Origin of the sequence: Paenibacillus albicereus (assembly GCF_012676905.1) — a bacterium.
GTDB classification, from domain to species: Bacteria; Bacillota; Bacilli; order Paenibacillales; family Paenibacillaceae; genus Paenibacillus_O; species Paenibacillus_O albicereus.
The window spans coordinates 3,040,895-3,098,565 of record NZ_CP051428.1; the positions used below are offsets into that span (position 1 = coordinate 3,040,895).

Genomic DNA, 57,671 nt, shown 5'->3' on the forward strand with positions numbered 1-57,671 from the left:
GCGCCAGTTCACGCGGCATCGTCCCGCGCGGATCGGATCGACGATCTTGCTCCGGCTGATCCGATAGACGTCGCTGGCGATGCCGTCAAGCCGCAGCGAGGCGACGGTGAACGTCAGCTCGTCCATCTCCACGGCGACGGGCCGCAGCGACTCCAGCGGCTTGGCGGCAGTAAGCACGTTCACCCGGTGGACCTGGCGCAGATGGACGTTGAGAAAGTCCGCGATGTCCGCGGCCACGAGCAGCTGCGCGCCCTCCTCGCCCACGTGGATGTCGCCGATCCGGTCTCGCTTGATGCCGAGGCCAAGCACCGCGCCGAGGTAATCGCCGTGGTCGAGCTCCAGCCGCCCGCCGGAAGGAGCCTCGATATCCAGCACGACGATGGCGATGTCTTCCGCCTCCAGATAACGATACTCGGGAGCGATGAGCGCGCGACGGCGCTCCGCGCCCTCATAGCCGCCGTCGAGACGGATCGTCACCGCGGGCTCGCGATTGGCGAGCGACTGCAGGATGCTCTGCTGGCGCGGATCCAAAAAATCGGTCCGCTTGAGCTCATGAAGCTCCGCGGACCGCTCGATCCATTCCAGCACGCGGTCCACGAAGGGACGCTCTTCCGGAAGGAAATGATCGTAGAAACCGGACATGATCTAGCGCCCGATCAGGAAGTCCAGAACTCCGATCAGGCCGTACGCGACGAAACGAAGCGCGAACAGAGCGACGATCGGGCTGATGTCGAGCATGCCGCCGATCGGCGGGATGAAGCGGCGGAAGATGCTCAGGTAGGGCTCGACCAGCTTGCCCAGAAACTCGCCGATAAAGCTCTCGCGCGCGTTGGGCAGCCAGGAGAGCAGAATATAGCCGATAATCATGAAGCTGTAGATCGTCTCAAGCGTGTCGATGAGACGGACGTAGTCGAATCCCAACGGTTAGGTCACCTCATCTTTTTCTGAAGTCTTCGTCTGCTAGCATTTCCGTTATGGTGCCCTGAACATCGACCGAATCCGGCGTGCACAAGAAAATATTTGGACCGAGCTTGGAAATATGTCCGTTCAGCGCGTAGACCGTGCCGCTCAGGAAATCCACGATGCGCACGGCAAGATCGGTACGGACGCGCTGCAGGTTCACGATGACCGAGCGCCGGTTGCGCAGATGGTCCGCGATCTCTTGCGCTTCGTCGTAAGAACGCGGTTCGTTCAGCACGACCCGCATGTTTTTCTGGGAATGGATGCTGACGATGTTGCTGCCTTTGGATTGCTTACGCATCTCCGAAGGAGAGGTTTCAACTTCCTGCTCCTCCTGGTGCTGCACGGTCTCGCGCTCGATGATCTCTTCCTCGTCCTGCAGGCCGAGGAAATTCATGAATCGATTCATCACCTTCACACACGCTCCTCCTCATGGCCCACCAGGACGGTTCCGAGCCGCACCCGGGTGGCGCCTTCTTCAATCGCGATCTCAAAGTCGTTGGACATGCCCATCGACAGCTCGGCCAGCGGCTCCATGAACCACTCCCGAGCGTTGGCCTCGTCCCTCAGCTCCCGCAGCCGCCGGAATACCGGTCGGGTCGCCTCCGGCTCCTCCTCATGCGGCGCCATCGTCATCAAGCCGATCGGACGGACGCGCGGATAATCGCGCAGTCCTCTCGCCAGCTCCTCCAGTCCGGCCGGCTCCAAGCCGTGCTTGGACGCCTCGCCGGAAACGTTGACCTGGATGAAGCAAGGCACCTCGATCCCGAGCGAGGCGGCCTTGCGGTCGATCGCCTCCGCCAAGGAGAGCCTGTCCAGCGAGTGGATGTATGTAAACTTTCCTACGACGTCCTTGGCCTTGTTGGTCTGCAGCGAGCCGATGAAATGCCACTCGGGCCCAGTTCCTGCCCGCTCCGCTCCGTATTCCTCCGCCAGGGCCTCCCACTTGGCGCGGGCGTCCTGCCAGCGGTTCTCTCCGAGCTGGCGGCAACCTGCCGCCAGCGCCTCGCGCGTCCGCTCGAGCGATACATACTTGGTGACCGCGATGACGCCGACCTCGCGGGGATCCCTCCCTGCGCGGCGGCACGCCTCCGCGATCCTTCGATCTACCTCTGCCTTGCGCTCCTGGAGCGACATCGGCGTCACCTGCCCTTCATGCCGATCCAGCTCGCCATCCGTCCCGTCGCCCCTCCCTCCATCCGGTGGGAGAAGAACAGGTCGGTCCGGCAGCCGGTGCACCACTCCGAACATTCGATATGCGTCGGCAAAATTCCTGCTTTTATCATAATCTGTCGGTTCAGCTCTTTCAAGTCGAGCCGGCCGCGGTCCGGCGACGTCATCTCGATCGCCTCGGCCAGCGGGACGACTCCCGTCTCCGCCAGCTCTGCGAGCAGCGGCCGGACGCGCGCGAGCACCGGTTCATCCACCTCGTAGCAGCAGCTGCCGATCGAGGGGCCGATCGCCGCGCGGATGTCCGCCGGCATGCTGCCGTAGCGCTCCCCCATCGCCTCGACCATGCGGTGGGCGATCTCGAGCACAGTGCCTTTCCAGCCCGCATGGGCCAGCGCGACCGCCTCCCGGACCGGATCCCAGAAATAAAGCGGCACGCAGTCGGCATACAAGGAGACGAGCAGCACGCCGGGCTCATCGGTCATGAGCGCGTCGGTGTCCGGCACGGCCGTGGCACGGCTCGTCAAGCCCCGGCCCCCGTCCGCCGCACCGACCGCCTGGACCGCGCAGCCGTGCACCTGCTCGCCGCAGACGAACGACTGCTCCGGCCAGCCGAGAGCATCGATCAGCCGGCGACGGTTCTCGATGACGTCCTCGTCGCGATCGCCGACATGCAGGCCGAGGTTGAGCGATGCCCAGGCATCGCCGCTTGCCCCGCCGCTTCTTCCCGTGAAGCCGGCCGTCAAGCCGTCCTTTTCCTTTACCCAAGACTCCAATAAAAAAAGCGAAGCCTCCTTCGCCTCATCCCGTCTATGTCGCTGTACGAACGGCTCCATCCGAATCTCACCTCGTCGTCTAGTGTAGCACGGGCCGCGCCGTCCCCGCTACGGCTCCCGCCGCTGCAGCGGCTTCACCTGGATGTCGTCGTCCTCCAGATAGGTCTTCGCGCCGGTATTCTCCATGCGCACGAGCACGACGTCGGCTCCGATCTTGACGATGTTGCGCCAGGGGATGACGAGCTCGGTTCCGTTGCCGAACATGCCGAAAAACTTCGTGAAATGCGGCACGACGATCGATTCGATCCGCCCCTGACGAAGGTCGATCTCCATGTCGGTGATCTGGCCCAGACGCTTTCCGTCGACGATATTGATGACATCCTTCGTCTGAAAGTCGGAGATTTTCATAATCATGCGGCGCACTTCCCGTCCTAGGATGGTGTAAGGTCCCTTTCATGTATATGTTCCGGACGAGACGAACAGCCCTCCGGGCACGGAAAAAAAGGCGCCGATCGGCGCCCTTTGAGTTCTGAATCGCTCCTTTAGGTCTTCACATGCTTCTGCAGCTGCTGGATGGCCGACTTCTCGAGCCGCGACACCTGAGCCTGGCTGATGCCGATCTCGTCGGCGACCTCCATCTGCGTCTTGCCCTCGAAAAAGCGCATGGATAGAATCATCTTCTCGCGCTGGCCGAGCTTGTGCATCGCCTCGCGAAGCGCGATCTCCTCGATCCAGCCGACGTCCTTGTTGCGGTCGTCGCTGATCTGATCCATGACGTAGATCGGATCGCCCCCGTCGTGGTAGATCGGCTCGAACAGCGAGACGGGATCCTGGATCGCGTCGAGCGCGAACACGACATCCTCCTTGGGCACGCCGAGTGCCTCGGAAATCTCGAAGATCGTCGGCTCGCGGGAATTCTGGTTCGTCAGCGCGTCGCGCACCTGCAGCGCCTTGTAGGCGATGTCGCGCAGGGAACGGGAGACGCGGATCGGATTGTTGTCCCGCAAATAGCGCCGGATCTCGCCGATGATCATCGGCACGGCATAGGTCGAGAACTTGACGTTCTGGCCGAGGTCAAAATTATCGATGGCCTTCATCAGCCCGATGCAGCCGACCTGGAACAGATCGTCCACGAACTCTCCGCGATTGTTGAACCGCTGGATGACGCTGAGTACAAGCCGCAGGTTTCCATTTACGAGTTTCTCTCTGGCCGACCACTCGTTTTTCGTTTGAAGAGCGGTGAACAGCTCTCTCATTTCCACATTGGTTAGGACGGGGAGTTTGGCGGTATCCACTCCACAGATCTCGACTTTATTTCGGGTCAACGTGACTACCTCCCAAGGAGAAACATTAATAAGCATTATCTCCTCGGGCTTCATTTTTATTCCTGCCGCGAGCACCGCTCAAGTTCCCTCGCAGCCACCTGCAAACGCCTTCAGTCAAGCGCCGGAAGGGATTTTCTGGAGCATCGGGCGGGCAAAAAAAAGACCGGGGCCGAATAGCCCCGGCAACCGTCCGAAGGACGGCTCATTTTCCATAATAATTAAACGTGAAGTACTGGAAGCGGACCTTTTCGAACCGAGGGTCGGTCTGCTCGACGCCGCCACGGTAGACGACTCGGCGGGAAGCTTCGTCGTAGACGGCGACCGTCGGCCTGATCTCGGAATGGAAGCTGTCGTAAATCAGGCCGCCCTGCAGCCGTACGCTGCGCTGCTTGGTGGCGGACTGCTCGAGCGCCAGCGGCTCGGCTGCCGCAGCGCCCGTACGCGAATCGAGGAAGTGGATGACTGTCTTCTCCACATGCTCGTTGAAGGCATACAGCTTGCCCTCGTGCAGGCGGGGCTCCAGTCCTCGCTTGATGACATCAAGGCCCGCCTTGGGCAGGTCCCAGGTCTCGCCGCTGGCGTAGTCGTAGCCGATGAGCCGCCATTCCTTGAGGATCGGCTGCTGCGCGCGCTCGGTTTCCGCCCCGTCGTCATGCTTGAGCCGCTTCACATTCAGCATGACGATGCCGGAGCCGTCCATCGGACGCACCTCGTCAATCAGGCCCACGGTCGTCTCGAGCGACAGCTCGGTTTCCGGCACGCTGCGGAAAACTTCAACGGTGTCGACTCGTTCGCCGGAGGCGCTGTCGACGATATGGTCCTCGTAGATCCTCAGCGTCTGTCCGGCGCTTGCCGGCGGGTAATTGCCGCGAACGAGCAGATGGATCCGCCCGTTCTCCAGCTGAACGTCCACGATGCTCCGGTCATAGGAAGAAATGAAGGATCGCTGCGTGCCTGCCGGAAGCTGGAGCGGCAGCTCGAATGTGCGGACGCCGCCGCTCGCTCGGTCCAGCAGGCGCACGTCGATCATCGAGCGATTCTCGTCCACGTCGGCTCCGATGACCGTCTCGTCGTCCCGATAGTACGAGTCGTCGTTCTGATGGCCTTTCATGAAGGATCGATGGGCGACAATGAGCTCGTTGCGCTCGGAAAAATAATGGTCCGGGTCCATCAAGTCATGGAACGGCATGCTGAGGAACCGGCTTCCGGTCCGCTCCCTGCCGCCGTCTGCCGTCAAGCGGGCGCCGAGTCCCTCCAGCACGAAGCCGTCCATGACGGCGGCGTCCCCCGACTCTGTGGCCAGCCGGTACGGCGGCTTTCGATCCGCCGCGACTGCGGCCGCATATCCGATCAAGACAAGCGCGCTGAGCGCCGCGAGTCCAATGCTGTATCCGTATCTTTTCATAGCTCCTCCTTAGACCGAGACCTTGCCGCGCAGCAGCCGCCAGCCGAGCCAGAGGGCAAGCGCCGCGCTCGCGAGCAGCGCGCCGACGAAGAGCGCCAGAAGCTCGGTAGGGTAAAGAAAGGGGTTCGGCGAATCGGCTGTCCCCCACAGCCACGCCAGCAGGACGAACACGGCCGCCGTGCCGGCGATTCCGCCGAGCAGACCCTTGAACCGGTAGCTGCGCTCCAGCAGCACCGTCGTGAACAGCAGCAGCACGATGACGATGCCGACTCCGTACGTCAGCAGGAATTCCGTCAGCCGCACGGGGATGAAGAGGACGAGATCCGCGCTGCGGATGGAATCGACGAGCGTGCTCGTCAATCGCAGGCTTTCCGGCACCTGGACGTGGTACAGAATCATCTGTCCGGAGACGATGACGATCTGCCACGCGAACAGGACGAACACGAACGTCAGGATCGCCGCCAGCTTGGACAGATAGAGCAGGAAGCGCGGATGAGGCAGCATGAGCAGCCGAGCGGCGAAGCCGGCGCGGCCGAACCAATCCCGATACCAGATGAAAAAGACGCAGGCGGCGATGACGACGATGCAGCTGGCGATCGCGGCGCCCGTGACGCCGTCCATCTGATTGAGCAGCCCAGGCAAAGACAGCGGAGCATTGTACTGAAGGAACTCCTCAAGCGACGATCCGCTCTGCTCCATGGTGTTCTCGATCAAGGCGAGCTGCCGGGCCATGATGCTGGACAGTCCCCCGAGCTGAATCAGCGCGACGAGCGCCATCAAGCCGAGCAAGACGGCGCGGAACCGGCGGATTTCCAGATCCGTCAGCTTGAGCAGCGTAATCAGGTTCGTTTTCATCCCTGGTACACCTCCCTCATGACGTCGATGACCGACTTGCCCTCGTCTTCGCGCATCTGCTCGCAGTCGAAGTCGCGGACGACGCGTCCTCGATCCAGCAGCACCGCGTGGTCGATCAGATGCTCGATGTCGCCGATCTCATGCGTCGTGATGAGCACGCCCCGGTCTTCCACGAGCTGGCTCGTGAACACCTCGGCGATCAGCTCTCGGCTGAACAGGTCGATACCGGAGAACGGCTCGTCCATGAGCACGTAGTCGACGTCCTGCGCCATGCCGAGCACGAGGTTGAACTTCATCGCCGTGCCTTTGGACAGGCGGCCGATCTTCTCCCCCCGCTCCAGGCGGAAAAAGCTCATCAAATCCTCCGCTCTCGCCGAATTCCAGCGCGGATAGAAATCGGCCATGAGCTGCAGGCCGTCGCGCAGCCTCATCGAGCCCGGCATCGTCAGCCGATCGGGAATGAAGGCGATCGTGTTGTAGACGGCGGGCGAGATCGCCTTGCCGCCGATCCGGATGCTGCCGCCGTCGATCGGCGTCAGGCCCATGATGGCCTTCAGCACCGTCGACTTGCCGGCGCCGTTCAGGCCGATCAGGCTCGTGATCTGCCCTTTCTGCGCACGGAACGAAACGCCGCCCAGCACCTGCTTGCGCCGGTATTTCTTGCGGATGTCGCTGACCTCGATCATGGCTTGGGACCGCCTCCTCTCGGTTCCGCCGCAGCCTCGGGCTGAACGTACTTCTCGCGCACCAGCTCGACCAGCTCCTCCACTGGAGCGTCCAGACGGCGCACCGACTCGACGAACGCCTGGACCGCCTCGCCGAGCAGCTCGGAGCGGATGCTTTTCAGCGTCTTCGCATCGCTTGTGATCCGGCTGGGAGAATTGCCTTCCGTGACGATCAATTGCTGTTCCTCCATTTCCTTGTACGCCTTCTGCGCCGTGTTGGGATTGATCTTCATCCGCCCCGCCAGCTCCCTGCGCGAAGGCACGTTCTGTCCCGCCTGCAGCCAGCCGGTCGCGATCAGCTCCTTGAAATGCCGCACGACCTGCAGGTAGACCGGATCGCGGCTGTTCATGGCCAGCTCCGGCCATTCGTCGATGCTCATCTCACACCTCGTTTCTAAGTGTGTGTACTACGTAGTTCATACACGTTCTAACTGTATTATGCGCATCATACACTCGGCTGTCAACGGTTCGAAGAAAAAAAAGCGCCGCCCTCCTCAATGGGAAGGCGACGCTTTACGGGTTTGAAGCCGCATGGCTGGCTTTGGAGCCGGCTTGAATCGGGAGCCAGCAGAAGATGAGGAGCCCGTCCGCTTCAAGCGCCGTACGGCTGCAGCAGCCGGATCGGAGCGCCGTCGAGCCAGGCCTCGATGTCCTCGACCGCGTCCTCGAAATAGAGCCGATAATTGCGCTCCGTCACGTAGCCGATATGCGGCGTCGCCAGCACGTTGGGCAGCGTCCGGAAAGGATGGTCCTCCGGCAGCGGCTCGACGTCGAACACGTCCAGCCCCGCGCCGGCGATACGGCCCATGCGCAGCGCCTCGATCAGCGCCGGCTCGTCGACGATCGGCCCGCGGGACGTATTGATGAGGAAGGCATGGGGCTGCATCAGCCCCAGCTCGTCCGCTCCGATCAAGCCGCGGGTGCGGTCGCCCAGCACGAGATGCACCGAGACGAAATCGCTGCGCCTCAGCAGCTCCTCCTTGGAGGCGGCCAGCTCCGCCCCGGCCGCCTCGGCGCGCTCGGCGGTCAGGTTCGGGCTCCAGGCGAGCACGTCCATGCCGAAGGCGAGTCCGATCTCGGCGACCCGGGAGCCGATCTTGCCGAGGCCGAGCAGCCCGAGCGTGCGGCCGCTCAGGTCGGAGCCGATCGTGCTCTGCCATGGGCCGCCGCTGCGCAGCGCGTCGTTCTCGGCGCGGATGTGGCGGGCGAGCCCGAGCAGCAGCGCCCAGGTGAGCTCGATCGGAGCTTCCGACGAGCCGCGCGTGCCGCTCACCGCGATGCCGAGCCGCGCGGCCGCCTCGAGATCGATCGAGGCGTTGCGCATGCCGGTCGTGACGAGCAGCTTGAGCTTGGGCAGGCGCGCCAGCAGCTCCTCGCGGAACGGCGTGCGCTCCCGCATGATGACGATGATCTCCTCGTCCCGGAGCAGCTCTGCCAGCTCGTCCGCACGATCATGATGCTCGGCGAGCACCGACAGCTCGATCCTGTCCGACAGGCGGCTCCAATCCCCGCAGCGCAAGGCCGCCTCCTGGTAATCGTCCAGAATCGTGCATTTCTTCTTCATGGTCCGTTGCCCCCCTGCCCCTAGGCTTGGCTCATCTGCGCGACGTGCAGGCGGCTGTAGATGCCGCCGGCGGCGACCAGCTCCTGGTGACGGCCTTCCTCGGCGATGCCGCTGCTGTTGACGACGAGGATGCGGTCCGCATTTCTCACCGTGCTGAGGCGATGGGCGATGACGAGCGTCGTGCGCCCGACGGACAGCTCCGCCAGCGCCGCCTGGATCGCCGCCTCCGTCTCGGTATCGAGCGCGGACGTCGCCTCGTCGAGGATAAGGATCGGCGGATTTTTGAGGAACATGCGGGCGATGCTCATCCGCTGCTTCTGTCCGCCGGACAGCTTGACGCCCCGCTCCCCGATGACGGTGTCCATGCCGTCCGGCAGCGAGCGGATCAGCTCGTCGAGCGAAGCCCGCCGCGCCGCATCCCATACTTGCTCGTCGGTCGCCTGCAGGTTGCCGTAGGCGATATTCTCGCGGATCGTGCCGGAGAACAGGAACACGTCCTGCTGTACGATGCCGATATTGCGGCGCAATGACTCCACCGTCAAGTCGCGGATGTCATGGCCGTCGACCGTAATCGAGCCGCCGTCGACCTCGTAGAAGCGCGGCAGCAGGCTGCAGATCGTCGTCTTGCCGGCGCCGGACGGGCCGACGAACGCGACGGTCTCGCCCGGACGGATCGCGAGGTCGATGCCGTTCAGGATCGGGCGGCCCGGCTCGTAGCTGAAGCTCACGTCCTTGAATACGATCGCGCCCTTCGCCCGCTCGAGGACGGCGGCATCCGGCTTGTCCTTGATGTCCGGATCGGTGTCCATGATCTCGCAGTAGCGGGCGAATCCGGCGATGCCCTTGGGATAGCTCTCGATGATGGCGTTGATCTTCTCGATCGGACGGAAAAAGACGTTGGAGAGCAGCAGGAACGCCAGGAATTCGCCCATCTCGATGCGGTTGTCAATGTAGAACCATGCTCCGAACAGCAGGATGAGCACCGTGATGAGGCGCATCATGACGTAATTGAGGGTCATGCTGGCGGACAGCGTCTTGTAGGCGATCAGCTTGGTCTGGCGGTAGTTCGCGTTCTCGACGGCGAACAGCTTGTTCTCATGCTCCTCGTTGGCGAACGACTGCACGACGCGGATGCCGCCTACGTTGTCCTCGATGCGGGCGTTGAAGTTGCCGACGTTGCCGAACATGCGGCCGTACGTCCGTCCCATGCGGCGTCCGAAAAAGAGGATCATCCAGGCGAGCACGGGCACGATGACGAAGCTGATGATCGCCAGCTCCAGGTTGATGTAGGCCATCAGGCCGAACGCACCGACAAGCGTCATGACGGCGATGAACGCATCTTCGGGTCCATGATGCGCGAGCTCGCCGATGTCGTTGAGGTCGTTGGTCATGCGGCCGATCAGATGGCCCGTCTTGTTGTTGTCGAAAAAGCGGAAGCTGAGCTTCTGCACATGGCCGAACAGGTTGCGCCGCATGTCGGTCTCGATGTTGATGCCGAGCATATGGCCCCAGTAAGTGACGATGTAGTTGAGCAGCGCCGTGACGCCGTAGACGGCGAGCAGGCCGATCGACGCCCAGACGATCAGGCTCCAGTTGCCGGTCGGCAGCAGGTCGTCGGTGAAGCGGCCGACGGCGATCGGGAATGCGAGCTCCAGCAGGCCGGCGATGACGGCGCAGGTGAAGTCGAGGATGAACAGCCCTTTGTACGGGCGGTAGTACGAGAAAAATCGGCGGAGCATTTCTTCACTCATTTCTGCGTTGAATTATGAAAGGAAAACCTATACAAACATTGTAGTGATAACCGTTCTCAAAATCAAAGCTTTTTTTCCCTAAAGCTGTTTTTTCCGAAAATGACGCAAAAAAACCGGCATCTGGCGCGATGCCGGTCCTCATCCGTTCGTGTTCGTTCCGGCCGGATCCCGTCCATTGTCCGGACGGCCTCAGACCATCTTGTTGAATTCCTTGCGCAGCCGCTTGATGATGCGCTTCTCCAGCCGCGAGATGTACGACTGCGAGATGCCGAGCTGGTCGGCGACGTCCTTTTGCGTCTTTTCCTCTCCGTCGGCGAGGCCGAAGCGCAGCTCCATGATGATGCGCTCGCGCTCGGTGAGCTTGTCAAGCGCCTTATGCAGCAGCTTGCGGTCGACCTGCTCCTCGATGTTGCGATAGATCGTGTCGTTCTCCGTGCCGAGCACATCCGACAGCAGCAGCTCGTTGCCGTCCCAGTCGATGTTGAGCGGCTCGTCGAAGCTCACTTCGGTCCGCGTCTTGCTGTTGCGGCGCAGGAACATGAGAATCTCGTTCTCGATGCAGCGGGAGGCATAGGTGGCCAGCTTGATCTTCTTCTCCGGATCGAACGTATTGACCGCCTTGATGAGCCCGATCGCGCCGATCGACACGAGATCCTCGATGTGGATGCCGGTGTTTTCGAACTTGCGCGCGATGTAGACGACCAGCCTAAGGTTTCGTTCGATGAGCATCGCTCGAATGGCGCTGTCGCCGGACGGCAGCCGCTCCAGGAGGTACTCCTCCTCTTCGCGGGTAAGAGGAGGCGGCAGCGCCTCGCTGCCGCCGATGTAATAGATTTCCTGGCTTTTCAACCCGAACAGGAACAGCAGGCGGTAGTAGTACAAGTGCAGGTTCAAGCGCAGCTTCACCATCATAGGGGTCTTCATCTCCTTCGTTTCTGGGATCGTCGTTCAGCCCGCCTGGCTCTCCACCAGGGAGGGATGTATGATTGCGCGGTACGAACCGTCCGCGACCAGCTTGCCTCCGTCCAGTCCGATCAGCACCTTGCTCGACTCGCTCCGGCTGCCTTCCCGCTCGATGACGACGCCGTCGGGCTTGAGCGCCAGCATGAACTGGGTGCCCTTGTTGATGCCCCGATAGGGAACGAGCCGGATCCGATCCTGCCACTTGAATTCTTCCTCGCCCAATTCAGCGACCAGGCGGTCGACCTGGCCGTCGCGGATGCCCTTCATCCAGCCGGGAGGGATCTCGTCCTCCCACAGCGATGCCTCCATGACCATGACCGGCGTTCTCGACAACGGATCGTACAGCTGGTTGCCCGTGTCGACGAGGCCAGTGCAGCGATGCTCCGACGCCCCGATGCGGACGATCACCTCGGCCAGATGGGACAGCACCAGCTCCTTCTGCCGCCTGCCGGCGACGACCGAGCGCATCAGATACAAGCCGATCGCCGTCACGCTGACGACGAACCAAAGGCTCGTCTGCAGCTCGACCGCCATGCCGTCCTCCAGGAAACGCATGCTCCGCCATACCTCGTCCGATCCGGAAAGCAGCATGTAGTGCAGGCCGAGCACGGCACCGGCCGCCACGAAGTTGACCGCGTAGAACGCGCCGATGAAGCGCAGGAAGCTCCGCGTATCGCGGAAGCCGAAGGCGACGTACAGCATGGCAAGCGAGATGCCGGCCTTGATGGCGACCGTATACAGGAAGGAAAGCGGCGGAAACAGCATCAGCACGACGTATGCCGCACCGATCGATGCTGCGCCGAGCACGCGGACCGGCTTCGCTTTCACACCCCGGATCCACCCCGTCAGCAGCAGCATGGAGCCGTCTACGAGCAGCTCTCTCAAAAAAAGGACGTCGACGTAAACGGCCAGCGAGGCTCACCTTCCTTGGTCCGCGGCTTGGCTTGAACCCGGAGAACGAATGAACCCAGTATAGTCCAGCCCCCTCTCGATGTCTGTCTAAACCTGCCGCTTCGGCCGCTCTAGTTTTGTCGGATCGCAGGGGACAAAAGCGATCCGGGCGAAACGGCTGTCGCCGTCCTCCGCCAGACACCCAGGTTTCTTTTCAGGAAAACAAAAAGCCGCCCCTTCCGGTAGGAAGGGGCGGCTGCGGCCGGATCGGTCTGCCTTAGCGGTCGCCGCGAGGGCGGTTGCGCAGGAAGGCCGGAATCTCCAGCTGATCGCTGGAAGCGTTGTTGAACGGCTTCGGCGAGGAAGCCGGCTGGCGCGTTTCGGATGGCTCCGGAGCCGGCGCGCTCGCTGGAGGACGGCGGACCGGGGTCGGGCTCGCTTTGTGCTCGAAGCCGGTCGCGATGACCGTCACCTTGATCTCGTCCTTGAGGTCTTCGTCGATGATCGCGCCGAAGATCATGTTCACCTCGGGATCGGACGCTTCAATGACGATCTCGGCCGCTTCGTTGACTTCGTACAGCGACAGGTTGTTGCCGCCGGTGATGTTCATGATGACGCCGCGGGCGCCGTCGATCGACGTCTCGAGGAGCGGGCTTTGGATTGCCTTGCGCGCCGCCTCGGCTGCGCGGTTCTCGCCGGTCGCGATGCCGATGCCCATCAGCGCGGAGCCGCGCTCGGTCATGATTGTCTTGACGTCGGCAAAGTCGAGGTTGATGAGTCCCGGAACCGCGATCAGGTCGGAAATGCCCTGCACGGCTTGGCGAAGCACGTTGTCCGCCTCGCGGAACGCCTCGAGCATCGGCGTCTTTTTGTCGACGATCTCCAGCAGGCGATCGTTCGGAATGATGATGAGCGTGTCGACCTTTTCCTTGAGCGCCTCGATGCCGAGCTCGGCCTGGTTGGAGCGCTTGCGTCCCTCGAACGTGAACGGACGCGTGACGACGCCGACGGTCAGCGCGCCGCACTCGCGGGCGATCTCGGCGATGACGGGCGCTGCGCCCGTACCGGTGCCGCCGCCCATGCCCGCCGTGACGAATACCATGTCGGCTCCCTTGAGCGTGCCTGCGACGAGATCGCGGGACTCCTCGGCCGCCTTCTTGCCGACTTCCGGATTGGCGCCGGCGCCGAGGCCGCGCGTCAGCTTGTCGCCGATCTGCAGCTTATGCTCCGACTTCGCCAAATGAAGCGCCTGGGCGTCGGTGTTCACCGTGATGAACTCTACGCCTTTGACGCCGTTGTCGATCATCCGGTTCACCGCGTTGCTCCCGCCGCCTCCGACACCGATGACTTTGATTTGAGCCAGTTGTTCCAGGTCAATATCGAATTCCAACATTCTATTTCCCCCGATCAGATGAATTCACTGAACATATTCTTGATTCGTTCAATCATGCCGGGTTTAGCGGGGGCTGCGGTTCCCGTCTTGCGGCTTGCCTGCTTCTTGACCGCTCCCGAGTTGCGAATCGTCATGTGCTTGCTGACGTACTGGATCATGCCGACACCGCTGCCGAATGCCGGATCGCGCACGCCGATGAAGTCCGGCACGGCGATGCGCACCGAGGACTCCAGCTCCTGCTGGGCGACCGTAAGGGTGCCCGGCATGTTGACGGTCCCGCCCGTCAACACATACCCCTGGACCTTGGCGCCGAACCCGAGGCGGCGCACTTCCTGGCGGATCAGGTAGAAGATCTCCGCCATGCGCGGCTCGATGATATTGGCGAGATCGACCTGGGAGAACTCCTTCTCGACGTTGGAGCCGAGGCGGGTGATCTTGAAGCGCTGATCCTCCGCCGAATCCGTCACGGACGCGCAGCCGTACTTGAGCTTGATCTTCTCCGCCTGATCGGTCTGCGTCCGGAGGCCGTACGAGATGTCGTTCGTGACGAATTCGCCGCCGACCGGCAGCGTCGACGTCGCGACAAGCCCGCCCTGCTCGAAGATCGCGAGCGTCGTCGATCCTGCTCCGATGTCCACCAGCACGGTGCCCATCGCCTTCTCGTCCTTGCTCAGCGACATCATGCCGGAGGCGAGGGACATGAGGATGATCCCGGAGATGTGCAGGCCGGCCTTTTCGACGCAGCGGATCAAGTTATGTATGGCCGTCTTGGCGCCGGTCACGATCGTCGCCTCGACTTCGAGACGGACGCCGATCATGCCGCGAGGGTCGGATATGCCCTCCAGGCCGTCGACGAGAAACTGCTTGGGCACGAGGTTGATGATCTCCCGCTCCGGCGGCAGCGCGACGACCTTGGCTGCCTGCAGCACGCGATCGATGTCCTCGTCGCCGATCTCGCGGTCCTCGTTCGATACCGCGACGACGCCGTGGTTGCTCTGGAGCGCGATATGGTTGCCCTGCACGCCCACGTAGATCTCGGAAATCTCGATGTCGACCATGCGCTCGGCATGCTCGACCGCGCTGCGGATCGACTTGACCGTCTGGTCGATGTCGACGATCGCTCCCTTGCGGATTCCTTCCGAGTCAGCCGATCCAACTCCAATTATATTAATGGCTCCGTTCGCCACTTCGCCAATAATAACTCGAACCTTGGATGTACCGATGTCCAAACTGACGATGATGTCGTTGCTGCTCAATTGCGCGGCACCTCCGTTCCGGATCGTTAGTTTCTATCGCCTATCGTGACTATATCTGTCGTACATATTCCACGCTTCTGATATTTTCCCTCTTTTTTCTACATATTTTTCAGGAGGGAATTCATCCCAGCGCTGGCATTTTGCATGGCCGGCGATTTCTTCATCTTCAAAAAAAGCCTATCTTAAATTCTACCATTCTTTGAAGCGAAATAAAAGGGCGGCCTTGCTCCGCCGCGTCAGCGGGAGCCTTCCCCTCCGGCTTCGCCGGGGGTCTCCTCGACCGGGCCGAAGGGCATGTACGTATCGGCCAGCAGCAGGGTCGCGCGGCCCGGGGAGCGTTCTTCGACGACGGAGTTGATCGTCGGCAGCTTGTCCTTCAGAAGCGAGACCGCCGTGATGATCTCGAAGCCCGAGCGCGTATAGATGCGGATGCGGTCGGGATAAGCCTCGGTCGGGCTCGGACTGATCTCCGACAGATGGTCCATGTCCTCGGCGCGGATGCCGGCGAGCGCCTCGCACAGCTTCTTCTTGACGGGATCGTCCTTGCGCCAGCCGGAGAGCACCGGCTTGTCCACGACGGCGCTCCCGGTATCCGCCTCCAGAATCTTGCCGCTGGCGAGGATGGCGCTCAGCTTGCCGGCGTCGTCCATCTCGAACGCCACAGGCGGGTACTCCTCCACGATGATCCGCACCTCGCCGGGAAACTTCTTCTCGACCGTCGTGCGCTTGATCGAGCCCAGCGCGCTCACGCGCTTCTCCACCGTGCCGGCCGCCGTGCCGAAGAACGCGTCTCCGGGGCGCACGCTCGCCGCCGCCTTGATGTCCGCTTCCGACGTGAACTGCTCGCCGGAGACGACGATGGCGGAAACCTTGCTGATCGCGGAATTAAAAAAAAGAATGGACAATAGAATAAGGAAAAGAAGCACCAGGACCAGGATCAGCTTGCGGCTGCCCCGTTTTTTCGGCGGCGGCTCCTTTAGAAGCGGTATCAGTTCGGCCACGCTTGTCCCTCCTCGAGCTGTAAAGCCGGCCCATCCCCGCAAGCGCGGATGGACCGTCGGTGAAGCGCCTGCCGGAGCGTGGCGGCCGAGGCTGGTTCAGCCCGGCACCGCGCCGTTGTCCGGCACCGGCGCGCTGCGTGCGATGCGGGCTCCAAGGCGGCCCAGCATCGATTCGATGCTGTCGTAGCCGCGGTCGATATGGTGCACCTGCTCGACGATCGTGCGTCCCTGGGCGGCCAGCCCCGCGATGACGAGCGCGGCTCCGGCCCGCAGGTCCGTCGCCTCCACCGTCGCTCCGTACAGGCGCGGAACGCCCTTGATGATCGCTGCGCCAAGATCGACGCGGATGTCCGCCCCCATCCGGCACAGCTCGCCGACATGCTTGAAGCGGCCTTCGAAAATCGTCTCCTTCATGATGCTGACGCCGTCGGCCAGCGCGAGCAGCACCATGACCGGCGACTGGAGGTCCGTCGGGAAGGCGGGATAGGGCGAGGTGACGATGCGCTCCACCGCCTTCGGACGCGACGAGGCGCTGACGGTCATGGCGTCGCCGTCGATGGCTACGTTCGCCCCGGCGCGCCGCAGCACATGCACGAGCGACGACAGATGCGCCGGGCGCGTATTCGTCAGCGTCACCTTGCCCTTGGTCGCAGCGGCCGCGACGAGCAGCGTGCCGGCGACGATGCGGTCCGGGATGACGCGGTAGGAGCAAGGGCTCAGCGAATCGACGCCGTCGATCGTAATCGTGTCCGTGCCGGCGCCCATGATGCGGGCTCCCATCGCGTTCAGGAAATTCTGCAGGTCCTGGATCTCCGGCTCTCGCGCCGCGCCGACGATCGTCGTGCGGCCTTCCGCCAGCGCGGCGGCCATCATGATGTTCTCGGTCGCCCCTACGCTCGGGAAGCTCAGATGGATGTCCGCTCCGACGAGCTTGTCGGCGGTGCAGGAGATTCGGTCCCCGTATTCTTCAAATTCGGCGCCGAGCGCTCGAAGCCCTTCCAAATGAAGGTCGAATTTGCGCTCGCCGATGGCGCAGCCGCCCGGCTGATAGATATGCACCTCGCCGAAGCGGGCGAGCAGCGGCCCCATCAGGAAGATGGAGGAGCGCATCTGGCTCATCAGCTTCTCCGGAATATGGGCCTGGTAGGCGGTCGCCGTATTGAGCGTGACCGTCTCCCCCTCATGCTCCGCGCGGCAGCCGAGCTCGCGCAGGATTTGCAGCATCACTTCGATATCGAGCAGCTGCGGCACGGATTCGAGCGTCACTGTGCCGCAGGCGAGCACGCTGGCTGCCAGGATCGGCAGGGCTGCGTTTTTCGCCCCTTGGATAGCAATGGTTCCTGAGAGAGGTTGCCCACCTTCAATCACCAATTTGTCCAAACCTACACCTCCAAGTTACCGCTCACCCACCACCAATACTTCGGGCATCAGTTCAATTCCCGTACGGTTGTTGACCGTGCTGCGGATATGGGCGATCAGGGTGAGGACGTCTTCTGCCGTCGCCTGGCCGGTGTTGACAATGAAATTGGCGTGCAGGGGCGATACTTGCGCGCCGCCGATGGAGAAGCCCTTCAGGCCGCTCTCCTCGATCAGCTTGGCGGCATGATGGCCCGGCGGGTTGCGGAACACGCTGCCGCAGCTCGGCTGCTGCAGCGGCTGGGTGCGCCGGCGGCGCTCCTTGTGCGTCGCCAGCGCCGCGGCGATCTCCTTGCGGTCGCCATGCGCGAGCTGCAGCGTCGCTTCCAGCACGATGCCGCGGCTGCCCGGCTCCTGCAGGCGCGAGTGGCGATAGCGGAACGCCATCTCCTCCGGCCCCCACACGACCAATTCTCCTGTCTCCAGCACGATTTCGGCGGAGTTGAATCGTTGCGACATGTCAGACCCGTGGGCACCTGCATTCATATAGACAGCGCCTCCGACCGTGCCCGGAATTCCCCCGGCGAATTCCAGTCCGGTCAGTCCCTGCTTGCCGGCCATGACCGTCAGCTTGATGATGGAGTACGCGGCGCCGGCGCGCACGAGCGTGCCGTCGAATTCCGCGTAGTCCAGCGCCTCTCCCGCCTTGATGACGACGCCCCGGATGCCCTTGTCGCTCACCAGCATGTTGGAGCCTTTGCCGATGATCGTCCAAGGCACGCCGTTGCGGTTCAAGATCGCCATCGCGCGGAGCATCTCCGGCTTGCCTGCCGGCGTGAGCAGGACGTCCGCCGGGCCTCCGATTTTCCAGGTGGTGTGCCTGGCAAGCGGCACATGCTTCTGGATGCCGCCGATCGCGGCATCCTCCAGCTCTGCCATCCATGCCTCCATGGTCGTTCCTCCTTATGTGTCGGGGCTCGCGGCAAGCCAGATTCAAGCTGCAGCCCGGAGCCGAAACCGGCTCCGATGAATGCCACTCTCCCTCTCGGGAAAGGTAATCGGCCGCCCTCAAGCTGACGGACACGATTATGCAGTATCCTATGCCCAGCCGGACGCCATGGTGACAGACGCCCGGCGCCGCGGGTCCCTTGCTGCTGGCCGGCAAGCCTCCCTCGGCTCGCCGGCCCTGATGTCTCCCGCCGGTCAGGGGCGGGAGGTTCTGCGGCGGCGCTGCGGCGCGCCGTTCCTCCTATCGCATCGGCGCGCTTCCGCAGAAGCGCGCCGCTTCGTTCCCAGGTCGATTCCGCCTCGTCCCGCCTGTCACCTCGAATAACGGGACAGGCTGAGCAGGATGCCGAGCGCGGTAAGCAGCAGCGTCAGCGACGAGCCCCCGTAGCTGACGAGCGGAAGCGTAATGCCCGTCACGGGCATCAGTCCGATGACGACGCCGATGTTGATGAGCACCTGAACGGCGACGATGCCGGTGATGCCCGCGCCGAGCAGGCTGCCGAACGTATCCGGCGCGTAGATCGCCGCGCGCATGCCTCTCCAGATGAGGATGAGGAACAGCAGGATCAGCAGCGCGCCGCCGATGAAGCCGAGCTCTTCGGCCAGGATGGAGAAGATGAAGTCGGTCTGCGGCTCCGGCAGGTAGCTGTACTTCTGCCGGCTCATGCCGAGGCCGAGGCCGACGAGGCCGCCTGGCGCGATCGCGTACAGCGATTGGATGATCTGGTAGCCCGCGCCGAGCGGGTCGGACCACGGGTCCATGAACGAGGTGATCCTCGCCAGCCGGTACGGGGCCGCCAGGATGAGGCCGACGAGCCCGACCGCGCCGACGGCGGCGAGTCCTCCCAGATGCTTCATCCGCGCGCCGGCGACGAACAGCACGAGCAGCGAGGCGCCCATCATGACGGAGCCCGTCCCGAGGTCGGGCTGCAGCATGATGAGGCCGAACGCCGCCGCCATCAGGCCGAGCGGCGGCAGCAGGCCGCGGGCGAACTGCGTCACCCGCTGCTGGTTGTCGGAAAGCATCTTGGCGAGGAACAGGATCATGCCGAGCTTCATGAACTCCGACGGCTGGATGCCGAAGGAGCTGATGCCGAGCCAGCTGCGCGCTCCGCCCCGTACCGCTCCGATGCCGGGCACGAGCACGAGCACGAGCAGCGCGAAGCAGATCAGCAGCAGCGGCTTCGCGTATTTTTTCCAAACGTGGTAATCCGTATTGGCCGTGAACACCATCGCGCCGATGCCGAGAAGAGCGAACAGCGACTGGCGCTTCACATAGTAGAACTTGTCGCCGAAGTCCTGAAACGCCCGCACCGCGCTCGCGCTGTAGACCATGATCAGACCGATGGCGAGGATAAGGGCGATGGAACCGATCAGCCATGCGTCCGGAGCGGACCGGGCTTTGGGCATGACGCAACACCTCTGGCATGGGAAAGTAGGGACGAGCCCCCTACTTACAAGGTATGCGCCGAATCCTTAAACATGTCCCCGCGGACTTCGTACGAAGGAAACATGTCCCAGCTCGCGCACGCCGGCGACAGCAGCACGGCGTCGCCCGGCTCCGCCAGCGACGCGGCGAGCCGCACCGCCTGAGCGATCGAGGATTCGGCGTCCTCCCCAGCATCGGCCACGCGCGAGGCCGGCATACCCGCCAGCTCCGCGACGCGGGCCAGCTTGCCTCTCGTCTGGCCGAGCACGACGAGTCCCTTGAGCCGCGAGCGGAACAGCGGCAGCAGCTCCATGTAGTCGGAGCCCCGGTCGAGCCCGCCGGCGATCAGCACGATCGGCCGGTCGAGCGAGCTCACCGCCGTCGTCGTCGCCGTCGGGTTCGTCGCCTTGGAGTCGTTGTAATAGCGGACGCCTCCCGCCTCGCGCACGAACTCCAGCCGGTGCTCGACGCCGCCGAAGCGGCGCAGCGGCTGCGCCAGCGCTTGCGGCTCCGCGCCGATCGCGATGGAAGCGGCGGCGGCGGCCAGCCCGTTGGCCAAATTGTGGCGGCCCGGTAGGGCGAGCTCCGCCGCCGGCAGCAGCCGCAGCTCCGCTCCGCTGCCGTCGCGGTAGACGATCCAGCGCTCCGCCCCTGCGGCGGCTTCGTCCTCCTGTCCGCCCGCCGGGACCGGCGGCTCGACGCAGACGCCTGTCTCCAGCCGCTTCGTCAGCGAGAACGGCAGCAGCCGCGCGCGCAAGCGCGGAGCGAGCTCGGCGCAGACCGGATCGTCGGCGTTGAGCACCGCGACGTCCTCGTCCGTCTGATGGGCGAACAGCTTGGCCTTGGAGGCGACGTAGTCGTCCATCGAGCCGTGGTAGTCCAGATGCGTCTCGGCGAGATTGAGCAGCAGCGCGACGCGCGGTCGCAGCGACGTCGTCCCCTTGAGCTGGAAGCTGCTCAGCTCGGCGACGAGCACGTCGTCCGCGGTCGCTTCTTCCGCCGCCTCGCACAGCGGCCGGCCGATGTTGCCCGCGATGATCGGCGACAGCCCGGCGGCCGACAGCATCTCCCCGATCCAGGTCGTCGTCGTCGTCTTGCCGTTGGAGCCGGTGATGCCGATGATCGGCGCCGCCGACAGACGGCCGGCCACCTCGACCTCGGTCACCACTTCGACGCCGAGCTCCAGCGCGGCCGCCACCGGCGGCGCGCTATACGGAATCCCCGGATTCTTCACCAGCAGAGCGGTCGTTGAACCAACCAATTCCTGGGGATGGCTGCCGCAGATGACGGGGATGCCAAGCGCTTCGAGCTCTCCCGCCTCGGGACTGTCCTTCCGGGGCTTGCGGTCGTTCACGACGACGTCTGCTCCAAGACGGTGAAACAGCTTGGCGACGGCGACGCCGCTGCGCGCCAATCCGAGCACGACGACCTTTCGCCCTCGATATGAAGATGGATGCTCCATCCAAACCCTCTCCTTATGCAGCAAAACGGCTTGCCGTCCCTCCGGACGGCTGCCGTTTGCGTGGAATATGCCGATCAGCCTCCGCCGATCCGGTACAGCGCGAGGCCGGCGGTCGCCAGCACGAGGCCGACCGCCCAGAACACCGTGACGACCTTCCACTCCGACCAGCCGGACAGCTCGAAATGGTGATGGATCGGACTCATCTTGAAGATGCGCTTGCCGCGCAGCTTGAAGGAGCCGACCTGCAGGATGACGGAGATCATCTCTACGACGAACACGCCGCCGATGAGGACGAGCAGGATCTCCGTCTTGGTGAGGATCGCCGCCGCGGCCAGTCCGCCGCCGATGCCGAGCGAGCCGGAGTCGCCCATGAACACCTTGGCCGGGTGGGCGTTGAAGATCAGGAAGCCGAGCACCGCGCCGACAAGCGCCGCCGTGAAGACCGCGCTCTCATGCTCGGTCGCCTGCATGGCGATGATCGTGAACGCTCCTGCGGCGATCGCGCTCGTGCCGGACAGGAGGCCGTCCACGCCGTCGGTGAAGTTGACCGCGTTGGTCGTGCCGAAGAAGATGATGATGACGAAAGGATAATAGAACCAGCCGAAGTCCAGGCTGAAGCTGGTCCCCGGAACGGATACGGCCGTGCTGTGCCCCATCTGGTAGAGCAGGACGCAGACGATGAGGCTGAACAGCAGCTGTCCGAACAGCTTCTGCTTGGCCGTCAGGCCGAGCGAGCGCTTCAAGGCGATTTTGATGTAATCGTCGAGAAAGCCGACGAGGCCGAAGCCGAGCGCGCCGACAAGCAGCACCCAGAATTCCGTCGTCTTGTCCGAGAAACGGAGGAACGCGACGGTGGCCGCCAGCAGGATGATGATGCCGCCCATCGTCGGCGTGCCGGATTTCTTGAGATGGCTCTGCGGCCCGTCCGTGCGCACCTGCTGCCCGAACTTGAGCCGCCGCAGCAGAGGGATGCATAGCGGTCCGAGAATGACCGCGAGCAGGAACGAAACGCCGATTGTCATGAGTATCGCGAGCATGTCCATGCCTTCCACCTTGCCGCGTCAGCGCTGAAGCGCTTCGACGACCCTTTCCATATGCATCGTGCGGGAGCCCTTGACGAGCACCAGATCCCTGGGGTCGAGCTCCTCGCGTATCGCGTGAATGAGCGACTCCTGGGAGTCGAAATGGCGCACCGCTCCCGGCGCAAGCCCGCCGAAAGCCTCGGCGGCGCCGGCGGACGTGAAGGCGGACAGCTCGCCGCAGGTGAGCACCGCATCCGCCTTGTCCGGCGTGATGTACGCGCCCGTCTCGCGATGCAGCTCCTCCTCCGTCTCGCCGAGCTCGCGCATGTCCGACAGCACGATCCACTTGCGCCGGTACCCGGTCAGGCCGGCGACGAGGTCGACGGCGGCGCGCACCGCGGTCGGATTGGCGTTGTAGGCGTCGTTGAGGATCATCGCGCCGCAAGCCGCCGCGACCGGCTGGATGCGCATGCCGGTGAGTTGCATCGAGCGCAGCCCGGAAGCGACCGCCTCGGCCGGCACGCCGACGGCGGTCGCCGCGGCGATCGCCGCCAGCGCGTTGTGCACGTTGTGCACGCCGGGCACCGGAATCTCGATGCGCACTTGCGGGAAGCAGCTTTCGCAAGCGGCTTCCGCAGGCGCGGCGGCCGAATGAAGCTCCGAGGACGAAACGGAAGCTTCGGCCGGCACGGAGGCTGGAGCGGCTGCCGCCGCCGGGCTCTTCGCGGGCGCGGCGGCCAGCCGGAAGCCGGCGGCCGGGCCGGCCTTGACCGTGAAGGCGCAGGACTGCGCGCCGACCTCGATGCCGGCGGCGCGCCAGTCGCTGCGCGGCGAGGCGCCGAACGTGCGCACCTGCGCGCCGGCAGGAAGCGTCATCCGCCCGAGCTCGGCGGCGATGAGCGGCTCGTCGGCGCTGACGAGCAGCAGCCCGCCGGGGCGCAGCCCCTCGACGATCTCCAGCTTGGCGCGGGTGATCATCTCGCGCGAGCCGAGCTGGAGCAGATGGGCGTCGCCGATGTTCGTGATGATGGCGATGTCCGGACGGGCGATGCTCGTCAGCAGCGCGATCTCGCGCAGGCCGCTCATGCCCATTTCCAGCACCGCCGCCTCCGCGTCCTCCGGCAGCTCCAGCACGGTCAGCGGCAGGCCGATGTGGTTGTTGAGGTTGCCGGCCGTCTTGTGCACGCGCATGACGGAGCCGAGCGCGGCGGCGGCCATGTCCTTCGTCGTCGTCTTGCCGTTGCTGCCGGTGATGCCGACGATGAGCGCGCGCAGCTCGCTGCGGTAGGCGGCGGCGAGGCTTTGCAGCGCCTCCAGCGGCTCCTCGACGAGCACGAGCGGCTTACCGGCCAGCGCGGCCGGCAGCTCGCGGTCGAGACTCCAGAACGCGGCGGCCGCTCCTTGCCGGAACGCCGCCTCCACGTAATCATGCCCGTCGAACGAATCGCCTGTCAGCGGCACGAACAGCTGGCCCTTGCCCACGCGGCGCGAATCCGTCGTCACGCCCTCGACGAGCAGATCGGTCCAGCCGCCCGGAGGCAGCGCCGGAGCGGAGGGCGCCGCGCCCTCCGGAACGTCTATGTAACCGGGCCCGAGGCGGCCCGAGCTCATGTCGGCGATGATGCTCAGCTTGCGTCTAATCAATTGCGTATTCCCCTTATCGCTTCTTGAGCGGCCAGCCGGTCATCGAAGTCATGGGTCGTCTTTCCGATGATCTGATAGGTCTCATGGCCCTTCCCCGCAATCAATACTACATCCCCCGGGCTTGCCATTTCAACCGCTTTTTCGATGGCCTCGCGGCGGTCGACAAGCAGCTCGTAACGCTCCTGGGGCACGCTGGCCTTTTGCAGTCCGACCTCGATGTCGAGCAGGATCGTTTCTGGATTCTCGGTGCGCGGATTGTCGGAGGTGACGATCGTATAGTCCGAGTAGCGGGAAGCGATCTCGCCCATGATCGGCCGCTTCGTGCGGTCGCGGTCGCCGCCGCAGCCGAAGACGGTGATGACGCGCTTCTCGGCGAATTCCTGCACGGCCTTGAGCACGTTCTCCAGCCCGTCCGGCGTATGCGCATAGTCGACGATGACGGCGAAGTCCTGACCCGCGTCGACGGATTCGACCCGGCCTGGCACGCCCGGCACGCCTTCCAGGCTCGCCTTGGCCTGCTCCAGCGGGATGCCCTCGAGCAGTCCGGCGCACAACGCCGCCAGCGCGTTGTAGACGTTGAACTTGCCGACCATGCGCAGCATGATGTCGGCCTCTCCGGCGAAGCTGCTCACATGGAACGAGGTGCCGCCCGCCGCGATGCGGATGTTCGAGGCGCGGACGTCCGCCTCGGCGTCGACGCCGTAGGTGACGACCTCGGCCGCCGTCAGCTGGCGGAAGCGCTCCGCCGCCGGATCGTCGGCGTTGAGCACGGCGAAGCGCGTTTCGTCGCGGCCATAGCCGTTGCCGAGACGCGAGAACAGCAGCCCTTTCGCTTCGCGGTAGACGTCCATCGTCCCGTGATAATCCAAATGGTCCTGCGTCAGATTCGTAAAGATCGCGGTGCGGTACTCGACGCCCTTGACCCGGCCCTGCTCCAGCGCGTGGGAGGAAACTTCCATCGCCACATGCGTCGTGCCGGCCTCGCGCATCGCGGCGAGGTCCCGGTGCAGGTCGAGCGCCTCCGGCGTCGTGCCGTTCATCGGGAACGAGCGCCCGCCGTAGCGCATCTCGATCGTACCGATGACGCCGGTCTTGCGGCCGGCGTCATCGAGGATGCGCTCGATCAGATAGGTCGTCGTCGTCTTGCCGTTGGTGCCGGTCACTCCGATGACGCGCAGGTTCCGGCTCGGATGGCCGTAGAAATGATCCGCCAGCACCGCCATCGCGTGGCGGCTGCTGCGGACGACCAGCTGCGGCACGGCCAGCGGCAGCGGACGCTCGACGACGAGCGCCGCCGCTCCGGCCGCTACGGCCTGCGCCGCGAAGTCATGCCCGTCCACCGTATGTCCGGGCAGGCAGAGGAACAGGTCCCCGGGCTTCACGGCCCGGGAGTCCCTTTCCACCCCCGTGATCTCCGTCGCGCCGTCTCCTGCGAGGCGCGCGGTCCTAAGCTGCGATGCCAGTTGCTCCAAACGCATCGTTCTCTCTCCTCTCTGTCATGCGTCAATGGCTGTGCCCGTCTCCGGCCGGCTGCGGCAGGTCGGCGTCGCTTCCGAGATAGATGCGGATCGTCGAGCCTTTGTCCACGCGGGCGCCGGCTTCCGGCGCCTGGCGGACGACCGTGCCGCCGCTGCCGGCGGAGACGAGGTTGAAGTTCATGTTCATGTCTTCGTAGATGTCGGATACGGTCTTGCCGACGAGATTCGGGACGGTGACCGTCGTCGTCTCGCCGTATTTGTATTTCTTGCCGATCTGATCGGCGCTCTTGGGCACGCCCATATACTGCAGCGAGTCTTCGAGGATGCCCTTGACGATCGGCGCGGCGACGACGCCGCCGAACTGGATGCCCTGGGGGTTGTCGACGGCGACGTAGACGACGATGCGCGGGTTGTCCGCCGGCGCGATGCCGATGAACGAGACGATGTGCTCGCTCGCCGAGTATCGGCCGTTGATGACTTTCTGCGCGGTGCCCGTCTTGCCGCCGACGCGGTAGCCGTCGAGGAAGGCGTTGCCTCCGGTGCCGAGCGCGACGACGCTCTCGAGCGCCTCGCGCACCTGCGCGCTGGTCTTTTCGGAAATGACCTTGCGGACCGCTTCCGGCTCGATCCGCTCCACCACCTCGCCGGTGTCCGGCTTGATCCATGCCTTGGCCAGATGAGGCTTGTAGAGCGTGCCGCCGTTGACGGCCGCCGAGACCGCCGCGATCTGCTGGATCGGCGTCACCGATACGCCCTGCCCGAAGGCCGTCGTCGCCAGCTCCACCGGACCGACCTGATTCAGCTTGAACAGGATGCCGTTCTCCTCGCCGCCGATGTCGATGCCGGTCTTCTTCCCGAAGCCGAAGTCCTTAATATACTTGAATAGCGTCTCTTTGCCAAGCCGGTTGCCGAGCGCGACGAAGCCGGGGTTGCAGGAGTTCTGCACGACCTCGAGGAACGTCTGGCTTCCGTGTCCGCCCTTTTTCCAGCAGCGCAGGCGCGCGCCGCCGATCTCGACGGCTCCGGGGTCGAAGAAGCGCTCGTGCTTCAGATCGACCTTGCCTTCCTCCAGCGCCGCCGACAAGGTGATGATCTTGAACGTCGAGCCCGGCTCGTACGTCGTCCAGATCGGCAGGATGCGGTTGTACACCTCGGCCGGGTAGGCGTTGTAATTGCCCGGCTCGAACGTCGGACGGCTCGCCATGCCGAGCACCTCGCCGCTGTTCGGGTCCATCGCGATGGCGATCGCGTTGTTCGGCTTGTACTTCGTCATCGCCTGGTCGAGCTCGCGCTCCATGATGCTCTGGATCTGCCGGTCGATCGTCAGCTGCAGGCTCAGTCCGTCCTGCGGCTCGCTGAGCTTGTCGGTCGAGCCCGGCATGAGATGGCCGCTCGCGTCCGACAAGTAGGAGACGCTTCCTTTTACCCCTTTGAGGTAGGCGTCGTACTTCTTCTCCACGCCCGTGAGGCCGCCGTCGATGCCGGTGATGCCGAGCACGCTGGCGGCCAGCTCGCCGAACGGATAGTATCGCTTGTTGTCCTCGGCCACGACGATGCCGGGCAGCTCCAGCTTGCGCACCTCCATCGCCTTCTCGACCGTGATCTTGCGTCCCTCCGGCTTGATGAACACGCTGCTGGCCCGCTTCTTGAGCAGGGCGAGCAGCTTCTGCTCGTCGATGCCGAGGACGGGAGCCAGCTTGCGGGCGGTGCCCTCCTTGTCCTTGATCTGGACCGGGATGGCCACGATCGTCGGCGAGCTGACATTATAAGCGAGCTGCTCGCCGCTCCGGTCGAGGATATCGCCGCGGCGGGGGGCGAAGTCGACCTCGCGCCGCCAGTTGTCCTCCGCCTTGGCCGACAGCTCGCCTCCGCGTGCCAGCTGGACATAGGCAAGGCGCGCGATGAGCGCGCCGAATCCGATGATGACGATGACCAGCGCCAGGAACAGGCGCCGGCGCAAGGTGACGTGGGACACTTTCATCCGCTCGTTCCCCTCTCCGTTCGAACTTGGGAGGACAGCCAGAGTCTGTCCGTACACGTTACCCTATTCGAACGGAGCCTGAACTAGAACAAGCCTGGCGAGCGGGTGCGGCGCCCGGCGATGAGAGCCGCTCTCGGGCCCTCCGGTCAGGCTCCAGCCGGGCGCTCCGGCCCGCTGCCTGCCGCCGGTCAGCCGGAGCCGGTCTCCGGCTTCGCTTGGCCGCCGGCTTCCGCGCCTGCGGCGGCGGTCCCGTCGGCGGAGCCTGCCGCCTCCTCCGCGCCCGGAGGCTTCAGCGTCAGCTTGACGACCGGCTCGCCGTTCAGGCGCGCGTCGGTCTGGGCGGCGACGTAGCCTTCGCCTTCGGTGACGCAGCGCTTGCCCGCCGAGGAGCAAAGCTGCAGCGCGTCCCGCAGCGACAGCCCGGCGAGCGATGGCAGCGCCAGCTTGCTCTCCTCCTCGGTGAGCAGGTAGACGCGCTGCTTTTCCGCCAGCACCGCTCCGGCCGCCGGCATCTGCTGCAGCACCTTCGCTCCTTTGCCCACCTGCTTGGACTCCAGGCCGCGCTTCTTCAGCTCCGCCTGCGCCTCGGCCGCGCCGAGCCCCTTCAGATCGGGCACGGTCAGCGCCGCCTGTCCGTCGGAAGCGAGCTTGGCGTCGATCGACGGCTTGACGCCCATGTAGCGCAGGCTGTTGCCGACAATCTCCTTGAATACCGGCGCCGCGACCGTGCCGCCCCCGACCATCGGGTTGTTCGGCGAGTCGACGAGCACGTAGACGACGAGACGCGGATTTTCGACCGGCGCGTAGCCGATGAAGGAGACGACATATTTGTCCGACGAGTAGCCTTTGCCGACGACCTTCTGCGCGGTGCCGGTCTTGCCGGCGATGCGGTAGCCGGCGATCGCGGCGTTCTTGCCGCTGCCGATCTCCTTGTCGGACACGACCTGCTCGAGATACTCGCCGACCTTGCGCGACGTCTCGGCGCTGATGACCTGCCGCACGACCTCCGGCTTCGTCTCCGTCACCTTGCCGGTCTTCGGGTCCTCGACCGACTTGACGATGTGCGGCTTCATCAGCTTGCCGCCGTTGGCGACGGCGGCGACCGCGGCCACCTGCTGGATCGGCGTCACCGCCACCGTACCCTGCCCGAACGTCGCGCGGGCGACGTCGGACGGATAGACGATGTTGAGCACGCCTTTGGATTCGTTGCCGAGCTCGATGCCGGTGCGCTTGCCGAAGCCGAAGTTCTCGATGTAGCCGACCAGCTTCTCCTTGCCGAGCGTCTCATAGCCGAGCTTGACGAACGCGACGTTGGAGGAGCGCTTGAGCCCTTCCAGATAGCTGATCTGACCCCAGCCGTCGCGTCGAATGTCCCGAACCGTATTGCCCGGCACTTTGATCGAACCGGACATGTAGGTCGCGTTCGGGTTGAACACGCCTTCCTGCACCGCGCTGGCCAGCGTCACGATCTTGAACGTCGAGCCCGGCTCGTACAGGGAGCTGACCGCATGGTTGTAAAAGTTGCCGACCTTGTACTTGGAGTATTCGTTCGGATCGTACGAGGGCAGGCTGCCCATACCGAGAATCTCCATCGTGCTCGGATCGGCGGCGATCGCCGTGATGCTCTCCGGCTTGTATTGGTCGTACGCTTTCTGGATCGCGTCCTGCAGGAAATTCTGGATCTCGGCATCGAGCGTCAGCTTGAGCTTGCCGCCGTTCACCGCCGGCTGGACCTCGGCCTTGCCGCTCGCCACCTGGACGCGGTTGCCGTCTTTCTCGTAGACGACCTTGCCGTCCTGCCCCTTGAGCAGATCGTTGTAGCCCGCCTCGAGGCCGGTCACCGGCTGGCCTTCCTTGTTCATGTAGCCGAGCACATGCGCCGCGAGAAAATGATTCGGATAATACCGCTTCGAGCTTTCCTCGAGCACGATGCCAACCGCTCCCTCGCGCAGCGTCTTGCCCGTCCGCTTCTTGTAGCTGTCGGCGAGCGACTTGCGCAGCGCCAGCACCTCGTCGGCCTTCGCCTTGTCGATCTGGTAGCCTTCCGGACGCAGCATGCGGTACTGGACGAACTCGCCCTTGTCGTTGCGGTACGTCGCCTGCTGCAGCACCTCCGCCTCCGGCTTGCCGAGCAGCTTGGCCAAGCCTTGCGCCGCTTCGGCGGCGAGTCCGACCTTGTCCAGCATCTTCGGATCGACGACGACGGAGTAGGCGGGAATATTCATCGCCAGCAGCGTGCCGTTGCGGTCGCTGATCGTGCCTCGTTCGGCCGGCAGCGTGTCCTCGGCCGCCCAGATTTTCTTCGCCTCGCCGAGCCAGAAGTCCGCCTTCACGACCTGGACCCAGAACAGCCGGCTCAACAGAATAAGAAAAAGGAGGGTGATGAGCCCTCCGACAACGACGGTACGCATTTTGATCCGTTTCACGGTTTGAAAAGCAAGATTCGCCTTCATCGCTTACCGCCCTGCTTCTTGGCCTTCGTCCGCCTTGTCGGCTCCGGCCGGAGTCATGCCGAGCTCTTTCGCTTTTTTGGCGATGACGGCGGGGTCGGACAGCTTGGCCACTTCGCCCTGCAGCACTTTGACGTCGACGGTCGCCTGCTGGTAGTTGGCGTTCATCTCCTTGATCTGGAGCTCCATCCGGTAATCCTGCGCGTATCGGAACAGAATCAGCACGAGGATGCCTACGACTGCAAGCACGGACGCCATGTAGCGCAGCATTTCCCTGGGCGGGATCATCCTCCGGACCTGGACGACTCGTTTCGTTTCCTTTACCGGCTGCTGCTGCGGTTTTCGTTTGGGCTGCAAAGCCAAATTGCCATTCGTGTAAGCCAAAGCGGGCTCCCTCCTGCGGTTTCATGATCGGCTGGCATGGCGATAACATATCCACTGGCAGTTATGGATTCATTTTCCTTGTCTCAGGGCGCCTTTAGGCGTCCAGCTTTTCGGCCACCCTCAGCTTCGCGGAGCGTGAGCGGGGGTTGGCTTCGAGCTCTTCCTCCGACGGCAGCACCGGCTTGCGCGTCACGAGCTTCAGCGCGCCTTTGTTGCCGCAGACGCACTGGGGAAAATCGGGCGGGCACGTGCAGCGGGCCAAATGCCCTGCGAACAGCTGCTTGCAGATCCGGTCCTCCAGCGAATGGAAGGTGATGACCGAAATCCTGCCGCCGGGGGCCGTGCAGGCGACGGCCTGCTCCAGCGCTTCCTCCTCGGCTCCGAGCTCGTCGTTGACGGCGATCCGCAACGCCTGGAAGCTGCGCTTGGCCGGATGTCCGCCCGTGCGCCTCGCCGCCGCCGGGATGCCGGACTTGACGAGCTCCGCCAGCTCGCCCGTCGTCGCGATCTCCCCTTCGGCCCGCCGCTTGACGATGGCGCGCGCGATCTGCCGGGAGAACTTCTCCTCGCCGTAGACGAACAGGATGCGGGCGAGCTCGCGCTCGTCCCACGCATTGACGATCTCATGCGCCGTCAGCTCCGACTCCCGGTCCATCCGCATGTCGAGCGGAGCGTCGTGGTTGTAGCTGAAGCCCCTCTCCGCCTCGTCCAGCTGCGGACTGGAGACGCCGAGATCGAACAGGATTCCGTCGACCTGCGGGATGCCGTCCTTCTTGGGCACCTCCGGCAGCAGCATGAGCTGCTCCTGAAGGTAGCGGAAGTTGCTGCGCACGAGCGTCACCCGATCGAGATAGGGGGCGAGCCGGACGCGGGCGTTCTCATGCGCCCAGTCGTCCTGGTCGAACGCGATCAGCCGGCCGCCGGGGCCGAGCCTGGACGCGATCAGCTCGCTGTGCCCGGCTCCGCCGAGCGTGCAGTCGACGTAGATGCCGTCCGGCTTGATCGACAGGCCGTCGACGGCCTCTTCCCTCAATACCGTAATGTGATGGAACAATGGGGTACCTCCTGATTTCTGGATGACTGACCTCGATGACGGTTATTTCGTTGATCCAAGTTGAATGACGCGAACTAGAATTGAAGGTCAAAATCCACCAGCTTCTCCGCGATCTCGTTGAAAGTCTCCTCCGACTGATCGTAGTATCCTTCCCATAGCGGCTTGCTCCAGATTTCGACCCGGCTCGACACGCCGAGCACCATGCAATCCTTTTCCAGCTTCGCATACTCCGTCAAGTGATTGGGCAAATTTACCCTTCCCTGTTTGTCGAGCTCCAATTCGACCGCTCCGGAAAAGAAAAAACGGCTGAACGCTCTTGCGTCCGCCTTCATCAGGGGGAGCTGGCGAATCTTCTGCTCGAGCTGCTTCCACTCTTCCATTGGATACACAAACAGGCAGTGGTCCAAACCGCGGGTCGCGATGAAAGCCGGGCCGAGATGCTCGCGGAACCGGGCTGGAATCGTAAGGCGGCCTTTGTCATCCAAGCTGTGCTGATGCTCTCCGAGAAACATAGGCTTGCCCCACTCCCTTCCCCCAACGCTCCACTTTGCCCCACTTTCTCCCACTCGGGAATTGGTATTCGGCGCATCGCGCCCTTTTCCTGCTAGATGAGGAGGTTTTTCATGATCTTTTTCTCCCTTTTTTCACGGGTCCGATAAAACTTTTCAATAGCGCGATTCGTCTATCGGCATTTCGAAACGGGCCATTGAAACGCCTATAAGCCTCTGCGGAGCCGTATGGCTCCGCAGAGGCTTGAATGGAACATCGCATCCGGGGAAGTTCCCCGTCCTTGCCGCCATGCGGCGGCAAGCTGCCGCTGGCGTACAGCTCCGAGGCTCCTCCGCTCAAGCGGAAGGCGGGCCGTCGATGAGGCGCGACGCTTGAAGCAGCCGCTCGATCAAAACCGCCGTTTCGGCTCGGGTCAAGTCGCGGGAAGGCTTGATCTGCCCTCCGTCGCCTTTGAGAATGCCGTATTTGAGCGCCAGCGCGATCGCGCTGCGCGACCAGCTCTTGAGCGCGGAAGCATCGCCTAGGCCGTCCAGCCGTTGCTGCGCTTCTTCGGCGGACAGCTCCCCGTCCATGCCGGCGAGACGCATCGCCTTGCCGAGCATCGCGAAGGCTTCCTCGCGGGTAATGCCGGCGTTCGGACGAAACGTTCCGTCGCCATAGCCGCCTGCGAGGCCTCGCTCCATGGCGGAAGCGATGCTGTCCTTGTACCAGGCCGACTTCCCTACATCCTTGAAGGCGCCTGTGCCTTCCGGCTGCCACAGTCCGAAGGCGCGGACGAGCATCGCCGTGAATTCTGCCCGCGTCACAGGCGCATTCGGACGGAACTGGCCGTTCGGAGCTCCTTGCACGATCAGGCGGCTGGACATATTGGCGATGCTGCTGTCCGCCCAATGACCGGACGTGTCTGCAAATCGGACCTCATGATGCACGACTCCCTGCAGGCCGCCCGCATAGCTGGTGGCGGCCGCATAGTAGACGCCGTCCTTTTGCGTCACCCTTGTCGGCAGATGATGAAGGACGCCGTTCGGGCCAAAGGCGACCGCCGTCGTGATTCGGCCGGAATTGACGCCGGCCGGGAGCGCGAAGAGAAGCTCCATCGGCAGCTGGAAGCGGTCCGCGACGATCTCGCGGCCCTGGTAAGCCGCGTACACGCGCGCCTCCAAGCCTCCGGAGAGCAACTCCACGCCGGCGCTCGCGTTCGGCTGAGGGAGCCGCTCGCCCGCCAGCTGAACGAGCTCGACCCGCAGCTGGACCTCTGACGGAGAAGCGTCCGGTCCGAAGCGGTCCAGCAGCGCCTTCAGCTCGGCGGTCGGAATCGCAAAGGCGCCGGCCGGAGTCTCGACCGAGAGCCGGATGTTCCGGCTTGCCAGCAGGGTTGCGCTGCTGCCGTCCAGCGCAAGCGTCGAGGCATCCATACCGGGCGCCGCCGGCACGGACAGCACGCTGCCGGCGGCCATGCCTGCCAGCAGCCCTTCGATCTTGAGCGGACTCATCGTGACGATTGCCGTCCGCCGTTCTCCGGCGATCCTGATCTCGCCGCTGCCGAAGGCCTGAACGAGCCTATTCAGCTCCGCGCCGGCGTCAGCGGCAGGAAGCGGCTGGGCCGGAAGGCTCGGCACGAAAGGAGATTGCAGCGTAAACACAACCGTCGTCCGGTTGCCGGCCCGATCGGTCACGATCAGCGTATGGCTGCCCCATGCGTCGACCTTGACTCCGCTATCAACGCTCTTGCCGTCGAGCGTTGCCGTTCCCTCGTTGAAGGAGATGGAGACGGCGGAGTCGTAGACGCCTTTGTCCGCGACTCCGCTGACGACCGGCGGCGTCGTGTCCAGCTCGATCGTATCCGAGAGGGACTCCGAGACGTTGCCCGCCTTGTCGATGTAGCGCACGTATACGGTCTTTTCCCCGTCGCCCGCCGGCAGCGCGACCGTCTTGCTCGCCGCGACCGGCTCCGCCGCGCTCCACGTCGTGCCGTCCAGCGACAGCTGCATCGACTCCAGGCCCGAGGCGGCCGCGTCTCCCGGATCGGCCGCCGCCAGCGCCAGCGTCACCTGCGCCTCGCCCGTCGCCGCGTCCCCGCCGTTGATCGTCACGCTGCCTGTCGGCTTTGCCGTATCGACGAAAAACGTCACTGTCGCCGTATTGCCCGCGGCGTCCGTCACGACCAGCTCATGGCTGCCTTCGCCTGCCGCCGCCGAGCCGCTCGCGAACGGCGCGCCGTCCAGCGTCGCCGTGCCTTCGCCGAACGTCACCGTCGGCGCGGCGTTGTACAGCCCGCCTTCCGTCACGCCCGCTACGACCGGCGGCGTCGTATCCAGCTCGATCGTATCCGAGATGGACTCCGAGACGTTGCCCGCCTTGTCGATGTACCGCACGTAGACGGTCTTTTCCCCGTCGCCCGCCGGCAGCGCGACCGTCTTGCTCGCCGCGACCGGCTCCGCCGCGCTCCACGTCGTGCCGTCCAGCGACAGCTGCATCGACTCCAGGCCCGAGGCGGCCGCGTCTCCCGGATCGGCCGCCGCCAGCGCCAGCGTCACCTGCGCCTCGCCCGTCGCCGCGTCCCCGCCGTTGATCGTCACGCTGCCTGTCGGCTTTGCCGTATCGACGAAAAACGTCACTGTCGCCGTATTGCCCGCGGCGTCCGTCACGACCAGCTCATGGCTGCCTTCGCCTGCCGCCGCCGAGCCGCTCGCGAACGGCGCGCCGTCCAGCGTCGCCGTGCCTTCGCCGAACGTCACCGTCGGCGCGGCGTTGTACAGCCCGCCTTCCGTCACGCCCGCTACGACCGGCGGCGTCGTATCCAGCTCGATCGTATCCGAGATGGACTCCGAGACGTTGCCCGCCTTGTCGATGTACCGCACGTAGACGGTCTTTTCCCCGTCGCCCGCCGGCAGCGCGACCGTCTTGCTCGCCGCGACCGGCTCCGCCGCGCTCCACGTCGTGCCGTCCAGCGACAGCTGCATCGACTCCAGGCCCGAGGCGGCCGCGTCTCCCGGATCGGCCGCCGCCAGCGCCAGCGTCACCTGCGCCTCGCCCGTCGCCGCGTCCCCGCCGTTGATCGTCACGCTGCCTGTCGGCTTTGCCGTATCGACGAAAAACGTCACTGTCGCCGTATTGCCCGCGGCGTCCGTCACGACCAGCTCATGGCTGCCTTCGCCTGCCGCCGCCGAGCCGCTCGCGAACGGCGCGCCGTCCAGCGTCGCCGTGCCTTCGCCGAACGTCACCGTCGGCGCGGCGTTGTACAGCCCGCCTTCCGTCACGCCCGCTACGACCGGCGGCGTCGTATCCAGCTCGATCGTATCCGAGATGGACTCCGAGACGTTGCCCGCCTTGTCGATGTACCGCACGTAGACGGTCTTTTCCCCATCGCCCGCCGGCAGCGCGACCGTCTTGCTCGCCGCGACCGGCTCCGCCGCGCTCCACGTCGTGCCGTCCAGCGACAGCTGCATCGACTCCAGGCCCGAAGCGGCCGCGTCTCCCGGATCGGCCGCCGCCAGCGACAGCGTCACCTGCGCCTCGCCCGTCACCGCGTCCCCGCCGTTGATCGTCACGCTGCCCGTCGGTTTTGCCGTATCGACGAAAAACGTCACCGTCGCCGTATTGCCCGCGGCGTCCGTTACGACCAGCGTATGGCTGCCTTCGCCTGCCGCCGCCGAGCCGCTCGCGAACGGCGCGCCGTCCAGCGTCGCCGTGCCTTCGCCGAACGTCACCGTCGGCGCGGCGTTGTACAGCCCGCCTTCCGTCACGCCCGCTACGACCGGCGGCGTCGTATCCAGCTCGATCGTATCCGAGATGGAATCCGAGACGTTGCCGGCTGCATCCCTCAATCGGAGATAGACGGTTTTGGGGCCGTCTCCTGCCGGAAGCAAGTAGCTTTTTGAGGTCGCAAAAGGCTCCCAGGACGACCAGCTCGTTCCATCGGATGAAAGCTGCATGGCATCCACGGAGGATAGGCTGTCGCTGCCGGTCGCCGAGAGCAAGACCGAACCGGTTGTCGTCGCCGCAGCGCCGCCGTTGATGGAGAGCGTGCCGGTCGGCTTCGATTTGTCGAGAACAAACGAGACCGTCGTCACGTTGCCCGCGGCGTCCGTCACGACCAGCGCATGGCTGCCTTCCGCCGTGACGGTAGAGCCGCTGGCGAAGCTGACTCCATCCAGTTCGGCCGTGCCTTCGGAGAACGTAATAGTTCGATCGGTTGCGTAGATGCCGCCGGCGGACACGCCCGAGACGACCGGAGAAGTCCTGTCCAGAACGATCGTGTCCGACATGACCGTCGAGGGGTCGTTCCCGTCATGAAGCCTCATATATACGGTCTTGATTCCATCGCCTGCCGGAAGCGTCCAAGCGGTCGTCGGTTGCAGCGGCTGAAGCGCGCTCCATGTCGTGCCGTCGTTGGAGAACTGCATCTGCAGCGGATCGCCGTCCGGGTCGCTGCCCGTCGGATTCAGCGCGACGGACAGCGAGTTCGTAAAGGTCGCGCCGCCGGCGATCGAAATGCTCCCGCTCGGCGCCTGATTGATCGACGTCGTCACTTCCAGCTTCGGAGCCCGGGCCGAATTCTCGCGAGCCGCCACGGAGATGCGGGAGTCGATGCCCGGCGTCTCCGTGCCGGTCAGCACCAGCGTCACGTTGTCGTCGGAGTGGGTTTTGACGTCGGCGAACCTCTTGACGATCTCCGTCACGTCGATGGAGATATAGGCCCCGTCCGCAATAGGCCCTTGATACAGCTTGTAGTTGCCTGCGCTGCTATCGGAGCTGTCGTAGGCGGGCAGCCTGCCGGGACCGTCGACGTCGGTGAAAGCATTGTCGGCCGATCCCCATACCTCGATCTTCTGGTTCGGATTCTGGGAGTCGTAGTTGACGAACAGCTTCAGCGTCGCCTGCGTGATGGAGCCGGTAACCGCGCTCATATTGAATCGGACCGCGGAGCGCTGCACCGCATCGATGTTGTCCCCTGGCGTAAGCAATCGACCGATATACATTTCCGGCTCGGTGCCGTACATCATCCCGTCTTCTTCGTTGGTATCGGCGACGGCAGCGAATTCCTGATTCATGCCCGCCGCCTCCGCCTTGCCGGCTTGATAAGGCAGCGCGGAGCTGAGCAGCAGGACGCTGAGCAGCCAGATCGAAGATTTTCTCACGGATAGGCCTCCTTCAGCTTGAGTCGGCGGCCGGGATCGCTCGCCCGCCGCCGCTGGAAGCCGCGCCTAGCCGCGCGGCGGAAAAATGCCTTCGAGGCAGATGATGAAGGGAATGCCCAGATAAGGCTGCATGTTGTTGTGGAGCTGGCCCGAGCCGGCAGCGCCGATCGCTTCCGGGTTCATGGGCGCGTTGGGCGCGGCGCCATAGGCGGGCGGGCCGCTGCGGCCCGTCGTTTTGCTCCATACCGCCCCTTCCGGGCTCGCCAAGTTGCCGCTCGCCGACTGACAGGCGGGAGCATGGGTATGTGGCGGCAGCTGCGCTTCCGTCAGGACAGCGGCCTGTTCGCCACCCATCTGACCGAGGAGCCGCTCCGTCAAGCCTGGCCCCTGCCCCTTGTGCATCGGCGCTCGGCCGCGCAGGTCGGGGAGGGCGAACGTCGTGATCCCGTCCCCGCCGTAGATGTTGCCCAGGATGGAAAAAAGCGCGGTATTGGCCCGGATCGCCAGCAGGGTGCCGTCGCAGAACGCCCAGCCCCTCGGCGCGAACGTGCCGGCGAACATTCGAATTTCTCCGATATAAGGATCCATATGATGCCTCCTAGTTTCGTGAAGGGTAAAGGCCTGTGACGGCGATGCAGAACGTGATGACCGTATACGGCTGCATGTTGCCGTGAGCGGAGCTTTGGCCTGCCGTCGCGAGCGCGGCCGGACTCATCGACGCGGTCGCGGCCGCGGCATAGTCGTTGGCCGACGGCTTGGCCCAGACGCTGCCCGCCGGCGAGCTGGAGGTAGCCGCTGTCGAAGCGCCGTAGGCCTGATGCCGATGGACCGGCATCTCCGCCGGCGTCAGCACATGCGCCTCCTCGCCTCCCGTCTGGCCTTGGTCCAGCCTATGGGCGGGATCGGGATGGAGCGGAGCTCTGCCTTGCAGGTTCGGCAGCGCGAAAGTCCTGACGCCATCGCCGCCGTAGATCGTTCCGAGCAGGCTGAACAAAGCCTGGTTTTGCTGGATCGACAGCTGCTGTCCATTGCAAGGCAGCCAGCCCTTTGGCGCATAGGGTATCGAGAACAGACGGATTTCGCCCAGATAGGGTTCGGACATATTCTTGCCTCCTTGAAGTGATTGAGCAGGAACCTTCAGTCTTGCGGGGGGTACTGTCCTTGCAGCGCGATGATGAAGTTGAATGCCAAATACGGCATCATGTTGCCATGGGCTTGTCCGCCTCCGACGGCGGATACGGCACCTGCCGCCATGAACGCGGTCGGAGCTCCGGCTCCGTAAGGCTTGAGCGCATCGCTCGCCCCCCAGAACGCCCCTGCGGGATCGTCGCCGTCGCTCGCGCTGCCGTTTGCCTGGACCGTGTGGGTATGGGCGGGCAGTTGAGCCGCCGTCAGCGTCACGCTCTCCGCTCCCGCCATCTGTCCGAGAACGTAGCTCGTTCCGGCCGCGCTTCGCCCTGCATGGACCGGCAGCCTTCCGCGCAAATCCGGCAAGGAGAAGGTCTGTACGCCGTCTCCGCCGTACGTCGTGCCGATCAGGGCGAACAGCAGCTCGTTGCCTGCGATTGAAAGCGCTTGCCCATCGCAGAATGCCCAGCCTTGAGGCGCATAATGGCCTGCGAAGATTCGAATCTCCCCTACATATTGATCGCTCATCTTGCTTGCTCCTTTGCTACTTTGGAATAGGAGGCTGCCAGGAAAGCTCCCAGCACGTCTCCGTCTTGCGCTGCGGCGAGAATCCAAGCCGCTCGTAGAGCGCCAGCGCGGGGTTGATCGGGTTGACCGAGAGGAGCAAAGGCTTGCCGCTTGCGCCGCATTCGCCCATCAGCCGCCGCAGCGCCTGTGTGCCGATGCCTTGACCCCGATTTTCCGGCAGCAAGGCGATGTCCATCAGGCGGACAAAGCTCCCGGCCCGGTGCACGAGCATCCGGCCGATCCGCCTGCCGCCGATGCAGATCAGGAGCGAGTCGGCGTCCGGAGCCTGCAGCCCGTAAGAGCGGGCCTGCATCGTCCATTGCATCCGCAAAAAGGCTTCCCGCTCCGGCTTGCTGAAGCCCCACAGCCGCATCTCCTCCTCGCGGACCGAGGCGTAGAGCTCGTACAGGAAGCCCTCGTCTTCCGTCTCCGACTTGCGCAGCTCCATCGCTGAGCCTCCGCTTCTGCTTGAATCTCCGAACCTAGGCCATAGGCACCAGGACCAAGATAAGCGTAGCTACAAAACGCCGCATTTGTCAATTGTTGTTATTTTTATGGAAAAAGCTTCTGGCGGCAAAAAAAGCCAGACGGCAAAGCCGTCTGGCTTGGAGCGGATAGGGAGACGGGCCGGTCTACGACGACCAGCTGTCCAGGTACTGCTTCTGGTCTTCGGTAAGCGCATCGATGCGGATGCCGAGCGCTTCGAGCTTCGTGCGGGCCACGCGCTCGTCGAGCTCGTACGGAACGCTGACGACGCCCGGACCGAGCTCCCGGTAGTTGTCGTTGACATACTTGAGCGCGACCGCTTGCAGCGCGAACGTCATGTCCATGATCTCGGCCGGATGGCCGTCGCCGGCGGCGAGGTTGACCAGGCGGCCTTCGGCGAGGACATAGATGGAGCGGCCGTCATGCAGCCGGTACTCCTCGATGTTCTTGCGCACCGTGCGGATTTCTTTGGCAACAGCGGCCAGGTCCGGCTTGCTGAACTCCACGTCGAAGTGGCCTGCGTTGGCGAGGATCGCTCCGTTTTTCATGTGGGGATAGTGCTCGCCGTTGATGACGTACTTGTTGCCGGTCACGGTGACGAACATGTCGCCGTGCTTGGCCGCCTCGACCATCGGCATCACCTGGAAGCCGTCCATGTGGGCTTCGACAGCCTTGATCGCATCCACCTCGGTGACGATGACGTTCGCTCCGAGCCCTTTGGCGCGCATCGCGACGCCTTTGCCGCACCAGCCGTAGCCGACGACGACGACGGTCTTGCCGGTCACGATCAGGTTCGTCGTGCGGATGAAGCCGTCCCAGGCCGACTGTCCGGTGCCGTAGCGGTTGTCGAACAGATGCTTGCAGTAGGCGTCGTTGACGGCGACCATCGGAAACTTGAGCGCGCCTTCCTTTTGCAGCGCCTTGAGCTTGATGATGCCGGTCGTCGTCTCTTCCGCGCCTCCGCGCAGCTTCTCCATCAGGTCCGGCCGTTCGCCGTGCAGGATCGTGGCGAAGTCGCCGCCGTCGTCGATGATGAGGTCCGGCTTGCTCTCCAGCGCCCGCACCATGAGCTCCTTGAACTCCTGCGGATGGGGGTCGTACTTGGCGAATACCGTGATGCCGTCCTCGACAAGAGCCGCGCATACGTCGTCTTGCGTGGACAGCGGGTTGCTGCCGGTAATCGTCACTTCCGCGCCGCCGGCCTGGACGACCTTCGCCAGATAGGCCGTCTTCGCCTCCAGGTGCAGGCAAATCGAGACCTTCAGCCCCTTGAACGGCTGCTCCTTCTCGAACTGCTCCCGAATCTGGTTCAGCACCGGCATATGCGCCTGCACCCAGTCGATCTTCAGCTTGCCTTCCGCCGCGAGGCCTCTATCGGCCACGATGCTCGCTTCCTTTGCCTTCATGCTCATTGATCTGCCTCTTTTCTCCAGGGGGTATTTCCTCTATCCTAACCGCATGACGCCGTGCTCGGCGCAGGGCTCGTACGGCTCCGCCAGCAGCCGGTCGAGCCAGCCGCGGCCATAGCGGTTCATGAAATAAACCGACGCCAGCACCCGCTCTTGAGGGCGGCCTTCCGGCGCGGCCGAAAGCTCGAGCCCGGTCAGCCGGTCCAGCTCCGCGCGCTCGCGGTTCTCGAGCGCTTGCAGCGTCTTGGCCTCCATGTAGCCGATCTCGCGCGCGATCCGCTCCCAGTTGGTCCGGCCGAGCAGCTCCAGGCCGCGCTCCTGTCCGGCGGCCACCGCCAGCGCGGGCAAGTACGCCTCGCGCATCGCCTGCAGCGCCTGCCCGAAGCTCTTGCGGATGTCCTCCGCGCCCTGCCGGTCAAGCAGCTCGGCCTTGACGCCGCCGAGACCGGCAGCGACCTGCTCCAGCTCCAGCGAGTAGCGGGCCATCGTCTTGGCCGCATGCGGCTCCAGCAGCGTGAAGCTCAGCCGCGGCGTGACGATGGGCATCTGCATGCCGAGATGCTCGAAACCACCGGATGTCTGCGCCCAGTATGCGATCTCGCCTGGCCCCAGCACGGTAGAGAGCACCGGGAACAAGTAATCCTGCATGAGCGGGCGGGTGAGCACGTTGTTGCTCAGCCTCTCCGGCTGAGACTCCGCCAGCTCCAGCAGCTCGGACTCCGTCAGCGATACCAGGCCGCGGCGGTCACGGAAGCGGCCGCCGGCCCGCTGCAGCAGCAGGCGCTCGCCGGCTCGCGGCGCCTCCGCGAACAAGAACAGGTTGGCCGCGTCCTCCGCCGCTTCGGCCTGAGCCGCATAGCCGAGCGCCTCCACCCGGCGGCTCGAAGCGGCGTACGCCTCGGCGAGCGGGCCGGATGATTCCGCCAGGCGGCGGAACATCGGCCCCTCCAGCCTGCGGAGCGCCGGATGGTCCGCGTCGGCGAGCAGCAGGCCCTCGTCCGCGAACAAATCCGACAGCATCGCCGCGAACAGCTCGGTCAGCGTCCCGCAGCCGGCCGCCCGGGCGCGCAGCGAGCGCAGCAGCTCCGGCTTGAACGGCGTGTCCGCAAGTCCCGCCTCCAGCTCGGCGAGCGCCGCCTCGACGGCTCCGGCGGAGAGCCGGGTGCGGCTGACCGACGTCGCCGCGCCGGACGGCCGCGGCACGGCGAGCCTCCGGAGGCCGGGAGCGTCCAAGGGCGACGGCAGGCAGGCGAGGCAGGCCTCGTCCCAATCATGATCCTCGCCCGCGATCCAGAACACCGGCACGACCGGCACCCCGAGCCGCTCGGAAGCGGCCCGCGCGGCCTGCACGATCGTCACGGCTTTGTAAAGGATCATGAGCGGACCGGTCCACAGCACGGCCTGCTGCCCGCCGACGACGACAGGCGCGCCGTCCGCGAGCCGCTCCAAATTCCTCTCGGCCGGCTCCGAGAGGCCAAGCGGCTGCTGGAACGCCCGCAGCGCGCCGGCCAGCTCGGTGCTGCCGGCGCGCCGATCGGCCGAGCCTTTCAAATAATCGAGCCGCCTGCGCCAGGAGAGCCCGTCCGCCGGATGGTAGCCGAACAGCGCTTCCAAAGCGGAGTCGCGGCGCCCTATATATGCATCTGCAAGGGGCTGCCCGAAAGGCAGCTCCATTCGAACGATGTCCATGACCCGAATCGGCCTCCCCGCAATCCTTCCACTCTATCGCTACGATTGTACACAATGACGGATCGACCGTCAAAACCGTAACTGAAAGTATAACAGATCGGCGTCAAGCCGGGCTACAGCCCCAGCATATGCTGCGTGATGCCCGTCGCCATCAGCAGCACGTAGAGGAGGCTCATGACGAAAAAGCCCGCTCTCCACACGGCCCGGAACGCTTTGGCCGCATCGACCTTGCCGCGTCGGCGATGCTGGAGGTTGCCGATGAAACCGCCTCCGAGCAGCATCAGGAGCAGGATGCCGTACAAGCCGAACGTAGTGGAGAAGACGCGGTTGAACAGCACCGCGACGCAGCCGATGAGCAGCAGCGTCGTGACATCCATCGCCAGCCGGAACGACCGGTCCTTGTCGCCCGCCAGCAGGCGGCTGCCGAAATAGACGGCCGCGAACGGCAGGAACGGCACCGCGGCCAGCACGGCATAGATCGTCTTCAAGCTTTCCCATAGGAACAAAGGCTTCACCCGACCTCTCTGCAAAGCATCATTCGAGCGCATGCACCAGCGCCGCGGCCGCCTCGTTCAGCGGAGCCGGCATGCCGTGCCGGGCCGCCAGGCGCGCCAGCTCCCCGTTGATGCTGTCGATCTCCGTCGGCCGTCCCGCCCGAACGTCGGCCAGCATCGAAGACGTATTGGCAGCCGTCCTGCGGCATACGTCGAGCAGCCGCTCCCATTCCTCGCCCGTCGCGGCGAAGCCCGACCGAACGAGGATCGCAAGGCTCTCGGCGTGCAGCGCCTTCATCAGGCGCCCGCCCTGCGGGTGCTCGGGCAGGCGGCCGTTCGGCAGGTCGAGCAGCGCGGTGAGCGGATTGATGACGGCGTTCAGGAGAAGCTTCCGGCAGATGCGATCTTCCACGTCATTCGACAGAAACGCCGCGATTCCTGCCTGCCGCAGCGCCTGCCGCCAGCCGCCGAGCAGCGCGTCCTCCGCAAGGCCCGCTGCCGCGGAACCGGGCGCCGGGCCGTAATGCAGCTCCCCTTCGCCGGTATGGACGACCTCGCGGGCGCCGGCCCGCAGCGCCCCCTCGCTCGTCACGCCGGCGTAAAGGCGAACCTCCGGCAGCGCCTTGGCGAGCCGCTCGAGATGTCCGATTCCGTTCTGCAGGCAGAGCAGGCCGTCGCCCGGCCTCAGAAGCGCCGCCAGCAGCTCGAGCAGCTCCGGCCCGATCGCCGTCTGCTTGACGGCCAGCACATGCCAGCGGCCTGCGCGCCCTCCCGCAGCCGCCTCGGCAGCAGCCGCATCGGCCAGCGACAGCGCCTCGACCTCGGCGACGGCGGCCGGGGCGCCCTCGGCAGCGTCCGCCCGTCCGGTCAGGCGGATGCCTTCCCTCGCCAGCAGCCCGGCCTGCTCCCTGCCGCGCGTCAGCATCCGCACCTGCGCGCCTCCGAGCGCCAGCCTGGAGCCGTACAGCAGGCCCACGGCACCTCCGCCGATCAGATCGATCCTCATTCACGTCCTCCTCCTTCCAGAGGGATTTTAGCAGACAAGACGAGGCTTGGACAGCAAAAAGAAGCGGCAGGCTCCTTCTTCCGAAGGACCTGCCGCCTTGCGCTTGCTTGCGCTTACTCGATCCGCTCCAAATTGCCGCTCGCGTCCATCTTGAACCGAGGACGGGCTTCTTCTTCCTCGTTCAGGACCGTCATCCGCCGAGCCCGATCCATGATCTGGATCAGCATCTTGTAATCGTCGTTCACCGACTGGTAATCGAGCTGGGCATGGTTCGCGTCGCTCGACAGCTTGTGGTTCAGCTCGCGCAAGCCGGACAGCTCGTCGTCCCGGAGCTTGAGCTCCTTCTCGAGCCGGCTGATTTGCCGCTGCAGATCGCTGTACGTCGATTTCCACTGCTTCAAATACCGGATGACGGCCTCGATGGCGATCGTGTCTTCGCCGAAAGCGGAGTCCTCCGTTCGGCTCGGACGGACATCGTGCTCCGCCACGGCGGAGACATGCGAGGCGACCGCCGTCTGCTTCTTCAAATAATTCCGTTTCTGCCGCTGCTGCTTGGCGAGCTGGATCGCTTCCTCGTACCGTTTGCGCACGCAGCTGTTCCAGCGGAAGCCGCATGCCGCGGGAGTGCGGGATATCCGCTCTCCGACCTCCTCGAAGGCTCCGAGCTGGGTTCCCCCTTCCCGAATATGTCTCAGCGTCACCTCGGCGAGGATCAAGTCGTCCTCCGGGCTCCATGCATCTTGCCTGACTGCTGTCATTCTCGCTACAACCTCCTCGCGATAACGCGCTTTCTTCCACTCTATGCCCTCCCAGGAGTTCATAGAATCTATTGATACTAAAATGTATATCCAATAAATGTGCGGCTCATACATAAGAACGTCGTTCCCGGGCCACGATATAGGCGAAGGACGACGCAGCGAAATTCCATCCGGCTTGTCCCGGGAAAGCGGTTTACAGTATTTGACCAAAACGCTATAATGTTCTTTAGCATATTATCTGGTCGTAACGAGAGGGGGATTCGTTTCATGGCGCGCATGTTTCGCGTACTCGGCTTCTGGTGTCTGGTAATCGCCCTCATGGCATTTGCAGGACAAATGACCGAGTTTTCGCTGCTGTTTTTCTTCCAGGCTATCGCCTTCTTCTTCCTGGGCTACCTGAACTTCACGGAGCGGACGTACATACTGATGTTCTGGGCCTACATGATCTTGACCTTCCTGGGCTTCAGCTACTGGACCATCTTCGAGATGGACCTTCCGTTCTGATCCGACACGCATCAAGCGACCGACCGCCGGGCTCCCGCCCGGCGGTTGTTTGCATTCTGAGGGACGCGGAGGCATAGGGTAAGAGACCACCGGACAAGAGGGGAGGGCTGTCGGACGCCGATGCTGAAATCATTCCCTGCCCGCCTGGCGCTCTGGCTCGGCTTGCTGACCGCGCTCCTTCAGCTGCCGGCTCCGCCTGCGGCGCTGCGGCATGCGCTTGCCTCCCCTCCCGCCTCGTCGCCTGCAGAAGGCGGCAGCGTCGATGCCGGGCGGCAGCTGCTCGAAATGAGCCTGCGCATCGCCGAAATCGACAAGGAGCTGGACCGCGCTCAGGAATCCCGTCTCAAGCTTCAGCAGCGCATCGCGGATTCGGAGGAAGAGCTGGAGCTGCAGGAGGAGCGGCTGCAGGAGCGCAAGCAGCAAGCCGGACGATCGCTGGCGAGCTATTACATGGGCAAGCAGGAAAAGCTGCTCGGAGCGCTGCTGCATGTCCGCAGCCTGGGCGACCTGATGCGCGCGCTCGATCTGATCGATCTCGTCCTCCGGGGCGACCGGGCCCTGATCGCCGAGTATGGCGAGCGATCCGCGCGCCTGCGCGAGGATCTCGACCAGCTGGACCAGGAGCGGGCGAAGCTCGCCGCGCTGGAGCTGCAGCTGACGCAGCGGCGAGGCCAGCTGGACGGCCTGCGGCAGCAGCTGGAGCTGCGGATCGCGGAGAGCGACGATCCCGAGCAGGCCCGCAGCCGCATCGAGTCCGTTCAGCAGCTGTGGGAGACCGAAGGACGCGACAAGCTTCGCTCGTACTTCAAAGCGCTTGCCAAGGCGATGAACCAGCTGCCGGACTGGCTGAAAGAGCATCCGGAGCATCTGAAGCTCGATGCCGGAGGCTATGCGCTGACGCTGCCGGACGATACGCTGAACCGCTTCCTGCAGGAGCAGGACCCGGCGCTTGCCTCGTTCCGGTTCGTCTTCGAAAACGGACAGGTCGCCGCCAGCGGCAGCGAGGGCCAGCTCAAGCTGGAGGCAACCGGACGATACGAGGTCGTCGAGAAGCCGAAGAACGGCATCCGCTTCCGCATCGGAGGACTGCGCTTCAACGGGCTTGAGCTGCCGCAATCGACCATCGAGGAGCTGGAGCAGTCGTTCAATCTCGGGTTTTATCCCGGCAAGCTCATCTCGTTCGTCCGCATCGATTCCGTCCAGATCGAGGCGCATGAGCTGAGGCTGCGCTTCAAGTTCTCGCTATAAGCCGAATAGGCCGTTTCCGATCGCGTCTGCGACGCCGGAAACGGCCTTGGCTGGCTTTGAAAAACCATTTCGTCTGCGGGGATGCGGCCTAATGCCTGAGATGAGGCCGACTTAGGACGAACCCTCGATCGACTGCTTCCAAGCCTGGGCCAGCTGATGCGGACTCATCGCGCCGGCAGAAGCTCCATAGGCCGCCCACAGCGGCTCGAACGGAAGCAAGCGGCCAAGCTCGGGCTTCCCGCTCGATCCCTCCTCTGGAAAAATCGCCTGCTTCCAGATGGAAAGAGGCAAGCCCGCCTCGGCGCCTTCTGCAGCCGCATACAAGCCGGGATTGGCCGGAAGCAGGCCGCCCGCCTCGCGCAAGCGCTCTTGGGCGCTGCGAGCGGTCGCGGCCGCGATCCAGGACCCGGCGGCGGCCGGAAACTCCGTATCGGAAGCGATCACGTAGCCATACCCGCCCCGCGCGGACAGAGGGGCGGCGGCAGAGAGGCTCTCATCGGCCACGAACTCCGAGCCCAGGCCATAGCTGCGATAATACGACAAGGGCACGACCGCCGAGAAGCTGCCTCCTCCGCGAACGAGCTCGACGGCGGCCGCAGCGCTTCCGGCAGCCGTGAGGTCCGGCGCTTGCAGAGGCGCCGGCCGGGGCAGCACGGACGCCTCCAGCCGAGCCGGATCGAGCGGCGCGCCTTCCCCGTGCCAGCGCGCCAGCCAAGCGAGCGCATGAACGCCGTCGGCAGAAGGAATCGCCGCCGCCGCGCGCTCCGGCGCCTGCGCCCGCAGCCGCTCCAGCTCGGCCCAGGCTGCGGGCGGCTTGCTCCAGCCGGCCGCATGCAGCGCCTCGCGGCTCCAGATCAGCACAGGAGGATCCGCATAGGCCGGAGTCCCCCAAGCATAGCCGCGCCAGCGGAGCTCCTGAGCGAACGGACTCGCCTCCGCAGCCGAGGCCGAGCCGCCGTCTTGTGGCACGAGGCCGTCCGCCGGAAGCAGCTTGCCCGCCGAAGCCCAGCGCAGGCTGTCGCGGTTCGAAAGCAGCCGGATGTCGGCGGGCTGCGCGCCTGCTTCCGAGCCTCGTTCCCCTGCGGCATCCACCGCGATGAGCTCGGCCTGCCACTGGGGATGAAGGCTCTCCCATTCCTCCGTGATGCTCTCCAAGGCCGCAAGCGCCTCCGGACCGAGGGAAACGCTTACACGCAGCCTTGCCTCTCGGCTCTCTCCGCTGCCGTCCTGCGGGCGGTCGATTCCTCCCGAAGGCTGGTCCGCCGGCTGCGGAAGCAGCGAAACCGGGGAAGGTCCTTCCTGAACGAGCAGCAGCAGCGCGCATAAGACGACGGCGCCGGGCAGAATCATCCACTTTTTACGTTCCAGGGTCCTGTCCTCCTCGGTCTCCCCTTCTGATCTCTATCCTCCTATCCTATCAAAAGAATCGGGACTTGTCTTCCTTGCCGAAGCAAAAAGCAGGCCGAAAGCTTCAGCGATCTGAAGCCTTCGGCCTATTTCATTGCGGATCTTAAAGCAGGTCCGCCGCCAGCTGGGCCAGCTTGGAGCGTTCTCCCTTTTCCAGGTTGATATGCCCGCTCAGCCCTTCCTTCTTGAAGCTCTCCACGATATAAGACAGGCCGTTGCTCATCGAATCGAGATAAGGATGGTCGATCTGCTCGGGATCGCCCATAAGCACGATCTTGCTGCCTTCTCCGACGCGCGAGACGATCGTCTTGACCTCATGCCGGCTCAGGTTCTGCGCTTCGTCGATGATGATGAACTGCCCTGGAATCGAGCGGCCGCGGATGTAGGTGAGCGCCTCGACCTGGATGCTGCCGAGCCCCATCAGGATCTTGTCGATGTCGCCGGACTTCTTGGTGTCGAACAGGAACTCCAGGTTGTCGTAGATGGGCTGCATCCACGGCCGCAGCTTCTCCTCCTTCTCCCCGGGCAAGTAGCCGATATCCTTGCCCATCGGCACGACCGGGCGCGCGATGAGCAGCTTCTTGTACTTATGCTCGTCTTCGATCTTGAGCAGTCCGGCGGCCAGCGCGAGCAGCGTCTTGCCGGTGCCGGCCTTGCCGGTGAGGGTGACGAGCGGAATGTCGTCGCTGAGCAGCAGCTCGAGCGCCATGCGCTGCTGGGCGTTGCGCGCCGTGATGCCCCATACGGGATCGTTGCTCATGTAGAGCGGCTCCAGCCTCGCGCCGTCCTGGCTCACTTTGAGCAGCGCGCTCTTGGACGTGCCCAGCTCGTCGCGCAGGATGATGAACTCGTTCGGATGGAGCCTGGAGCTCAGCTGCAGGCTCTTGACGCTGAGGAAGCGGTAGGAGTAGAACTCGTCGATGACCGAAGGATGGACGAACAGCGTCGCCGTACCGGTGTAGACGTCGGACGGCTCCGCGACGCGGTCGGACAGGTAGTCCTCCGCCTGCAGGCCGAGCACGTCCGCCTTGATGCGCACCAGCACGTCCTTGCTCACGAGCACGACATCGCGCTTCGAGCCCTTCTCTTCTTCTTCCATATGGTAATTCAGGGCGACGGCGAGGATGCGGTTGTCGTTCGACATCTCCCCGAACATTTCCTGAACGCGGACAAAGCTCCGATGGTTGAGCTCGACGCGCAGCACGCCGCCGCGCGGAGTCGCGATGCCTTCGTGGAGACGGCCGTTTTCCCTCAGCCCGTCAAGCAGCCTCGAGACATGGCGGGCGTTGCGCCCGAGCTCATCCGCCAGCCTTTTCTTGGAATCGATCTCCTCGAGCACGACCGCCGGGATGATGACCTCGTTGTCGTCGAACGAAAAGATCGCCTGCGGATCATGAAGCAGCACATTCGTATCCAATACGAAGATTTTTGTCATGAGGATCCCTCCTGGCGCCGGATGATTCCGAAAGACGGCGAGCATAGTCCTCCGGAACAGGGACAAACTAGGATCGGTTGCAGAGATTAAGGCTAGAGGAAAGGTCTGGTGTCCCGAAATGAGAAAATGGCTGCTTTCTGCTGCGTTGCTTTGCTTGGCGATTGCCGGCTGCGGCACGGCCGCAACCCGCGATGCCGCCCCTCCTTCTGCCGGCGGTGCGGCGGTGCGCTCCCAACAGACCCATGCGGAAGGCGAGAAGACGATCGGTTCCGCCCAGGCCGCCAAACGGCTGGAGGAGCTGGCTTCACGAGTCGAAGGCGTGGAGAAGGCGCATTGCGTCCTTGCCGGAAAAACGGCTGTGGTCGGCATCGACGTCGGCGGCAGCGTGGAGCGCTCCAAAGTCGGCACGATCAAGTATGCCGTCGCGCAAGCGCTGCGCGAAGATCCGCTCGGCGTAAATGCCGTCGTCACGGCAGACATGGACGTAAACCGACGGCTCGCGGAGCTTGGAGAAGACATCCGCGCCGGCCGGCCGATCCAGGGCTTCGCCGAGGAGATGGCCGATCTGATCGGACGCGTCATGCCGCAGCTGCCAAGCGAGGTTCTTCCGTTGCCGGAATCGAACCGCGTGCAGCCGGCCGCTTCCCCCGGTCGCCCCTAGCCGCCGAGAGCATGATTCAATCCTCAGCGAAAAACACGTCCCGAGCGCGCAAGAAGCCTGGCGACCTTTACAGGTCGCCAGGCTTCTATTTCATGTCTGCACGGGAATGAAGCCGAAGCGCTGCGCCGCCGAAGCGGACAGGCCGTCGACGCGAAACGGCTCCGCAGCAGCCGGATGGGACGGCGCGTCATGGCGGTTGTTGATGCAAGCCCAAGCGCGCTCTCTCATCGGCCCAACCTCCCGGGAGTCAGATTATCATGGTGAGCATCTCAGCTGTAGTATAACATACGTATGCCGCAGCCACTACGGTCATTCGCCCAGTTTGGCCTGCAGCGCTTTTTTGGCTTTGTCGAGGGAGGCGTCATCCACATAGACGTAGGGGCTGCGCCAATCGCCCGTCAGCGCGATGAACTCGATGTCGCCGCTGCCGATGCCGAAGAAGGCCATGAGCATCGCCCGGATCTCCGACTCCGGCATGTCGGTCCTCATGTTGTCGCCGACCGCGCCGAACACCTTGCCGAGCCGCAGGAAGCCGGGCACCGACTTGAGCTTGGACGTCATCGCCCCGATGACCTGCTCCTGGCGCTGGTTGCGCTCGAAGTCGCTGCTCATGTTCGTGCCGTCGTTGGACTTGCGGTAGCGGACGAAGCCGAGCGCGTCCTCGCCGTTCAGCTTCTGGACGCCCTTTTTGAGGTGGATGCTCGTGCCTCCCGGCTGCCCCGCGTGGTCGTCGTAATCCATATCCATGTCGACGTCGACCTGGACGCCTCCGAGCGCGTCGACGACATCCGCGAAGCCTTGGAAATTGATCGTCGCGGCATAATCGATCGGAATGTCGAAGTAGCTGCCGATCGCATCCTTCATGCCGAGCTTGCCTTGCCGCTCCGCCTCCTGCCGGCTGATGCTCTTGTCCTTCGATTTCGCGTTGCTGATGAAAGCGGCATAATAGCTGTTCACTTTGCGCTGCTTGTAGCCTTTGACCGGGACGCGCGCGTCGCGAGGGATCGATACGACGACGGCGCTTTTGGTGCGCGGGTTGAACGCCGCCGCCATGAGCACGTCCGTATTGAGCAGCCCGCTTTCTCCGCGCGTATCCAGACCCATCAGCAGCATCGCGGCCGGCTGCGTGCGCACCGAGCTCGCCGCAGGCACGGCCGGAGCGCCGCTGCTGATCTGGCCGAGCGCCTTGTTGGCGTCGTACAGCAGATAAGCCGCGAAGCCGGCCCCCGCGAGCAGGACGAGCACGAGCAGCGTCATCAGCCGCCGCAGCCAGTACACCCGCTTCGGCTTGCGCTTCGCGGCTTGTCCCTTGCGCCTTCCGGCAGGCGCGCCGGACCTTCCCTCTCCGCGCGAACCGCGAGACGGATATTCGTTTCCCCTATTCATAGCTGTCTCCTTATGGCCACGCCTGAATTTCGGACGCTTTGTCCCGGGCTTCCAGGAGGAGCGGAAGCGCTCAGCTCTGGCCGGCGTCGCTCTGCTGCTGGCGCTTCGCCATCCGGCGGTCGTTGAACTGGCGCACCCGCAGCAGCAGCATCATCGCGACGGCGACGGCCATGCACTGGATGATCGGCAGCTTGTCGATCTGGAACACGAGCAGCACGGCCGAGCCGATCGCCATCATCAGATAGACCAGAATCTCCTTGAGCAGCGGCAGCCGTTGCTGGGGACGGAATACTTTATTGAAGATATAGATGACGCTGGCCAGAATCAGGATATACGAGACAAGCGGATGGTCGCTGAGCCACTCCTGCATCCCTGTTCACTCCTCCGGTTGGTTGTACAAGCGGTCCGATATGGGTACAACGAGCAAGCGGCGCATTTGGCTGTCCGGCTGTGCGCCGGCGCCAAACCGCCGCTTGCTCGCTTGCTAGGTTCGGCTGGGATCAGACTCCGGCCTGGGACGTCTTGCGCTGCTTCTCCGCGCGCTCGCGCTCGCTCTTGTTGAGCAGCTTCTTGCGCATGCGGATGGATTTCGGCGTGATCTCGCAGTATTCGTCGTCGTTGAGGTACTCCAGAGCCGCCTCCAGCGTATACGTGCGGGGCGTCTTGAGGCGGACCGTCTCATCCTTGGTCGCGGAGCGGATGTTGGTCAGCTGCTTCTCTTTGCAGATGTTGACGACGATGTCCTGATCGCGGTTGTGCTCGCCGACGATCATGCCCTCGTAGATCTCCGCGCCCGGCTCGAGGAACAGGATGCCGCGGTCCTCGACGCCCATCATGCCGTAGAACGTCGAAACGCCGTTCTCGGTCGCGACAAGCACGCCCTGATGGCGTCCGCCGACGCTGCTGCCGACGATCGGGCCGTAGCTGTCGAACGCATGGTTCATGATGCCGTAGCCGCGCGTCAGCGTCAGGAACTGCGTCCGGTAGCCGATGAGGCCGCGAGCCGGAATGATGAACTCCAGGCGGACCTGGCCGTTGCCGTTGTTGATCATGTTGACCATCTCGGCCTTGCGCGTGCCGAGGCTTTCCATGACGGCGCCCATGCTCTCCTCCGGCACGTCGATCAGCAGGCGCTCGTACGGCTCCATCTTCTGGCCGTCGATCTCCTTGACGATGACTTCTGGCATCGATACTTGGAGCTCATAGCCTTCGCGGCGCATGTTCTCGATGAGGATGCCGAGGTGAAGCTCGCCGCGGCCGGATACGATGAACACATCCGGGCTGTCCGTATCCTGCACGCGCAGCGCGACGTCCGTCTCCAGCTCCTTGTAGAGGCGCTCGCGCAGCTTGCGGGAGGTGATCCACTTGCCTTCGCGGCCGGCGAACGGGCTGTTGTTGACGAGGAACGTCATCTGCAGCGTCGGCTCGTCGATCTCCAGCACCGGCAGCGCCTCCGGCTTGGCCGGATCGGCGATCGTCTCGCCGATGTTGATCTCCTTGATGCCGGCGATGGCGACGATGTCGCCTGCCGCCGCTTCTTCGATCTCGATCCGCTTCAGTCCTTGGAAGCCGAACAGCTTCTCGATCCGGGCCTGCTTGATCGCGCCTTCGCGCGTCATGACGGCGACGGACTGGCCTTGACGGATGACGCCGCGGTTGACGCGGCCGATCGCGATGCGGCCCATGTATTCATTATAGTCGAGCAGCGTCACGAGGAACTGCAGCGGCTCCTCGACGTTCTCGGTCGGGTGCGGGATGCGCTCTACGATCGTCTCGTAGAGAGCTTCCATGTTCTCATCCTGCTTCTCCACGTCGCGGCTGGACGTGCCCATCAGCGCGGAAGCGTACACGACCGGGAATTCCAGCTGCTGGTCGTTCGCGCCGAGCTCGATGAACAGGTCGAGCACCTCGTCGACGACGGCTTCCGGATTCGCGTTCGGACGGTCGATCTTGTTGAGGACGACGATCGGGGTCAGATTGTGCTCGAGGGCCTTGCGCAAGACGAACTTCGTCTGCGGCATGCAGCCCTCGAAGGCGTCTACGACGAGCAGGACGCCGTCGACCATCTTCATGATGCGCTCGACTTCGCCGCCGAAGTCGGCGTGTCCGGGCGTATCCACGATGTTGATGAGGTAGTTCTTGTAATTGATCGCGGTGTTCTTGGCCAGGATCGTGATGCCGCGCTCCCGCTCCAGGTCATTGGAGTCCATCGCCCTCTCGTGCACGACCTCGTTGTCGCGGAACGTGCCGGATTGCTGCAGCAGCTTGTCGACCAGCGTCGTCTTGCCATGGTCGACGTGCGCGATGATGGCGATATTGCGAATGTTCTCTCTTGCTTGCATAACTTCTAATCCACTCCATCTGTGTATAGGATCAAGCCAAAGTCTCCGACATGCAGGGCCCGCTACCAGCGGGCCTTCTTGCTCACCATCATCCATCCGCCCAGCGCGACGAGCGCGACCGCGATCAGATAGATGCCCCAGCTCCACAGCAGCACGAAAATCATGCACAGCGCCCACACTCCCGCCAGCGCGGCGGCGATCGTAAAGGCGCTTCTCGGATGGGACGAATCGAAGGTGTAATACTCGTACAGCCCGACCGCGAGGCCGAGGATGAAGAACGGCCACAAGTACTTCATGTAGCCCCACCCGAACCAGTTGCAGAACAGGAAAACCAGTGCGTATACGGACAAAATGCCGCCCGGAACAAGCGCTGCCGCAGGGAGGAGCCGGCCGAAATACAGCACATGCAGCAGTATGCCCGGCACGAGGATGAACAGCGGCCAAAATACGGAGCCGATGAAGCTGAAGACGCCCATGCGGCCCAGCAGGATGGCGATCCCTGCAAGCAAGATGACGATTCCGGCGGAATATTGATTGCGGATCAATCCTATCCCCCGTTTCCCTTTGACGACTGCCTGCGGACAGGCAGCGGTACGACCAGTCAGATCTTTCTCATTCTAAAGGAAGCGGAGTGAAAATGCCAGCGCGAAACCGGGCAAGCCATGAAAAAAAGCGCCGTCCCCTGACCTGTTCGGCCATGCGGACGGCGCGGCGGGCGAAGCAGCCTCTCTAGGCCCGGCGGGCCGATCGGGTCAGCAGGATGCCCGCTGCGATGACGGCCGGCACCATCAGCACGGGCAGCGCCTCGTGCAGCAGCGGAGCATGCCGAAGCATAGGCTGCAGCGCACGGTCGGAGACGAGCATCTCGCCCGCCGCATAGCCGAGCAGGCCGGCGCCGGCATAGACCAGCGACGGAAAGCGCGCCAGCAAGCCCCCGAGGAGCTGACTGCCCCATAGAATCATGGGAATGCTAAGGGCGATGCCCAGCAGCATGAGCACCGGCTCACCGCCGGCGACGGCGGCGACGGCGAGCACGTTGTCGAGGCTCATGACGAAGTCGGCCGCGACGATCGTTCCGACGGCGCTTGCCAGCGTGCCCGCTCGCTTGACGCCGGCTCCCTTGGAGCGGCGCTCCTCGCCGGGGCGCTCCGCATCCCGCAGCAGCTGGACGGCGATGAGGAGCAGGAGCGCGGAGCCGCACGCCTGGAGATAAGGCAGCTGGAGCAGCGAGATGGCGGCGAGCGTCAGCACGCAGCGCAGGGCGATGGCCGCGAACGTGCCCCACGCCATCGCCCGCTTGCGCTGCTGCGGAGGCAAATGCTGGCTCGCCATGGCGATGACGAGCGCGTTGTCTCCGCTCAGCAGCACGTTGATGGCAAGAATTTGCATAAAGATCCAAAGATGGTCCAAGCCGTACAACCCCCTTCCCTACAGGGGTATGTACAAGCCAGATTCTTTATGTTACAAAAAAAAACGAATCCTTTGTCCAACTTATTCGTATACGGGTAAGTATTTAGGTCAGAGATAGTTCAACAACAAAGGAGGAGCAAGGATGGAATGGTTGGGTCCGCTGTTGACCATCGTCTTCATCGACCTTATGCTGGCCGGGGACAACGCGATCGTCATCGCGCTTGCCGCCCGCAACCTGCCTAAGCATCAGCAGAAAAAAGCGGTCCTATGGGGAACATTCGGAGCGATCGCCATCCGCATCATCGCGACCGTGCTGGTCGTCAAGCTGCTCGATATTCCGTGGCTTCACCTGGCCGGCGGATTGCTGCTCGTCTGGATCGCGTACAAGCTCCTCGTGCAGGAAGAGGGCAGCCACGACAACATCAAGGCCGGCAGCACCTTGAGGCAGGCGATCGGCACGATCGTGCTGGCCGACGCCGCGATGGGCATCGACAACGTGCTGGCCGTCGCCGGAGCCTCGCACGGCAACATCTGGCTCGTCATCGCCGGCCTGATCATCAGCATCCCGATCGTCGTCTGGGGCAGCACGCTGTTCATCCGCCTGATCGAGAAGTTCCCGTGGATTCTGTACATCGGAGCGGCGATCCTGGGCTACACGGCCGGCAAGATGATTACGGGAGAGAAGAAGATCGCCCACCTGTTCGGCAACGGCGGCATGCCGGAGTGGATCTTCATCGCGCTCGTCGTCGTGCTTATCGTCGGAGCCGGACTCCTGACCAAAGCGATCCGCAAAAACAAGCAGCCCGCCCCTCGCGAGCGGGAAACGCACTGAAGCCGCGGGTCCTCCTCAACCAAAAAAGCCGAATCGTCCTCTAGGGATGATTCGGCTTTTCGGTTTGGCCTCATCGAAGCGAGATGCCTTGGAAGACGCGGTCCCACAGCGGCTCGCTTTGGATGTCGGCCGGAACGACAGCACCGGCGACACGGCACAGCGGCCATCGGCAATCCTGAATGTCCTTCGCCTCCGACTTCGGCTGGAGGATGACGACCGTGAACGGCTTGCCTGCGCGAAGGCCGGCCAGCGTCTGTTCGAGCTCGGCCGCTTCTTCATATTCGGCGGACCAACGGATGAAAAGCGGATGGCTGCACGCGCGCAGCTCGTTCCGGAAGCGGGCGATCCGCTCGTCCAGCTTGGCCTTGTAGGCGGGATACGCGTGATCCCAAGGAAGTCCTTCTACGATCGGAAAGTCATGGACGGAGATGAAGCCGGTGCGCCTGTCCTCGACGAGATGGCACTTCGCCAGCCCGTTTTCGCCAGTCCCCGACAAGACCGGCTCTCCGTCCTCCAAATAATATTGGGGAAAGATGGAGTCGGGCGACTTGTCGAGATTGCCGCGCAGCATGAAATCCTGAAAATCGCTTGCCAGCACCCGCGTCACATCCGCGAGCGTCAACGATACGACCCAGTCGAAGGGCATGGAAAACTTGCGCAGGCCGAGCCTTTTCATGTGGATGGCGGGAGCGCAGGAAGAGCCTAGGCTGACGATCAAATCATAGCGGCCGGCTGCTTTTTTGAGCTTCATCGGAGCATTCCTCCCTGTGGTCTTTCCTTCTCTCCTCCCATCGTATGCCGCTCCCCGGATCAGGCCTGTACGTTTGGAAATGCGGCCAAAAGAAAAAAGCCTGTCTCCAGGCTTTTTGGATCAAAACCAGTCCCGCTCATCCGCCTCGCGGACTTCGCGTTGCCGGCGGAGCACCTGGCCTCGATCGAGCTGCACCGTCTCGACATCCCGAACGGCCTGCTCGATCTGCTCGTCAAGCTCCGCAATGCCGCCCTCGGTCCGCTCGACGATGCGCAGATTCGGGTTCGTGCTCGGAGACTTGGGTACGAACAGCGTGCAGCAGTCCTCGAACGGCAGGATCGACGTCCCGTACGTGCCGATCTGCACCGCCCGGTCGATGATCTCCTGCTTGTCCATCATAATAAGCGGACGCAGCAGCGGCAGCTCCAGGCTGCGGCCGATGACGTTCATGCTGCCAAGCGTCTGGCTCGCCACCTGGCCGAGGCTGTCGCCCGATACGACCGCGCCGGCTCCGGCCTGTTCGGCCAGAAGCCCGGCGATCCGGAGCATCGCCCTCCGCATGAGCGTGATGATGAGATGATCCTGCCCGGTCTGCGTGAACCGGGTCTGGATATCGGTGAACGGCACGAGATGCAGCTTGAGCGGCTTGCCGGCCCAGCGCGACAGCTGGCGCGCGAGCTCGATCACCTTGTCCGTCGCCTGCTCGCTCGTGAACGGGAAGCTGTGGAAATGGACCAGCTCCAGCTCCAGCCCCTTGCGCATGGCCGACCATGCCGCGACCGGACTGTCGATGCCGCCGGAGAGCAGCAGCATCGCTTTGCCGTTGGAGCCGTAAGGGAAGCCCCCCGCGCCCGCCTCGATGCGGTTGAAAATATACGCTCCTTCCGGCTGGATATCCACGCGGAGCTCCATTTCCGGCTGGCGCACGTCCACCTTGAGCTCAGGCGCCGCGCGCAGGATGTGGGAACCGATCAGGTGGTTCAGCTCATGGGTGACATGAGGGAACCCTTTCCAGCCCCGCTTCACCGTCACCTTGAACGTCGCCGGCTTGGCCGGGAGCGCTCGCCACAGCTCCAGCGCGGCTTCCTGGATCGCCTCCAGCTCGTTCGCGGCTCGCTTGACCGGACTGAACGAATGGATGCCGAAGACTCGGCGCAGCGCCTCGGCGACGCGCTCATAGGCGACTCCATTCAGCTTGATGTAA

Annotated in this window: 54 protein-coding genes (2 of these 54 running past the window's edge); 4 read left to right on the plus strand and 50 right to left on the minus strand. The window is 64.1% G+C overall.

The genetic code is table 11. The features are described 5' to 3' along the window. From HGI30_RS13535 to HGI30_RS13730, 40 genes are all read right to left on the minus strand, one after another. Window positions 1-642, minus strand: the 5' portion of a protein-coding gene (locus HGI30_RS13535) for a YlmH family RNA-binding protein (RefSeq protein WP_168908039.1). It extends 138 nt beyond the left edge of the window; only the first 642 of its 780 coding nucleotides appear in the window; it begins with the start codon at window positions 640-642; its stop codon lies off the left edge, out of view. 3 nt (window positions 643-645) lie between these two features. Next, window positions 646-921: a YggT family protein gene (locus HGI30_RS13540; protein WP_101809334.1), complete on the minus strand. Its 276-nt coding sequence runs from the start codon at window positions 919-921 to the stop codon at window positions 646-648. Between the two features lie 13 nt (window positions 922-934). Continuing rightward, entirely contained in the window at window positions 935-1,378 is a 444-nt protein-coding gene (locus HGI30_RS13545) for a cell division protein SepF (protein ID WP_168908040.1), read from the minus strand. Beyond that, window positions 1,375-2,097, minus strand: a complete 723-nt coding sequence (locus HGI30_RS13550; RefSeq protein WP_168908041.1) for a YggS family pyridoxal phosphate-dependent enzyme — start codon at window positions 2,095-2,097, stop codon at window positions 1,375-1,377. The genes HGI30_RS13545 and HGI30_RS13550 overlap by 4 nt, the downstream gene beginning before the upstream one ends. Window positions 2,098-2,102: 5 nt before the next feature. Continuing rightward, window positions 2,103-2,966 (minus strand): peptidoglycan editing factor PgeF, encoded by an 864-nt coding sequence (gene pgeF, locus HGI30_RS13555; RefSeq protein WP_168908042.1) that lies wholly within the window; start codon window positions 2,964-2,966, stop codon window positions 2,103-2,105. A 48-nt stretch (window positions 2,967-3,014) separates the two neighbouring features. Continuing rightward, entirely contained in the window at window positions 3,015-3,314 is a 300-nt protein-coding gene (locus tag HGI30_RS13560) for a YlmC/YmxH family sporulation protein (RefSeq protein WP_168909881.1), read from the minus strand. 134 nt (window positions 3,315-3,448) lie between these two features. Next, complete coding sequence (gene sigG / locus HGI30_RS13565) at window positions 3,449-4,231, minus strand: RNA polymerase sporulation sigma factor SigG (protein ID WP_168908043.1); 783 nt, start codon at window positions 4,229-4,231, stop codon at window positions 3,449-3,451. A 202-nt stretch (window positions 4,232-4,433) separates the two neighbouring features. Then, complete coding sequence (locus HGI30_RS13570; protein ID WP_168908044.1) at window positions 4,434-5,636, minus strand: hypothetical protein; 1,203 nt, start codon at window positions 5,634-5,636, stop codon at window positions 4,434-4,436. Window positions 5,637-5,645: 9 nt separating this feature from the next. Further along, window positions 5,646-6,491 (minus strand): hypothetical protein, encoded by an 846-nt coding sequence (locus HGI30_RS13575; RefSeq protein ID WP_168908045.1) that lies wholly within the window; start codon window positions 6,489-6,491, stop codon window positions 5,646-5,648. Further along, window positions 6,488-7,177, minus strand: a complete 690-nt coding sequence (locus HGI30_RS13580) for an ATP-binding cassette domain-containing protein (RefSeq protein WP_168908046.1) — start codon at window positions 7,175-7,177, stop codon at window positions 6,488-6,490. The genes HGI30_RS13575 and HGI30_RS13580 overlap by 4 nt, the downstream gene beginning before the upstream one ends. Next, window positions 7,174-7,596 (minus strand): GntR family transcriptional regulator, encoded by a 423-nt coding sequence (locus HGI30_RS13585; RefSeq protein WP_168908047.1) that lies wholly within the window; start codon window positions 7,594-7,596, stop codon window positions 7,174-7,176. The genes HGI30_RS13580 and HGI30_RS13585 overlap by 4 nt, the downstream gene beginning before the upstream one ends. Window positions 7,597-7,808: 212 nt before the next feature. Further along, window positions 7,809-8,780 (minus strand): D-2-hydroxyacid dehydrogenase family protein, encoded by a 972-nt coding sequence (locus tag HGI30_RS13590; protein ID WP_168908048.1) that lies wholly within the window; start codon window positions 8,778-8,780, stop codon window positions 7,809-7,811. A 20-nt stretch (window positions 8,781-8,800) separates the two neighbouring features. Further along, window positions 8,801-10,519, minus strand: a complete 1,719-nt coding sequence (locus HGI30_RS13595) for an ABC transporter ATP-binding protein (protein WP_168908049.1) — start codon at window positions 10,517-10,519, stop codon at window positions 8,801-8,803. 201 nt (window positions 10,520-10,720) lie between these two features. Further along, the gene (gene sigE, locus HGI30_RS13600) at window positions 10,721-11,443 is read right to left on the minus strand and encodes an RNA polymerase sporulation sigma factor SigE (RefSeq protein ID WP_168908050.1); all 723 of its coding nucleotides are present in this window, start codon (window positions 11,441-11,443) and stop codon (window positions 10,721-10,723) included. A 36-nt stretch (window positions 11,444-11,479) separates the two neighbouring features. Next, window positions 11,480-12,406: a sigma-E processing peptidase SpoIIGA gene (gene spoIIGA, locus HGI30_RS13605; RefSeq protein ID WP_168909882.1), complete on the minus strand. Its 927-nt coding sequence runs from the start codon at window positions 12,404-12,406 to the stop codon at window positions 11,480-11,482. 256 nt (window positions 12,407-12,662) lie between these two features. Next, on the minus strand, window positions 12,663-13,778 hold the full coding sequence (gene ftsZ / locus HGI30_RS13610) for a cell division protein FtsZ (RefSeq protein WP_168908051.1): 1,116 nt from the start codon (window positions 13,776-13,778) through the stop codon (window positions 12,663-12,665). Between the two features lie 14 nt (window positions 13,779-13,792). After that, the gene (ftsA, locus tag HGI30_RS13615) at window positions 13,793-15,034 is read right to left on the minus strand and encodes a cell division protein FtsA (protein ID WP_168908052.1); all 1,242 of its coding nucleotides are present in this window, start codon (window positions 15,032-15,034) and stop codon (window positions 13,793-13,795) included. A 236-nt stretch (window positions 15,035-15,270) separates the two neighbouring features. Next, entirely contained in the window at window positions 15,271-16,035 is a 765-nt protein-coding gene (locus HGI30_RS13620) for a cell division protein FtsQ/DivIB (RefSeq protein WP_168908053.1), read from the minus strand. Window positions 16,036-16,131: 96 nt separating this feature from the next. Beyond that, a complete protein-coding gene (murA, locus tag HGI30_RS13625; protein ID WP_168908054.1) occupies window positions 16,132-17,415 on the minus strand; it encodes a UDP-N-acetylglucosamine 1-carboxyvinyltransferase in 1,284 nt (427 codons plus the stop codon). Window positions 17,416-17,430: 15 nt separating this feature from the next. After that, complete coding sequence (murB, locus tag HGI30_RS13630) at window positions 17,431-18,342, minus strand: UDP-N-acetylmuramate dehydrogenase (RefSeq protein ID WP_168908055.1); 912 nt, start codon at window positions 18,340-18,342, stop codon at window positions 17,431-17,433. A gap of 369 nt (window positions 18,343-18,711) precedes the next feature. Continuing rightward, window positions 18,712-19,809: a stage V sporulation protein E gene (gene spoVE / locus HGI30_RS13635; protein ID WP_168908056.1), complete on the minus strand. Its 1,098-nt coding sequence runs from the start codon at window positions 19,807-19,809 to the stop codon at window positions 18,712-18,714. A 44-nt stretch (window positions 19,810-19,853) separates the two neighbouring features. After that, window positions 19,854-21,290, minus strand: a complete 1,437-nt coding sequence (gene murD, locus HGI30_RS13640) for a UDP-N-acetylmuramoyl-L-alanine--D-glutamate ligase (protein WP_168908057.1) — start codon at window positions 21,288-21,290, stop codon at window positions 19,854-19,856. Between the two features lie 74 nt (window positions 21,291-21,364). Beyond that, window positions 21,365-22,333, minus strand: a complete 969-nt coding sequence (gene mraY / locus HGI30_RS13645; protein ID WP_168908058.1) for a phospho-N-acetylmuramoyl-pentapeptide-transferase — start codon at window positions 22,331-22,333, stop codon at window positions 21,365-21,367. Between the two features lie 18 nt (window positions 22,334-22,351). Continuing rightward, the gene (locus HGI30_RS13650) at window positions 22,352-23,956 is read right to left on the minus strand and encodes a UDP-N-acetylmuramoyl-tripeptide--D-alanyl-D-alanine ligase (RefSeq protein WP_235680128.1); all 1,605 of its coding nucleotides are present in this window, start codon (window positions 23,954-23,956) and stop codon (window positions 22,352-22,354) included. Continuing rightward, complete coding sequence (locus HGI30_RS13655) at window positions 23,953-25,434, minus strand: UDP-N-acetylmuramoyl-L-alanyl-D-glutamate--2,6-diaminopimelate ligase (RefSeq protein WP_168908059.1); 1,482 nt, start codon at window positions 25,432-25,434, stop codon at window positions 23,953-23,955. The genes HGI30_RS13650 and HGI30_RS13655 overlap by 4 nt, the downstream gene beginning before the upstream one ends. 25 nt (window positions 25,435-25,459) lie before the next feature. Further along, window positions 25,460-27,415, minus strand: coding sequence for a stage V sporulation protein D (locus HGI30_RS13660; protein WP_168908060.1), 1,956 nt, complete (start codon window positions 27,413-27,415; stop codon window positions 25,460-25,462). 188 nt (window positions 27,416-27,603) lie between these two features. Beyond that, entirely contained in the window at window positions 27,604-29,868 is a 2,265-nt protein-coding gene (locus HGI30_RS13665; protein ID WP_168908061.1) for a penicillin-binding transpeptidase domain-containing protein, read from the minus strand. Between the two features lie 3 nt (window positions 29,869-29,871). Beyond that, window positions 29,872-30,249 (minus strand): septum formation initiator family protein, encoded by a 378-nt coding sequence (locus HGI30_RS13670; protein WP_168908062.1) that lies wholly within the window; start codon window positions 30,247-30,249, stop codon window positions 29,872-29,874. Window positions 30,250-30,343: 94 nt separating this feature from the next. Beyond that, window positions 30,344-31,303 (minus strand): 16S rRNA (cytosine(1402)-N(4))-methyltransferase RsmH, encoded by a 960-nt coding sequence (gene rsmH / locus HGI30_RS13675; RefSeq protein ID WP_168908063.1) that lies wholly within the window; start codon window positions 31,301-31,303, stop codon window positions 30,344-30,346. 74 nt (window positions 31,304-31,377) lie between these two features. Beyond that, the gene (gene mraZ, locus HGI30_RS13680; RefSeq protein ID WP_168908064.1) at window positions 31,378-31,815 is read right to left on the minus strand and encodes a division/cell wall cluster transcriptional repressor MraZ; all 438 of its coding nucleotides are present in this window, start codon (window positions 31,813-31,815) and stop codon (window positions 31,378-31,380) included. 333 nt (window positions 31,816-32,148) lie between these two features. Further along, window positions 32,149-36,954: an S-layer homology domain-containing protein gene (locus HGI30_RS13685; RefSeq protein ID WP_168908065.1), complete on the minus strand. Its 4,806-nt coding sequence runs from the start codon at window positions 36,952-36,954 to the stop codon at window positions 32,149-32,151. Window positions 36,955-37,020: 66 nt separating this feature from the next. Further along, complete coding sequence (locus HGI30_RS13690) at window positions 37,021-37,542, minus strand: phage tail protein (RefSeq protein ID WP_168908066.1); 522 nt, start codon at window positions 37,540-37,542, stop codon at window positions 37,021-37,023. A gap of 10 nt (window positions 37,543-37,552) precedes the next feature. Continuing rightward, window positions 37,553-38,056: a phage tail protein gene (locus tag HGI30_RS13695; protein WP_168908067.1), complete on the minus strand. Its 504-nt coding sequence runs from the start codon at window positions 38,054-38,056 to the stop codon at window positions 37,553-37,555. Between the two features lie 35 nt (window positions 38,057-38,091). Further along, on the minus strand, window positions 38,092-38,610 hold the full coding sequence (locus tag HGI30_RS13700; protein ID WP_168908068.1) for a phage tail protein: 519 nt from the start codon (window positions 38,608-38,610) through the stop codon (window positions 38,092-38,094). A gap of 16 nt (window positions 38,611-38,626) precedes the next feature. Beyond that, on the minus strand, window positions 38,627-39,097 hold the full coding sequence (locus HGI30_RS13705) for a GNAT family N-acetyltransferase (protein ID WP_168908069.1): 471 nt from the start codon (window positions 39,095-39,097) through the stop codon (window positions 38,627-38,629). Window positions 39,098-39,281: 184 nt separating this feature from the next. After that, the gene (locus HGI30_RS13710) at window positions 39,282-40,547 is read right to left on the minus strand and encodes an adenosylhomocysteinase (protein WP_168908070.1); all 1,266 of its coding nucleotides are present in this window, start codon (window positions 40,545-40,547) and stop codon (window positions 39,282-39,284) included. A 33-nt stretch (window positions 40,548-40,580) separates the two neighbouring features. After that, on the minus strand, window positions 40,581-42,233 hold the full coding sequence (gene bshC, locus HGI30_RS13715; protein ID WP_168908071.1) for a bacillithiol biosynthesis cysteine-adding enzyme BshC: 1,653 nt from the start codon (window positions 42,231-42,233) through the stop codon (window positions 40,581-40,583). A gap of 113 nt (window positions 42,234-42,346) precedes the next feature. Next, window positions 42,347-42,748 carry a DUF3397 domain-containing protein gene (locus tag HGI30_RS13720; RefSeq protein WP_235680129.1) on the minus strand — a complete coding sequence of 134 codons (402 nt, stop codon included), beginning with the start codon at window positions 42,746-42,748 and terminating at the stop codon, window positions 42,347-42,349. A gap of 19 nt (window positions 42,749-42,767) precedes the next feature. Continuing rightward, entirely contained in the window at window positions 42,768-43,733 is a 966-nt protein-coding gene (locus tag HGI30_RS13725; RefSeq protein ID WP_168908073.1) for a ketopantoate reductase family protein, read from the minus strand. Window positions 43,734-43,846: 113 nt separating this feature from the next. Then, the gene (locus HGI30_RS13730) at window positions 43,847-44,491 is read right to left on the minus strand and encodes an RsfA family transcriptional regulator (protein WP_168908074.1); all 645 of its coding nucleotides are present in this window, start codon (window positions 44,489-44,491) and stop codon (window positions 43,847-43,849) included. Between the two features lie 267 nt (window positions 44,492-44,758). Here HGI30_RS13730 and HGI30_RS13735 point away from each other — a divergent pair, with 267 nt between their 5' ends. Next, window positions 44,759-44,995: a DUF2626 family protein gene (locus HGI30_RS13735; protein ID WP_168908075.1), complete on the plus strand. Its 237-nt coding sequence runs from the start codon at window positions 44,759-44,761 to the stop codon at window positions 44,993-44,995. Window positions 44,996-45,115: 120 nt separating this feature from the next. Next, window positions 45,116-46,243 carry a hypothetical protein gene (locus HGI30_RS13740; RefSeq protein WP_168908076.1) on the plus strand — a complete coding sequence of 376 codons (1,128 nt, stop codon included), beginning with the start codon at window positions 45,116-45,118 and terminating at the stop codon, window positions 46,241-46,243. A 111-nt stretch (window positions 46,244-46,354) separates the two neighbouring features. Here the strand turns inward: HGI30_RS13740 and HGI30_RS13745 are convergent, their stop codons facing one another. Next, on the minus strand, window positions 46,355-47,593 hold the full coding sequence (locus HGI30_RS13745; protein ID WP_168908077.1) for a type 2 periplasmic-binding domain-containing protein: 1,239 nt from the start codon (window positions 47,591-47,593) through the stop codon (window positions 46,355-46,357). Window positions 47,594-47,753: 160 nt separating this feature from the next. Further along, window positions 47,754-49,085: a PhoH family protein gene (locus HGI30_RS13750; RefSeq protein ID WP_168908078.1), complete on the minus strand. Its 1,332-nt coding sequence runs from the start codon at window positions 49,083-49,085 to the stop codon at window positions 47,754-47,756. A 118-nt stretch (window positions 49,086-49,203) separates the two neighbouring features. Between HGI30_RS13750 and HGI30_RS13755 the strand changes: the two genes are divergently transcribed. Continuing rightward, window positions 49,204-49,746 (plus strand): YhcN/YlaJ family sporulation lipoprotein, encoded by a 543-nt coding sequence (locus HGI30_RS13755; RefSeq protein ID WP_168908079.1) that lies wholly within the window; start codon window positions 49,204-49,206, stop codon window positions 49,744-49,746. Between the two features lie 90 nt (window positions 49,747-49,836). Here HGI30_RS13755 and HGI30_RS13760 read toward each other — a convergent pair whose 3' ends face one another. From HGI30_RS13760 to HGI30_RS13785, 6 genes are all read right to left on the minus strand, one after another. Then, on the minus strand, window positions 49,837-49,974 hold the full coding sequence (locus HGI30_RS13760; protein ID WP_168908080.1) for a hypothetical protein: 138 nt from the start codon (window positions 49,972-49,974) through the stop codon (window positions 49,837-49,839). An 81-nt stretch (window positions 49,975-50,055) separates the two neighbouring features. Further along, window positions 50,056-51,132, minus strand: coding sequence for an LCP family protein (locus tag HGI30_RS13765; protein WP_168908081.1), 1,077 nt, complete (start codon window positions 51,130-51,132; stop codon window positions 50,056-50,058). 70 nt (window positions 51,133-51,202) lie between these two features. Further along, complete coding sequence (locus HGI30_RS13770; protein WP_168908082.1) at window positions 51,203-51,502, minus strand: YlaH-like family protein; 300 nt, start codon at window positions 51,500-51,502, stop codon at window positions 51,203-51,205. A 130-nt stretch (window positions 51,503-51,632) separates the two neighbouring features. Then, window positions 51,633-53,474, minus strand: a complete 1,842-nt coding sequence (gene typA, locus HGI30_RS13775; protein ID WP_168908083.1) for a translational GTPase TypA — start codon at window positions 53,472-53,474, stop codon at window positions 51,633-51,635. Window positions 53,475-53,536: 62 nt separating this feature from the next. Next, window positions 53,537-54,019, minus strand: a complete 483-nt coding sequence (locus HGI30_RS13780) for a hypothetical protein (protein WP_168908084.1) — start codon at window positions 54,017-54,019, stop codon at window positions 53,537-53,539. 184 nt (window positions 54,020-54,203) lie between these two features. After that, the gene (locus HGI30_RS13785; RefSeq protein WP_168908085.1) at window positions 54,204-54,884 is read right to left on the minus strand and encodes a TerC family protein; all 681 of its coding nucleotides are present in this window, start codon (window positions 54,882-54,884) and stop codon (window positions 54,204-54,206) included. 142 nt (window positions 54,885-55,026) lie between these two features. On the opposite strand from HGI30_RS13785, the gene HGI30_RS13790 reads away from it, so the two are divergent. After that, entirely contained in the window at window positions 55,027-55,716 is a 690-nt protein-coding gene (locus tag HGI30_RS13790; protein ID WP_168908086.1) for a TerC family protein, read from the plus strand. Between the two features lie 70 nt (window positions 55,717-55,786). Here HGI30_RS13790 and HGI30_RS13795 read toward each other — a convergent pair whose 3' ends face one another. Both HGI30_RS13795 and thiI read right to left on the minus strand, forming a co-directional pair. Further along, the gene (locus HGI30_RS13795; protein ID WP_168908087.1) at window positions 55,787-56,467 is read right to left on the minus strand and encodes a DUF1796 family putative cysteine peptidase; all 681 of its coding nucleotides are present in this window, start codon (window positions 56,465-56,467) and stop codon (window positions 55,787-55,789) included. 120 nt (window positions 56,468-56,587) lie between these two features. Further along, window positions 56,588-57,671 carry the 3' portion of a tRNA uracil 4-sulfurtransferase ThiI gene (gene thiI / locus HGI30_RS13800; RefSeq protein WP_168908088.1) on the minus strand. The gene runs 149 nt beyond the window's last position, so only the last 1,084 of its 1,233 coding nucleotides appear in the window; its start codon lies off the right edge, out of view; it ends in the stop codon at window positions 56,588-56,590.

Bases quoted from the DNA above. Each gene is read 5' to 3' on its own strand.
- HGI30_RS13550 (WP_168908041.1), bottom strand. From the start codon at position 2,097: ATGTCGCTCCAGGAGCGCAAGGCAGAGGTAGATCGAAGGATCGCGGAG.
- pgeF (WP_168908042.1), bottom strand. From the start codon at position 2,966: ATGGAGCCGTTCGTACAGCGACATAGACGGGATGAGGCGAAGGAGGCT.
- HGI30_RS13560 (WP_168909881.1), bottom strand. From the start codon at position 3,314: ATGAAAATCTCCGACTTTCAGACGAAGGATGTCATCAATATCGTCGAC.
- HGI30_RS13570 (WP_168908044.1), bottom strand. From the start codon at position 5,636: ATGAAAAGATACGGATACAGCATTGGACTCGCGGCGCTCAGCGCGCTT.
- HGI30_RS13575 (WP_168908045.1), bottom strand. From the start codon at position 6,491: ATGAAAACGAACCTGATTACGCTGCTCAAGCTGACGGATCTGGAAATC.
- HGI30_RS13580 (WP_168908046.1), bottom strand. From the start codon at position 7,177: ATGATCGAGGTCAGCGACATCCGCAAGAAATACCGGCGCAAGCAGGTG.
- HGI30_RS13585 (WP_168908047.1), bottom strand. From the start codon at position 7,596: ATGAGCATCGACGAATGGCCGGAGCTGGCCATGAACAGCCGCGATCCG.
- HGI30_RS13590 (WP_168908048.1), bottom strand. From the start codon at position 8,780: ATGAAGAAGAAATGCACGATTCTGGACGATTACCAGGAGGCGGCCTTG.
- HGI30_RS13595 (WP_168908049.1), bottom strand. From the start codon at position 10,519: ATGCTCCGCCGATTTTTCTCGTACTACCGCCCGTACAAAGGGCTGTTC.
- sigE (WP_168908050.1), bottom strand. From the start codon at position 11,443: ATGATGGTGAAGCTGCGCTTGAACCTGCACTTGTACTACTACCGCCTG.
- ftsZ (WP_168908051.1), bottom strand. From the start codon at position 13,778: ATGTTGGAATTCGATATTGACCTGGAACAACTGGCTCAAATCAAAGTC.
- murB (WP_168908055.1), bottom strand. From the start codon at position 18,342: ATGGAGGCATGGATGGCAGAGCTGGAGGATGCCGCGATCGGCGGCATC.
- spoVE (WP_168908056.1), bottom strand. From the start codon at position 19,809: ATGCCCAAAGCCCGGTCCGCTCCGGACGCATGGCTGATCGGTTCCATC.
- murD (WP_168908057.1), bottom strand. From the start codon at position 21,290: ATGGAGCATCCATCTTCATATCGAGGGCGAAAGGTCGTCGTGCTCGGA.
- mraY (WP_168908058.1), bottom strand. From the start codon at position 22,333: ATGGACATGCTCGCGATACTCATGACAATCGGCGTTTCGTTCCTGCTC.
- HGI30_RS13655 (WP_168908059.1), bottom strand. From the start codon at position 25,434: ATGCGTTTGGAGCAACTGGCATCGCAGCTTAGGACCGCGCGCCTCGCA.
- HGI30_RS13660 (WP_168908060.1), bottom strand. From the start codon at position 27,415: ATGAAAGTGTCCCACGTCACCTTGCGCCGGCGCCTGTTCCTGGCGCTG.
- HGI30_RS13665 (WP_168908061.1), bottom strand. From the start codon at position 29,868: ATGAAGGCGAATCTTGCTTTTCAAACCGTGAAACGGATCAAAATGCGT.
- mraZ (WP_168908064.1), bottom strand. From the start codon at position 31,815: ATGTTTCTCGGAGAGCATCAGCACAGCTTGGATGACAAAGGCCGCCTT.
- HGI30_RS13690 (WP_168908066.1), bottom strand. From the start codon at position 37,542: ATGGATCCTTATATCGGAGAAATTCGAATGTTCGCCGGCACGTTCGCG.
- HGI30_RS13695 (WP_168908067.1), bottom strand. From the start codon at position 38,056: ATGTCCGAACCCTATCTGGGCGAAATCCGTCTGTTCTCGATACCCTAT.
- HGI30_RS13700 (WP_168908068.1), bottom strand. From the start codon at position 38,610: ATGAGCGATCAATATGTAGGGGAGATTCGAATCTTCGCAGGCCATTAT.
- HGI30_RS13705 (WP_168908069.1), bottom strand. From the start codon at position 39,097: ATGGAGCTGCGCAAGTCGGAGACGGAAGACGAGGGCTTCCTGTACGAG.
- HGI30_RS13710 (WP_168908070.1), bottom strand. From the start codon at position 40,547: ATGAGCATGAAGGCAAAGGAAGCGAGCATCGTGGCCGATAGAGGCCTC.
- bshC (WP_168908071.1), bottom strand. From the start codon at position 42,233: ATGGACATCGTTCGAATGGAGCTGCCTTTCGGGCAGCCCCTTGCAGAT.
- HGI30_RS13725 (WP_168908073.1), bottom strand. From the start codon at position 43,733: ATGAGGATCGATCTGATCGGCGGAGGTGCCGTGGGCCTGCTGTACGGC.
- HGI30_RS13730 (WP_168908074.1), bottom strand. From the start codon at position 44,491: ATGACAGCAGTCAGGCAAGATGCATGGAGCCCGGAGGACGACTTGATC.
- HGI30_RS13735 (WP_168908075.1), top strand. From the start codon at position 44,759: ATGGCGCGCATGTTTCGCGTACTCGGCTTCTGGTGTCTGGTAATCGCC.
- HGI30_RS13740 (WP_168908076.1), top strand. From the start codon at position 45,116: ATGCTGAAATCATTCCCTGCCCGCCTGGCGCTCTGGCTCGGCTTGCTG.
- HGI30_RS13745 (WP_168908077.1), bottom strand. From the start codon at position 47,593: ATGATTCTGCCCGGCGCCGTCGTCTTATGCGCGCTGCTGCTGCTCGTT.
- HGI30_RS13750 (WP_168908078.1), bottom strand. From the start codon at position 49,085: ATGACAAAAATCTTCGTATTGGATACGAATGTGCTGCTTCATGATCCG.
- HGI30_RS13755 (WP_168908079.1), top strand. From the start codon at position 49,204: ATGAGAAAATGGCTGCTTTCTGCTGCGTTGCTTTGCTTGGCGATTGCC.
- HGI30_RS13760 (WP_168908080.1), bottom strand. From the start codon at position 49,974: ATGAGAGAGCGCGCTTGGGCTTGCATCAACAACCGCCATGACGCGCCG.
- HGI30_RS13765 (WP_168908081.1), bottom strand. From the start codon at position 51,132: ATGAATAGGGGAAACGAATATCCGTCTCGCGGTTCGCGCGGAGAGGGA.
- HGI30_RS13770 (WP_168908082.1), bottom strand. From the start codon at position 51,502: ATGCAGGAGTGGCTCAGCGACCATCCGCTTGTCTCGTATATCCTGATT.
- typA (WP_168908083.1), bottom strand. From the start codon at position 53,474: ATGCAAGCAAGAGAGAACATTCGCAATATCGCCATCATCGCGCACGTC.
- HGI30_RS13790 (WP_168908086.1), top strand. From the start codon at position 55,027: ATGGAATGGTTGGGTCCGCTGTTGACCATCGTCTTCATCGACCTTATG.
- HGI30_RS13795 (WP_168908087.1), bottom strand. From the start codon at position 56,467: ATGAAGCTCAAAAAAGCAGCCGGCCGCTATGATTTGATCGTCAGCCTA.